Annotated in this window: 65 protein-coding genes and 2 pseudogenes (1 of these 67 only partly in view); 42 read left to right on the top strand and 25 right to left on the bottom strand. The window is 51.3% G+C overall.

The annotated features are described in order from the left end of the window. The 4 genes from flhA to bglB form a co-directional block, all read left to right on the top strand. Positions 1 to 1,444 carry the 3' portion of a flagellar biosynthesis protein FlhA gene (gene flhA / locus OGV94_RS07250; protein WP_213733674.1) on the top strand. 635 nt of this gene lie to the left of the window's left edge, so 1,444 of the gene's 2,079 nt are visible here — the last part of the coding sequence; its start codon lies off the left edge, out of view; the stop codon is at positions 1,442 to 1,444. Continuing rightward, the gene (flhE, locus tag OGV94_RS07245; protein ID WP_047410505.1) at positions 1,444 to 1,836 is read left to right on the top strand and encodes a flagellar protein FlhE; all 393 of its coding nucleotides are present in this window, start codon (positions 1,444 to 1,446) and stop codon (positions 1,834 to 1,836) included. The genes flhA and flhE overlap by 1 nt, the downstream gene beginning before the upstream one ends. A 262-nt stretch (positions 1,837 to 2,098) precedes the next feature. Beyond that, positions 2,099 to 3,685, top strand: a complete 1,587-nt coding sequence (locus tag OGV94_RS07240; RefSeq protein WP_286502954.1) for an MFS transporter — start codon at positions 2,099 to 2,101, stop codon at positions 3,683 to 3,685. After that, on the top strand, positions 3,686 to 4,825 hold the full coding sequence (bglB, locus tag OGV94_RS07235; RefSeq protein WP_043016738.1) for a beta-galactosidase BglB: 1,140 nt from the start codon (positions 3,686 to 3,688) through the stop codon (positions 4,823 to 4,825). On the opposite strand, the gene mrdA2 is transcribed toward bglB, so the two are convergent. Both mrdA2 and argS read right to left on the bottom strand, forming a co-directional pair. Beyond that, entirely contained in the window at positions 4,797 to 6,734 is a 1,938-nt protein-coding gene (gene mrdA2 / locus OGV94_RS07230) for a peptidoglycan DD-transpeptidase MrdA2 (RefSeq protein WP_087052606.1), read from the bottom strand. The two genes, bglB and mrdA2, sit on opposite strands and share 29 nt — an antisense overlap. 215 nt (positions 6,735 to 6,949) lie before the next feature. After that, positions 6,950 to 8,683, bottom strand: a complete 1,734-nt coding sequence (argS, locus tag OGV94_RS07225; protein ID WP_286522982.1) for an arginine--tRNA ligase — start codon at positions 8,681 to 8,683, stop codon at positions 6,950 to 6,952. A gap of 238 nt (positions 8,684 to 8,921) precedes the next feature. On the opposite strand from argS, the gene OGV94_RS07220 reads away from it, so the two are divergent. Together OGV94_RS07220 and cutC are read left to right on the top strand one after the other, a co-directional pair. Continuing rightward, the gene (locus OGV94_RS07220) at positions 8,922 to 9,488 is read left to right on the top strand and encodes a VOC family protein (RefSeq protein ID WP_043016735.1); all 567 of its coding nucleotides are present in this window, start codon (positions 8,922 to 8,924) and stop codon (positions 9,486 to 9,488) included. A 2-nt stretch (positions 9,489 to 9,490) separates the two neighbouring features. After that, on the top strand, positions 9,491 to 10,237 hold the full coding sequence (cutC, locus tag OGV94_RS07215; RefSeq protein WP_043016734.1) for a copper homeostasis protein CutC: 747 nt from the start codon (positions 9,491 to 9,493) through the stop codon (positions 10,235 to 10,237). A 178-nt stretch (positions 10,238 to 10,415) separates the two neighbouring features. Here cutC and cmoB read toward each other — a convergent pair whose 3' ends face one another. The 5 genes from cmoB to OGV94_RS07190 are packed head-to-tail and all read right to left on the bottom strand — an operon-like array spanning position 10,416 to position 13,993. Continuing rightward, on the bottom strand, positions 10,416 to 11,384 hold the full coding sequence (cmoB, locus tag OGV94_RS07210) for a tRNA 5-methoxyuridine(34)/uridine 5-oxyacetic acid(34) synthase CmoB (RefSeq protein WP_043016733.1): 969 nt from the start codon (positions 11,382 to 11,384) through the stop codon (positions 10,416 to 10,418). Continuing rightward, the gene (gene cmoA, locus OGV94_RS07205; RefSeq protein ID WP_100194491.1) at positions 11,381 to 12,124 is read right to left on the bottom strand and encodes a carboxy-S-adenosyl-L-methionine synthase CmoA; all 744 of its coding nucleotides are present in this window, start codon (positions 12,122 to 12,124) and stop codon (positions 11,381 to 11,383) included. The genes cmoB and cmoA overlap by 4 nt, the downstream gene beginning before the upstream one ends. A 40-nt stretch (positions 12,125 to 12,164) precedes the next feature. Beyond that, positions 12,165 to 12,560 carry an MAPEG family protein gene (locus tag OGV94_RS07200; RefSeq protein WP_003833847.1) on the bottom strand — a complete coding sequence of 132 codons (396 nt, stop codon included), beginning with the start codon at positions 12,558 to 12,560 and terminating at the stop codon, positions 12,165 to 12,167. A 51-nt stretch (positions 12,561 to 12,611) separates the two neighbouring features. Next, on the bottom strand, positions 12,612 to 13,430 hold the full coding sequence (locus tag OGV94_RS07195) for a DUF72 domain-containing protein (RefSeq protein WP_087052607.1): 819 nt from the start codon (positions 13,428 to 13,430) through the stop codon (positions 12,612 to 12,614). After that, a complete protein-coding gene (locus OGV94_RS07190) occupies positions 13,427 to 13,993 on the bottom strand; it encodes a hydrolase (protein WP_043016730.1) in 567 nt (188 codons plus the stop codon). Before OGV94_RS07190 ends, OGV94_RS07195 begins: the two co-directional genes overlap by 4 nt. A gap of 288 nt (positions 13,994 to 14,281) precedes the next feature. On the opposite strand from OGV94_RS07190, the gene aspS reads away from it, so the two are divergent. The 6 genes from aspS (at position 14,282) to ruvB (ending at position 19,538) form a co-directional block, all read left to right on the top strand. Further along, positions 14,282 to 16,054, top strand: coding sequence for an aspartate--tRNA ligase (aspS, locus tag OGV94_RS07185; protein ID WP_043016729.1), 1,773 nt, complete (start codon positions 14,282 to 14,284; stop codon positions 16,052 to 16,054). A 1-nt stretch (position 16,055) separates the two neighbouring features. After that, positions 16,056 to 16,499: a dihydroneopterin triphosphate diphosphatase gene (gene nudB / locus OGV94_RS07180; protein WP_043016728.1), complete on the top strand. Its 444-nt coding sequence runs from the start codon at positions 16,056 to 16,058 to the stop codon at positions 16,497 to 16,499. Between the two features lie 28 nt (positions 16,500 to 16,527). After that, the gene (locus OGV94_RS07175) at positions 16,528 to 17,271 is read left to right on the top strand and encodes a YebC/PmpR family DNA-binding transcriptional regulator (RefSeq protein WP_003833836.1); all 744 of its coding nucleotides are present in this window, start codon (positions 16,528 to 16,530) and stop codon (positions 17,269 to 17,271) included. Between the two features lie 34 nt (positions 17,272 to 17,305). Continuing rightward, on the top strand, positions 17,306 to 17,827 hold the full coding sequence (gene ruvC / locus OGV94_RS07170) for a crossover junction endodeoxyribonuclease RuvC (RefSeq protein ID WP_003034867.1): 522 nt from the start codon (positions 17,306 to 17,308) through the stop codon (positions 17,825 to 17,827). Between the two features lie 80 nt (positions 17,828 to 17,907). Next, positions 17,908 to 18,519, top strand: coding sequence for a Holliday junction branch migration protein RuvA (gene ruvA / locus OGV94_RS07165; protein ID WP_286522980.1), 612 nt, complete (start codon positions 17,908 to 17,910; stop codon positions 18,517 to 18,519). 8 nt (positions 18,520 to 18,527) lie between these two features. Further along, positions 18,528 to 19,538 (top strand): Holliday junction branch migration DNA helicase RuvB, encoded by a 1,011-nt coding sequence (gene ruvB, locus OGV94_RS07160; protein WP_286522978.1) that lies wholly within the window; start codon positions 18,528 to 18,530, stop codon positions 19,536 to 19,538. 78 nt (positions 19,539 to 19,616) lie between these two features. On the opposite strand, the gene znuB is transcribed toward ruvB, so the two are convergent. Together znuB and znuC are read right to left on the bottom strand one after the other, a co-directional pair. After that, positions 19,617 to 20,402, bottom strand: a complete 786-nt coding sequence (znuB, locus tag OGV94_RS07155) for a zinc ABC transporter permease subunit ZnuB (RefSeq protein WP_003034874.1) — start codon at positions 20,400 to 20,402, stop codon at positions 19,617 to 19,619. After that, on the bottom strand, positions 20,399 to 21,154 hold the full coding sequence (gene znuC, locus OGV94_RS07150) for a zinc ABC transporter ATP-binding protein ZnuC (RefSeq protein WP_047410527.1): 756 nt from the start codon (positions 21,152 to 21,154) through the stop codon (positions 20,399 to 20,401). Before znuC ends, znuB begins: the two co-directional genes overlap by 4 nt. Before the next feature lie 78 nt (positions 21,155 to 21,232). Between znuC and znuA the strand changes: the two genes are divergently transcribed. The 3 genes from znuA (at position 21,233) to lpxM (ending at position 24,603) form a co-directional block, all read left to right on the top strand. Continuing rightward, positions 21,233 to 22,177, top strand: a complete 945-nt coding sequence (znuA, locus tag OGV94_RS07145; RefSeq protein ID WP_286522976.1) for a zinc ABC transporter substrate-binding protein ZnuA — start codon at positions 21,233 to 21,235, stop codon at positions 22,175 to 22,177. Positions 22,178 to 22,192: 15 nt separating this feature from the next. After that, positions 22,193 to 23,512 (top strand): murein DD-endopeptidase MepM, encoded by a 1,320-nt coding sequence (gene mepM, locus OGV94_RS07140; protein WP_286522974.1) that lies wholly within the window; start codon positions 22,193 to 22,195, stop codon positions 23,510 to 23,512. 119 nt (positions 23,513 to 23,631) lie between these two features. Continuing rightward, entirely contained in the window at positions 23,632 to 24,603 is a 972-nt protein-coding gene (lpxM, locus tag OGV94_RS07135) for a lauroyl-Kdo(2)-lipid IV(A) myristoyltransferase (RefSeq protein WP_075146017.1), read from the top strand. 46 nt (positions 24,604 to 24,649) lie between these two features. Here lpxM and pyk read toward each other — a convergent pair whose 3' ends face one another. Both pyk and OGV94_RS07125 read right to left on the bottom strand, forming a co-directional pair. Beyond that, entirely contained in the window at positions 24,650 to 26,092 is a 1,443-nt protein-coding gene (pyk, locus tag OGV94_RS07130) for a pyruvate kinase (protein WP_043016696.1), read from the bottom strand. Between the two features lie 118 nt (positions 26,093 to 26,210). Continuing rightward, positions 26,211 to 27,080: a MurR/RpiR family transcriptional regulator gene (locus OGV94_RS07125; protein ID WP_043017934.1), complete on the bottom strand. Its 870-nt coding sequence runs from the start codon at positions 27,078 to 27,080 to the stop codon at positions 26,211 to 26,213. 368 nt (positions 27,081 to 27,448) lie between these two features. On the opposite strand from OGV94_RS07125, the gene zwf reads away from it, so the two are divergent. The 3 genes from zwf (at position 27,449) to kdgA (ending at position 31,645) form a co-directional block, all read left to right on the top strand. Next, positions 27,449 to 28,924 (top strand): glucose-6-phosphate dehydrogenase, encoded by a 1,476-nt coding sequence (zwf, locus tag OGV94_RS07120; RefSeq protein ID WP_043016695.1) that lies wholly within the window; start codon positions 27,449 to 27,451, stop codon positions 28,922 to 28,924. A gap of 233 nt (positions 28,925 to 29,157) precedes the next feature. Beyond that, entirely contained in the window at positions 29,158 to 30,969 is a 1,812-nt protein-coding gene (gene edd / locus OGV94_RS07115; protein WP_043016694.1) for a phosphogluconate dehydratase, read from the top strand. A gap of 34 nt (positions 30,970 to 31,003) precedes the next feature. After that, complete coding sequence (gene kdgA / locus OGV94_RS07110) at positions 31,004 to 31,645, top strand: bifunctional 4-hydroxy-2-oxoglutarate aldolase/2-dehydro-3-deoxy-phosphogluconate aldolase (protein ID WP_043016693.1); 642 nt, start codon at positions 31,004 to 31,006, stop codon at positions 31,643 to 31,645. A 67-nt stretch (positions 31,646 to 31,712) separates the two neighbouring features. Here kdgA and purT read toward each other — a convergent pair whose 3' ends face one another. Then, positions 31,713 to 32,891, bottom strand: coding sequence for a formate-dependent phosphoribosylglycinamide formyltransferase (purT, locus tag OGV94_RS07105; protein ID WP_286522972.1), 1,179 nt, complete (start codon positions 32,889 to 32,891; stop codon positions 31,713 to 31,715). Between the two features lie 132 nt (positions 32,892 to 33,023). On the opposite strand from purT, the gene yebG reads away from it, so the two are divergent. From yebG to ptrB, 4 genes are all read left to right on the top strand, one after another. Next, entirely contained in the window at positions 33,024 to 33,314 is a 291-nt protein-coding gene (gene yebG / locus OGV94_RS07100) for a DNA damage-inducible protein YebG (protein ID WP_032943780.1), read from the top strand. A 121-nt stretch (positions 33,315 to 33,435) separates the two neighbouring features. Continuing rightward, entirely contained in the window at positions 33,436 to 33,789 is a 354-nt protein-coding gene (yebF, locus tag OGV94_RS07095; protein WP_043016690.1) for a protein YebF, read from the top strand. Positions 33,790 to 33,883: 94 nt separating this feature from the next. Continuing rightward, positions 33,884 to 34,543: a tellurite resistance TerB family protein gene (locus OGV94_RS07090; RefSeq protein ID WP_075146019.1), complete on the top strand. Its 660-nt coding sequence runs from the start codon at positions 33,884 to 33,886 to the stop codon at positions 34,541 to 34,543. A gap of 86 nt (positions 34,544 to 34,629) precedes the next feature. After that, positions 34,630 to 36,684, top strand: coding sequence for an oligopeptidase B (gene ptrB, locus OGV94_RS07085; protein ID WP_286522969.1), 2,055 nt, complete (start codon positions 34,630 to 34,632; stop codon positions 36,682 to 36,684). Positions 36,685 to 36,686: 2 nt separating this feature from the next. Here the strand turns inward: ptrB and exoX are convergent, their stop codons facing one another. The 3 genes from exoX to OGV94_RS07070 all read right to left on the bottom strand — a co-directional run bounded on the left by exoX (position 36,687) and on the right by OGV94_RS07070 (position 38,366). Beyond that, a complete protein-coding gene (gene exoX, locus OGV94_RS07080; protein ID WP_286522967.1) occupies positions 36,687 to 37,349 on the bottom strand; it encodes an exodeoxyribonuclease X in 663 nt (220 codons plus the stop codon). 23 nt (positions 37,350 to 37,372) lie between these two features. Then, positions 37,373 to 38,029, bottom strand: coding sequence for a nitrilase-related carbon-nitrogen hydrolase (locus OGV94_RS07075; RefSeq protein WP_286522966.1), 657 nt, complete (start codon positions 38,027 to 38,029; stop codon positions 37,373 to 37,375). A gap of 106 nt (positions 38,030 to 38,135) precedes the next feature. Next, a complete protein-coding gene (locus OGV94_RS07070; protein ID WP_003034925.1) occupies positions 38,136 to 38,366 on the bottom strand; it encodes a DNA polymerase III subunit theta in 231 nt (76 codons plus the stop codon). 143 nt (positions 38,367 to 38,509) lie between these two features. Between OGV94_RS07070 and yobA the strand changes: the two genes are divergently transcribed. Genes yobA through OGV94_RS07055 form a run of 3 tightly spaced genes read left to right on the top strand, consistent with a single transcriptional unit; the run spans position 38,510 to position 40,119 of the window. After that, a complete protein-coding gene (gene yobA / locus OGV94_RS07065) occupies positions 38,510 to 38,884 on the top strand; it encodes a CopC domain-containing protein YobA (RefSeq protein WP_286522964.1) in 375 nt (124 codons plus the stop codon). Between the two features lie 3 nt (positions 38,885 to 38,887). Then, positions 38,888 to 39,760 carry a copper homeostasis membrane protein CopD gene (gene copD / locus OGV94_RS07060; RefSeq protein WP_075146021.1) on the top strand — a complete coding sequence of 291 codons (873 nt, stop codon included), beginning with the start codon at positions 38,888 to 38,890 and terminating at the stop codon, positions 39,758 to 39,760. Between the two features lie 20 nt (positions 39,761 to 39,780). Then, positions 39,781 to 40,119, top strand: coding sequence for a YebY family protein (locus OGV94_RS07055; RefSeq protein ID WP_286522960.1), 339 nt, complete (start codon positions 39,781 to 39,783; stop codon positions 40,117 to 40,119). Positions 40,120 to 40,510: 391 nt separating this feature from the next. Here the strand turns inward: OGV94_RS07055 and OGV94_RS07050 are convergent, their stop codons facing one another. The 8 genes from OGV94_RS07050 to OGV94_RS07015 form a co-directional block, all read right to left on the bottom strand. Further along, positions 40,511 to 41,590, bottom strand: a complete 1,080-nt coding sequence (locus OGV94_RS07050) for a tyrosine-type recombinase/integrase (RefSeq protein WP_286522959.1) — start codon at positions 41,588 to 41,590, stop codon at positions 40,511 to 40,513. Further along, entirely contained in the window at positions 41,568 to 41,828 is a 261-nt protein-coding gene (locus OGV94_RS07045) for an excisionase (protein WP_220771725.1), read from the bottom strand. The genes OGV94_RS07050 and OGV94_RS07045 overlap by 23 nt, the downstream gene beginning before the upstream one ends. 56 nt (positions 41,829 to 41,884) lie before the next feature. Next, positions 41,885 to 42,118, bottom strand: coding sequence for a hypothetical protein (locus tag OGV94_RS07040; protein ID WP_220771724.1), 234 nt, complete (start codon positions 42,116 to 42,118; stop codon positions 41,885 to 41,887). Then, positions 42,115 to 43,722 (bottom strand): RecE-related exodeoxyribonuclease, encoded by a 1,608-nt coding sequence (locus tag OGV94_RS07035; protein ID WP_502874122.1) that lies wholly within the window; start codon positions 43,720 to 43,722, stop codon positions 42,115 to 42,117. The genes OGV94_RS07040 and OGV94_RS07035 overlap by 4 nt, the downstream gene beginning before the upstream one ends. A 363-nt stretch (positions 43,723 to 44,085) precedes the next feature. Beyond that, positions 44,086 to 44,271 carry a hypothetical protein gene (locus OGV94_RS07030; RefSeq protein ID WP_047502010.1) on the bottom strand — a complete coding sequence of 62 codons (186 nt, stop codon included), beginning with the start codon at positions 44,269 to 44,271 and terminating at the stop codon, positions 44,086 to 44,088. Beyond that, on the bottom strand, positions 44,264 to 44,458 hold the full coding sequence (locus tag OGV94_RS07025; protein ID WP_071696723.1) for a hypothetical protein: 195 nt from the start codon (positions 44,456 to 44,458) through the stop codon (positions 44,264 to 44,266). Before OGV94_RS07025 ends, OGV94_RS07030 begins: the two co-directional genes overlap by 8 nt. A gap of 248 nt (positions 44,459 to 44,706) precedes the next feature. Then, positions 44,707 to 44,850 carry a hypothetical protein gene (locus OGV94_RS07020; RefSeq protein ID WP_159137401.1) on the bottom strand — a complete coding sequence of 48 codons (144 nt, stop codon included), beginning with the start codon at positions 44,848 to 44,850 and terminating at the stop codon, positions 44,707 to 44,709. A gap of 214 nt (positions 44,851 to 45,064) precedes the next feature. Beyond that, positions 45,065 to 45,466, bottom strand: coding sequence for a helix-turn-helix domain-containing protein (locus OGV94_RS07015; protein ID WP_267447317.1), 402 nt, complete (start codon positions 45,464 to 45,466; stop codon positions 45,065 to 45,067). An 87-nt stretch (positions 45,467 to 45,553) separates the two neighbouring features. Here OGV94_RS07015 and OGV94_RS07010 point away from each other — a divergent pair, with 87 nt between their 5' ends. The 13 genes from OGV94_RS07010 (at position 45,554) to OGV94_RS06950 (ending at position 51,634) form a co-directional block, all read left to right on the top strand. Next, positions 45,554 to 45,793 carry a Cro/CI family transcriptional regulator gene (locus OGV94_RS07010; RefSeq protein WP_286522952.1) on the top strand — a complete coding sequence of 80 codons (240 nt, stop codon included), beginning with the start codon at positions 45,554 to 45,556 and terminating at the stop codon, positions 45,791 to 45,793. Next, positions 45,793 to 46,269, top strand: a complete 477-nt coding sequence (locus OGV94_RS07005; RefSeq protein WP_286522950.1) for a toxin YdaT family protein — start codon at positions 45,793 to 45,795, stop codon at positions 46,267 to 46,269. The genes OGV94_RS07010 and OGV94_RS07005 overlap by 1 nt, the downstream gene beginning before the upstream one ends. 39 nt (positions 46,270 to 46,308) lie before the next feature. Beyond that, positions 46,309 to 46,524 carry a DUF4222 domain-containing protein gene (locus OGV94_RS07000; protein WP_286522948.1) on the top strand — a complete coding sequence of 72 codons (216 nt, stop codon included), beginning with the start codon at positions 46,309 to 46,311 and terminating at the stop codon, positions 46,522 to 46,524. Continuing rightward, on the top strand, positions 46,521 to 47,615 hold the full coding sequence (locus OGV94_RS06995; protein ID WP_095715889.1) for a DnaT-like ssDNA-binding domain-containing protein: 1,095 nt from the start codon (positions 46,521 to 46,523) through the stop codon (positions 47,613 to 47,615). Before OGV94_RS07000 ends, OGV94_RS06995 begins: the two co-directional genes overlap by 4 nt. Beyond that, on the top strand, positions 47,599 to 48,054 hold the full coding sequence (locus OGV94_RS06990) for a replication protein P (RefSeq protein WP_286515839.1): 456 nt from the start codon (positions 47,599 to 47,601) through the stop codon (positions 48,052 to 48,054). Before OGV94_RS06995 ends, OGV94_RS06990 begins: the two co-directional genes overlap by 17 nt. A gap of 13 nt (positions 48,055 to 48,067) precedes the next feature. Next, positions 48,068 to 48,730 (top strand): hypothetical protein, encoded by a 663-nt coding sequence (locus OGV94_RS06985; protein WP_286522946.1) that lies wholly within the window; start codon positions 48,068 to 48,070, stop codon positions 48,728 to 48,730. After that, the gene (locus tag OGV94_RS06980; protein ID WP_286515841.1) at positions 48,727 to 48,948 is read left to right on the top strand and encodes a hypothetical protein; all 222 of its coding nucleotides are present in this window, start codon (positions 48,727 to 48,729) and stop codon (positions 48,946 to 48,948) included. Before OGV94_RS06985 ends, OGV94_RS06980 begins: the two co-directional genes overlap by 4 nt. Beyond that, positions 48,945 to 49,322: a GNAT family protein gene (locus OGV94_RS06975; protein ID WP_286515842.1), complete on the top strand. Its 378-nt coding sequence runs from the start codon at positions 48,945 to 48,947 to the stop codon at positions 49,320 to 49,322. Before OGV94_RS06980 ends, OGV94_RS06975 begins: the two co-directional genes overlap by 4 nt. Before the next feature lie 133 nt (positions 49,323 to 49,455). Further along, positions 49,456 to 49,692: a DinI-like family protein gene (locus tag OGV94_RS06970; RefSeq protein ID WP_286522944.1), complete on the top strand. Its 237-nt coding sequence runs from the start codon at positions 49,456 to 49,458 to the stop codon at positions 49,690 to 49,692. Between the two features lie 132 nt (positions 49,693 to 49,824). After that, complete coding sequence (locus OGV94_RS06965; protein WP_080625029.1) at positions 49,825 to 50,004, top strand: hypothetical protein; 180 nt, start codon at positions 49,825 to 49,827, stop codon at positions 50,002 to 50,004. Positions 50,005 to 50,152: 148 nt separating this feature from the next. Beyond that, positions 50,153 to 50,461, top strand: a complete 309-nt coding sequence (locus OGV94_RS06960; protein ID WP_286502926.1) for a Ref family recombination enhancement nuclease — start codon at positions 50,153 to 50,155, stop codon at positions 50,459 to 50,461. Next, positions 50,454 to 50,777: a RusA family crossover junction endodeoxyribonuclease gene (locus tag OGV94_RS06955; RefSeq protein ID WP_286515843.1), complete on the top strand. Its 324-nt coding sequence runs from the start codon at positions 50,454 to 50,456 to the stop codon at positions 50,775 to 50,777. The genes OGV94_RS06960 and OGV94_RS06955 overlap by 8 nt, the downstream gene beginning before the upstream one ends. 41 nt (positions 50,778 to 50,818) lie before the next feature. Beyond that, complete coding sequence (locus tag OGV94_RS06950; protein ID WP_286522942.1) at positions 50,819 to 51,634, top strand: antitermination protein; 816 nt, start codon at positions 50,819 to 50,821, stop codon at positions 51,632 to 51,634. Between the two features lie 315 nt (positions 51,635 to 51,949). Here OGV94_RS06950 and OGV94_RS06945 read toward each other — a convergent pair whose 3' ends face one another. Beyond that, a complete protein-coding gene (locus tag OGV94_RS06945) occupies positions 51,950 to 52,162 on the bottom strand; it encodes a KTSC domain-containing protein (RefSeq protein WP_286502929.1) in 213 nt (70 codons plus the stop codon). A gap of 535 nt (positions 52,163 to 52,697) precedes the next feature. On the opposite strand from OGV94_RS06945, the gene cspE reads away from it, so the two are divergent. Continuing rightward, the gene (cspE, locus tag OGV94_RS06940; protein ID WP_286522939.1) at positions 52,698 to 52,910 is read left to right on the top strand and encodes a transcription antiterminator/RNA stability regulator CspE; all 213 of its coding nucleotides are present in this window, start codon (positions 52,698 to 52,700) and stop codon (positions 52,908 to 52,910) included. A 412-nt stretch (positions 52,911 to 53,322) separates the two neighbouring features. Here the strand turns inward: cspE and OGV94_RS06935 are convergent, their stop codons facing one another. Next, a complete protein-coding gene (locus tag OGV94_RS06935) occupies positions 53,323 to 53,493 on the bottom strand; it encodes a YnfU family zinc-binding protein (RefSeq protein WP_162835200.1) in 171 nt (56 codons plus the stop codon). Positions 53,494 to 53,836: 343 nt separating this feature from the next. Between OGV94_RS06935 and OGV94_RS06930 the strand changes: the two are divergent. The 3 genes and pseudogenes from OGV94_RS06930 to OGV94_RS06920 form a co-directional block, all read left to right on the top strand. After that, a pseudogene (locus OGV94_RS06930) lies at positions 53,837 to 54,025 on the top strand (hypothetical protein). A gap of 155 nt (positions 54,026 to 54,180) precedes the next feature. Beyond that, positions 54,181 to 54,459, top strand: a complete 279-nt coding sequence (locus OGV94_RS06925) for a phage holin (RefSeq protein WP_016150496.1) — start codon at positions 54,181 to 54,183, stop codon at positions 54,457 to 54,459. Then, a pseudogene (locus OGV94_RS06920) lies at positions 54,431 to 54,546 on the top strand (lysozyme); the annotation flags it as partial. The gene OGV94_RS06925 and the pseudogene OGV94_RS06920, both read left to right, overlap by 29 nt.

The raw sequence follows: 54,546 nt of genomic DNA, 5'->3' as shown, positions 1-54,546 counted from the left end.
TATTCTGATCATGGTTATCAACGTGGTCGGCGGCCTGTTAGTTGGGGTGTTGCAGCATGGTATGAGCATGGGCAGCGCTGCGGAAAGTTATACCCTGCTGACCATCGGTGACGGGCTGGTGGCACAAATTCCTGCTCTGGTTATCTCCACCGCGGCGGGGGTTATCGTGACCCGCGTGAGTACCGACCAGGACGTAGGCGAACAGATGGTGACCCAACTGTTCAGTAATCCCAGCGTTATGCTGCTCAGCGCGGCGGTGCTTGGGCTTTTGGGTCTGGTTCCGGGCATGCCGAACCTGGTGTTTCTGATGTTTACCGCTGCGTTACTGGGTCTGGCCTGGTGGATGCGCGGTCGTGAGCAAAAAGCGCCAGATGAACCGCAGCCGGTGAAAATGCCGGAAAACAACTCCGTGGTGGAAGCAACGTGGAATGACGTACAGCTGGAAGACTCCCTGGGAATGGAGGTCGGTTATCGCCTGATCCCGATGGTAGACTTTCAGCAGGATGGCGAGTTGCTGGGGCGAATTCGCAGTATTCGTAAGAAATTTGCCCAGGATATGGGCTTCCTGCCGCCGGTGGTACATATCCGTGACAATATGGATCTGCAGCCGGCCCGCTATCGAATTTTGATGAAAGGGGTGGAAATTGGCAGTGGTGACGCCTATCCGGGACGCTGGCTGGCCATTAACCCGGGTACCGCCGCCGGGTCGCTGCCGGGTGAGAAAACGGTCGATCCGGCTTTCGGACTGGACGCTATCTGGATTGAAAGTGCATTGAAGGAACAGGCGCAGATTCAGGGCTTTACGGTAGTTGAAGCGAGTACCGTTGTCGCGACGCATCTTAACCACCTGATTGGGCAGTTCGCCGCTGAGCTATTTGGCCGTCAGGAGGCACAGCAGTTACTGGACCGTGTCTCGCAGGAGATGCCAAAGCTGACGGAAGATTTGGTGCCGGGCGTTGTGACGCTCACCACGCTGCATAAAGTGTTGCAGAACTTACTGGATGAGAAAGTACCGATTCGCGATATGCGCACCATTCTTGAAACGCTGGCTGAACATGCGCCTGTGCAAAATGATCCGCATGAGCTTACCGCGGTCGTCCGTGTAGCCTTAGGACGCGCTATCACTCAGCAGTGGTTCCCGGGTAATGAAGAGGTTCAGGTTATCGGCCTTGATACCCCGCTCGAGCGTTTGCTGCTGCAAGCGCTGCAGGGCGGCGGCGGCCTGGAGCCAGGGCTGGCAGACCGATTGCTGGCCCAGACTCAGGAAGCGCTGTCCCGACAGGAAATGTTGGGCGCGCCGCCAGTCTTGCTGGTTAACCACGCGTTGCGTCCGTTACTGGCACGCTTTTTACGTCGCAGCATACCGCAGTTGGTGGTGTTATCGAACATGGAGCTTTCCGATAACCGCCATATCCGCATGACGGCGACTATTGGAGGTAAATAATGCGTAAGTTACTGTTGCTGTTGTTGTTTCCTCTGGCGGCACAGGCTGCCGGGGAAGGGGCGTGGCAGGCAAGCGGGATGGGGATCACCTTAAACCACCGCGGTCAGTCAGCCTCATCCGCACCTCTGGTACCCAGCCAGCCGGTCTCGGGGTTGATGACGCTGGTGGCCTGGCGCTATGAACTAAATGGCCCAACGCCCGCGGGTTTACGGGTGCGTTTATGTTCTCAGTCCCGCTGTGTCGAGCTGGATGGGCAGAGTGGAACCACCAACGGATTCAATAATGTTCCCGCCATCGAACCGATGCATTTTGTCTGGGAAGTCCCCGGTGGTGGTCGTCTGATCCCTGCCTTACAGGTTCAGAGCAATCAGGTGATCGTGAACTATCGTTAACACCTTCCTTCAGTCATGCCAGCAGTAGAAACTGCTGGCTGCTTCGCACTTTTAGCCTGCCTCTTTGATTAAATAGAAACGCTGTTTTATAAAATAGGTGACATACGTTGCCGGACTCTTTGTGCTGTTGCCAGTTTGCGAACCCCCCTGGCAGAAATAGAAAGGTTTCACTTCCTGTTAGCTTTTACTGTGACCCGGTAAGGATGCCCAATGTCAAAGCGAGGATTGCGGGGCCTCCTAATAATGTGCAGGGGTAACGGCAATGAAGACACGTAAAATCGGACTGGTTAACTATTTTGCCTACGGTTCGGGAGATTTTTTAGGCGCAGGCACCACGGCGTTAACTGCGGCGTGGTTACTCTATTTCTACACCACGTTCTGTGGTCTGACGCCTATCGAAGCGACCTTTATTTTTGCCACAGCCAGGGTGCTGGATGCCGTCGTTAGCCCATTAATGGGTTTTTTGACCGATAACTTTGGCTCAACCTGGCTTGGCAAACGCTTTGGGCGGCGTAAGTTTTTTATTCTGTTGGGGATCCCCTGTGTCTTTAGCTACTCGCTGATGTGGGTCGGCGACATGGGATTCTGGTATTACCTGCTCACCTATCTGATTTTTGACGTGGTCTACACCATGATTCTGGTGCCTTACGAAACGCTGGTACCCGAAATGACCGATGACTTTAAACAGAAAACCAAATTCTCCGGCGCGCGTATTTCGATGGCGCAAATGTCAGCCATTCTGGCCTCATTCTTACCCGGCGTTCTGCTGACGCTATTTGGCAAAGATAACCCGGTGTCTTTCTTCTACGCCAGTCTGGTGTTCTCTGTGCTGTGCGCGCTGATGCTGACGTTCGTCTGGTTTTTTACCTGGGAGCGACCGCGAGAAGAGTGGACTGAAGCCGCCCTGCGAGCCGAAGAAGAGAAGAAAAGCCTGACCTTTAGCCAGAGTATGAACCGCTTGTTTGTTGAACTGAGTTCAACTCTACGCATCCGTATATTTCGCCAGCATTTAGGAATGTATCTTGGCGGCTATATTGCTCAGGACGTCTTTAACGCCGTCTTTACTTACTATGTGGTGTTTGTGCTGATGCAGGAAGCATCAATGGCATCCAACCTGCTGGGTACGATGGCTATCTTCCAGTTCATTGCTGTTATCGCCATGATCCCATTGTGCATTCGTTTCGGACCTGCGCCGTCTTATCGCATGGTGGTCGTCCTGTTTGGCCTCAGTTCACTCTCCTATGCGGGGCTGTATTACGCAGGACTCAGCGATGTTTATTCTCTGCTACTGCTGGTATCTGCCGTGGCGGGTCTGGGGCGTGGGGGGATCAATTACGTTCCCTGGAATACCTACACCTATATTGCGGACGTTGACGAAGTGATTACCGGTCAGCGTCGGGAAGGGATCTTCGCCGGGATTATGACGTTAACGCGCAAAGCGTCGCAGGCGGGCGCGGTGATGCTGGTGGGGATTGTCATGCAGTTGTCCGGTTTTGTCTCCGGCCAGAGCGCACAGCCCGCGGCGGTTAGCCATACCATCCTGTTAATTCTGAGCTGCGGAACGTTAATTGTTCTGGCGCTGGGTTTCCTGGTTTCCCTGCGCTTCAAACTGAACCTGCACACGCACAGCACCCTGCGTGAAGAGACCGCAAAAATGCGTGAGTCCGGGCGGCCTGTGCTGGAAGGACTTTCCGCTGAGGGACGCGCCACCGTAGAGATGCTGTCCGGCATGCCATATGAATCACTTTGGGGTAACAACAATATTGGTTACCTGAATCGTAATAAACCAGCGGCACCCAAACTGGAAAAAGGCGCCGCATTGAATTCGACATTGACAGAGGTTAAGTAAATGATTGTTTACCCGGTTAAACATAGCCCATTGTTGCGCCAACCAGAACATTTTATTGCCAGGGATGAATTAAAAGCGTTGATCAAAAAGGTGACGCATAACCTGGTCAATATTCATGATGAAACCGGCGAGTTCTTGCTCCGTCTGGACGACGGTCGCGTGATTGATACCAAAGGCTGGGCTGGATGGGAATGGACGCACGGCGTCGGATTGTATGGTATGTATCAGTATTATCAGCAAACCGGCGATGAAACGATGCGCGATATCATCGACAGCTGGTTTGCCGATCGCTTTGCCGAAGGCGCAACCACCAAAAACGTTAACACCATGGCGCCGTTTTTAACGCTGGCGTATCGCTATGAAGAGACGCGTAATCCAGCGTACCTTCCGTGGCTCGACAGTTGGGCGGAGTGGGCAATGCATGAGATGCCGCGTACAGAATATGGCGGTATGCAGCACATTACGCTGGCGGAAGAGAATCATCAGCAGATGTGGGATGACACATTGATGATGACGGTTTTACCGCTGGCGAAAATTGGCAAGTTGCTTAATCGTCCCGACTATATTGAAGAAGCAACCTATCAGTTCCTGCTGCACGTGCAAAACCTGATGGATAAAGAAACGGGGCTGTGGTTCCACGGCTGGAGCTATGAAGGACAACATAACTTCGCCAACGCTCGCTGGGCGCGCGGCAACAGCTGGTTAACTATCGTCATTCCGGATTTCCTCGAATTGCTTGATTTGCCACAGAATAATGCAGTGCATCGCTATCTGGTACAGGTTCTGAATGCGCAAATCGCCGCGCTGGCGAAGTGCCAGGATGAAAGCGGATTGTGGCATACCTTGCTGGACGACCCACAGTCGTATCTGGAAGCGTCGGCAACCGCGGGCTTCGCCTATGGGATCCTCAAAGCGGTTCGTAAACGCTATGTCGGGCAAAACTATGCGTCGGTAGCCGAAAAAGCCATCAGAGGTATTGTGCAACATATTTCAGCCGAAGGTGAACTGCTGCACACCTCGTTTGGAACCGGAATGGGTCACAATCTCGATTTTTACCGCAACATCCCACGGACCTCCATGCCTTACGGACAAGCGATGGCGATGCTGTGCCTTACCGAATACTTGCGTAAGTATTTTTGATATCGGCGTCCGATGGCGCAGCTGCTATCGGACCTGATTGTTCCGGTATCTCTGTTTGCGCGGCGTTGTCCTGCGGCGCAAACAGATGATCCATGATTTGACGCATAACCGGCGCGGCGGTGACGCCATCGCTGCCGCCGTTTTCGAGAATTAACGCTACGGCGACTTTCGGGTTTTTATACGGCGCAAATGCGGTATAGAACACATGGTCGCGCAGGCGCACGGGGATCATTTTCGCATCGTAGGTTTGATTTTCTTTCAGGCTAAAGACCTGGGATGTGCCACTTTTCGCCGCAATGCCGTAAGGTGCGGTGTGAAAGAACTTATAGCCCGTGCCGTTTGGTTCATTCGCCATGCCGAACATCGCCTGACGCACCAGTCCCCAGTAAGGTGACGAGGCAGACGCGATTTGCGACGGTGCTTCGGAAGCCTGATACGGCGTAATAGTTTTTCCGCTCTCTTCATCAAGTAGCAGGTGCGGAGCGATAACTTTGCCATTGTTAATCAGCGCGACCATGGCTTTTACCATCTGAATAGGCGTGGCAATCCAGTAGCCCTGACCGATGCCAACCGAAATGGTATCTCCCTGATACCAGGATTTTTTATGCACTTTCTGCTTCCATTCGCGACTTGGGAGCAGGCCGTTATACTCCTCATCAAGATCGATACCAGTCGGTTTGCCATAGCCAAACTGGCTGAGCATGCTGTTAATCCGGTCGATCCCCATCATAAACGCCACCTGATAAAAGAACGTGTCCGCAGACTCTTCAATCGCTTTGGTGACATCCAGCATACCGTGGCCCGTTTTTTTCCAGTCGCGGTAATGTCGTTCTGTGCCGGGAAGCGTCCAGGTGGGAGCGCCGAAGAAACTGGTCTGCGGCGTGATCACGCCGTCCAGTAAAGCTGACATCGCCATGTACGGTTTGACCGTGGAGGCGGGAGGATACAGCCCCTGGGTGACGCGGTTGATCAATGGCAGGTCTTTATCCTGCAGCAGTTTGTTATAGTCCTGATAGCTGATGCCTTTGACAAACGGGTTCGGGTCATAGCTGGGATTGGAGACCATTGCCAGCACGGAGCCGTCGTGCGGATCCTCAACCAAAACAGCAGCCCGCTGGCCCGCTAACAGGCTCTCAATGTATTGCTGCAAATGTAGGTCCAGCGTCAGATGGATATCTTTTCCGGCAACGGGTGGCACATCCTTGATCAGGCGCACGATGCGTCCGTGGTTATCCACTTCCACCTCCTGATAACCGGTTTTCCCATGCAGCTCATTTTCGTAATAATGCTCGATCCCCTGCTTACCGATGTTGTGATCGGCGGCATAATTCTCTGCCAGGCCTTTCTTATCCAGCGCTTTAAGGTCGCTATCGTTGATTTTTGAAACATAGCCAAGGACATGCGCCAGCGCGGCGCCATAAGGGTACTGGCGGTCTTCATAGCTGTTGATAGTGACGCCGCTGAAATGAAACTGGTTAACCGAGAAACGGGCGATTTCCACATCGGTCAGCGCATTTTTCAGCACGACAGGGCGATAGCGACTGCTGGCTTTCAGCTCATGGCGAAACTGGTCAATGTCATCAGGAGTGAGGTCAACGATGGGCGTGAGCTGCCTGATCAGCGCGTTCATATCGCTGATTTTGTACGGCGTAACGGAAATATCGTACCAGGTCACGTTGCGCACCAACGGAATGCCGTTGCGATCGTAAATCATGCCACGCGTTGGGGCGACGGGCAGCATTTTGATGTCGTTTGCATTCGACCGGGTGGTGTAATACTGGTGCTGACAAATTTGTAAGTTGTAGAGATTGTAAATCAGGATGCCAAAACAGATGACTACAAGGCCGAAGGCCACCAATACACGCCGTTGGAAGAGTTTTTCTTCCGCCTCAAAATCTCTGAATGTCATTGACCCGTACCCGATTAATTTGCCGCCTAATGATACGGAGGCTTAAACGGGATGACAGGCAAAAAATGTTCCATATCTCTACGGAAATGTGTCATTCCTTGTGGGTTGTAACAAATTACAGTGCACGTAGCCGTTTATCGTAGGCTGGATAGCGGTCATTCGGGAAAATAAAAAAGCCCGCGACATAGCGCGGGCTTTCACAGTACTGGAGGTGATTACATACGTTCTACGGTTTCGATACCCAGCGTATCCAGACCCAGCTTCAGGGTTTTCGCCGTCAGCTGTGCCAGTTTCAGTCGGCTGTTACGAATCTCTTCGTTTTCGGCACTGAGGATAGGGCAGTGCTCGTAGAAGCCGGAGAACAGACCGGCAACGTCGTACAGGTAAGCACACATCACGTGCGGCGTACCTTCACGTGCAACGACGGTCAGCGTTTCTTCAAACTGCAGCAGACGCGCAGCCAGTTGGGCTTCGCGATCTTCGCTGATAATCACCTGCGCATTTGCCAGCGCGCTTTCGTCGATATCTGCTTTACGGAACACGGACAGTACGCGGGTATAGGCGTACTGCATATAGGGTGCGGTGTTACCTTCGAACGCCAGCATGTTGTCCCAGTCGAAGATGTAGTCGGTAGTACGGTTTTTGGACAGGTCCGCATATTTCACCGCGCCGATACCGACCGCATTTGCCAGTTTTTCCAGCTCGTCGGCAGGCATGTCCGGATTCTTCTCAGCGACCAGACGACGTGCGCGCTCCAGCGCTTCATCCAGCAGATCGGCCAGTTTCACCGTGCCGCCCGCGCGGGTTTTGAACGGCTTGCCGTCTTTGCCCAGCATCATACCGAACATGTGGTGTTCCAGCGGTACGGAGTCCGGCACATAACCGGCCTTACGCACGATGGTCCAGGCCTGCATTAAGTGCTGATGCTGACGGGAGTCGATGTAATAAAGTACGCGATCGGCATGCAGCGTTTCATAACGATACTTGGCGCAGGCGATATCGGTTGTGGTGTAGAGATAGCCGCCATCTTTCTTCTGAATGATTACGCCCATCGGTTCGCCTTCCTTGTTCTTATACTCATCAAGGAATACGACGGTAGCGCCTTCGCTTTCAACAGCCAGGCCTTTAGCTTTGAGATCGGCCACGATGCCAGGCAGCATTGGGTTGTACAGGCTTTCGCCCATTACATCGTCACGGGTCAGGGTAACGTTGAGGCGATCGTAGGTTAACTGGTTTTGCGACATGGTAATGTCGACCAGTTTGCGCCACATCTCACGGAAGTATTCATCGCCGCCTTGCAGCTTCACGACATAACTACGAGCGCGTTCTGCGAAGGCTTCATCTTCATCGTAGTGTTTTTTCGCATCACGATAGAAACCTTCCAGGTCAGCCAGCGCCATCTCTCCGGCATTCTCCTGCTGCTGTTTTTCCAGCCACGCGATAAGCATACCGAACTGAGTACCCCAGTCGCCGACGTGGTTGGCGCGGATAACCTTGTGGCCGAGGAATTCCAGCGTACGCACCGCAGCATCACCGATGATGGTGGAACGCAGGTGACCAACGTGCATCTCTTTCGCTACGTTAGGTGCGGAATAATCAACAACAACGGTTTGTTTCGCCGGTTGAGTGACGCCCAGACGATCGGAGGCCAGCGCCTGCTGAACGTGCTGCGCCAGAAATGCCGGATCGAGGAAAATATTGATAAAGCCCGGGCCGGCAATTTCAACTTTGCTGGCGATCCCGTTGAGATCCAGATGAGTCAGCACCTGCTCAGCCAGTTGTCGCGGCGCCATACCCAGTTTTTTAGCGACAGCCATCATGCCATTAGCCTGATAGTCGCCGAACTGTACTTTTGCTGACTGACGAACCTGTGGTTCGCAATCTGCAGGCGCGCCTGAAGCAATCATGGCCTGACTGACTTTTTCTGAGAGAAGAGCCTGAATATTCACCGGAATACCTTACATTTATGAAGCGGGGAAAAATTCACCGCACCAGTTTAAGAATTAAGGGCGGGAGTATACTGCAAATGCCCGTTGCCGTCAGCACTGCGAGTAGCGTGCGCAGTCTAAAATTCAGTCAATGCAATGACGTTTTAGTCTTCATGTTACGTTCGAAGAAAACAGCGGTTGGATGGCGCAGCGCAACAGAGTAAATTAGCAGCTTTGAACATAGATATGAGCTTTTAATATGGCGAACTGGCAGACCGTTGCAGAACTACAGGATATTTCTGCAGATTTACCGCATTTCACGCAGGCATTAACGGAACTTTCCACCCGTCTTGGGCTGGATATTTCAGGGCTGGAAGCCGACCACATTTCCTTGCGTTGCCACCAAAATACCACCGCAGAGCGCTGGCGTCGTGGCTTTGAACAGTGCGGTGAATTGCTGTCAGAAAACATGATTAACGGCAGACCTATTTGTCTTTTTAAACTGTATGAGCCGGTTTGTGTGCAACATTGGCAATTTTCCATCGTTGAACTGCCGTGGCCGGGCGAAAAACGCTATCCGCATGAAGGCTGGGAACATATTGAAATTGTTCTGCCGGGTGAGGCACAAACGCTGAACGCCAGAGCGCTGGCGCTGCTTTCAGATCACGGTCTGAGCCAGCCGGGCATATTTGTAAAAACCAGCTCGCCAAAAGGCGAGCGCGAACGTTTACCGAATCCGACGCTGGCGGTCAGCGATGGCAGCGTAACGATAAAATTTCATCCGTGGTCGATTGAAACCATAGTGGCAAGCGAACGTCAGGAGTGAGCATGGCTTTACTGGAAATCTGCTGTTACAGCATGGAGTGCGCGCGTACGGCGCAGCAAAACGGCGCGGATCGCATTGAGCTTTGCGCAGCACCTAAAGAAGGCGGCTTAACGCCGTCTCTGGGCGTCCTGCGTTCTGTTCGCCAGCATGTTTCGATTCCCGTCAATCCCATTATACGACCGCGTGGAGGCGACTTTTGCTATACCGACGGTGAATTCGCTGCAATGCTGGATGATATCGCGATGGTCCGGGAACTGGGGTTCTCAGGGCTGGTAACTGGCATTTTAAATGCGGATGGCGATGTCGATATGCCGCGCATGGAGAAAATAATGATCGCCGCCGGTTCACTGCAAGTCACTTTTCATCGTGCCTTTGATATGTGTGCTAACCCACTCAATGCGCTAAAAAAATTAGCTGATTTGGGCATCGCCAGAGTGCTGACTTCCGGGCAAAAATCAGATGCGGCGCAAGGTTTAACAAAAATAATGGAACTTATTGCGCAGGCGGATGCTCCAATCATTATGGCCGGAGCGGGGGTTCGCGCCTCGAATTTGTCCCTGTTCCTTAATGCTGGAGTGCAGGAAGTCCACAGTTCTGCCGGAGTATGGCTGGCTTCACCAATGCGTTATCGCAATTCGGGGTTGTCGATGTCTTCGGATACGCAGGCGGATGAATATTCACGCTATGCGGTAGACGGGGCGGCGGTTGCGGAAATGAAAGCAATCATTGCACACCATCAGGCCAGCTGATTTTTACCGTTGCATCATGTCGCCCAATATGATGCTTGCTCGTACCAGGCCCCTGCCAATTCAACAGGGGCCTTTTTTTATCCTTCATATTTCAAGCCGCAGCAGCGTTGGCCGCCTTGCTGCAACTTGAACTATTTTGGAGAAACGGTGCTATACGTAACGGTCATCCGGCAATCCATCACGGCTTACGCGCAATCAATACCGCGCGTAATGGGGCGGGGTAGCCTTCCACCGTTTTGCTGTGGTCGTTCGGGTCGAGGAAGTCGGCCAGCGACTCGGTTATCATCCATTCGGTACGGCGCTGTTCTTCGGTAGTGGTGACGCAGACATCGGCGATACGCACATCAACAAAACCGCATTTTTCCAGCCAGTTTTTTAACGCCAGCGCAGACGGAATAAAGTAGACATTACGCATCTGCGCGTAGCGGTCGCCCGGAACCAGTACGGTATTTTCATCACCTTCGACGACCAGCGTTTCCAGCACCAGTTCACCATCTTTAACCAGTTGATCCTTCAACTGCCACAGGTGTTCCAGCGGTGAACGTCGGTGATAAAGCACTCCCATGGAGAATACGGTATCAAAGGCGTTGAGCGCTGGAAGCTGTTCAATGCCCAGCGGCAGCAGATGAGCGCGCTGGTCATTGCCCAGCAGTTTACGCACCGCCTCAAACTGGCATAGAAACAGTTGCGTAGGGTCGATACCAACCGCCAGATGCGCCCCCGCGCCAATCATGCGCCACATGTGATAACCACTGCCGCAGCCGACATCAAGAATGGTACGGCCAGTGAGGTCAGACAAGTGCGGCAGAACGCGATCCCACTTCCAGTCCGATCGCCACTCGGTGTCAATATTGACGCCGTACAGCGAGTACGGTCCTTTACGCCATGGCATCAGGTTACGCATCAGAGTGTCGATACGTTTGAGTTGACCTTCGCTGAGCGGCTCTTTGCTTTCTGCTGTAACGCTATGAAGTAAGTCCAGGCGATGCGGCGTTAGCTCGGGCAGAAACTCGACGGCGTTTGACCACTGCTTAAACAAGCCGTGCTGATCGCGCTGCCAGGTAGCGATTTGCGCCGGAAGCGTTTCCAGCCAATGGGAGAGATGGTTTTTGGCAATCAGCTGATAAAAGTTACCAAAGTCGATCATGCGCCTACCCCAGCTTTCAGCGCCACCAGAGAACCAAAGTTGAAGCACTGGAACCACAATTCGCTGTGCTCGAAACCAGCCTGATGCAGTCGCGCTTTGTGCGTTTCGACCGAGTCGGTCAGCATCACGTTCTCCAGCATGCTGCGCTTCTGGCTGATTTCCAGTTCGCTATAGCCATTTGCCCGTTTGAAGTCGTGGTGCATGTTGAACAGCAGCTCGCCAACGTTAGCGTCTTCGAAACTGAATTTTTCAGAAAGAACCAGCGCGCCGCCGGGATTCAGCCCCTGATAAATCTTATCCAACAACGCCTGGCGCTCAGGTGGCTCAAGGAATTGCAGGGTAAAATTCAGCACCACCATCGAGGCGTTTTCGATAGTAATGTTGCGAATATCGCCTTCGACAACCTCAACCGGGGTCGGTGCCTTATAGGCGTCAATATGACGACGGCAGCGCTCAACCATCGCCGGAGAGTTATCGACAGCAATAATTTTGCAATTCTCGTGATGAATATTGCGACGCACCGAGAGCGTCGCCGCGCCCAGAGAGCAGCCCAGATCGTAGACCTGCGTGTTGGGTTGTACGAAACGTTCAGCCAGCATACCAATCATAGAAATGATATTGGAATAACCAGGAACGGAACGCTGGATCATATCCGGGAAGACTTCAGCTACCCGTTCATCAAAGGTCCAGTCACCCAGACTGGCGATAGGCGCAGAAAAAAGCGTGTCGCGGTGAGACATAACGTAAAAATCCGGGAAAAATAAAGTGGCGTATTGTGCGCTAATGCAGGGAGAAAACCAACTCCCAGGGCATATACCAAAGATTCGCCAGCACCATTAGCAACAGCGAACACCAGGTTGCGCTCATGCCTGAACGGCGCCAGCGGAAGAGCCGGTGGTGGAATCCGTAATAATGCATCAGTCGTCCGGCAATCAACATCAGCCCGCAAATATGCACCATCCACGTCTCTGCGCCGTTCATTTCCATAAATAACAGCAACACTAACGCGACGGGAATATATTCCACCGCATTACCGTGAATGCGGATAGCGCTTTGCAGTTCGCTAAAACCTCCGTCGCCATAGGCAACGCGGTATTGCATGCGCAGGCGAACGACGTCAAAGGAGAACTTTATTAACAATAACGCACCCAATACGGCATAAAGCGCGCTTACCATACAAACTCCCTTTAAAATGGCAGATGGCATTGTCTATGATAGGTGGCAATTTCAGAAAAGAGAAGATTGCTGTGGAATAGACGGTGCTGATCCGATCTCTGGCAGGACGTTACGTAAATCTGCCCATAGCGTGTCTACAAGCTCCGGGGCCTGTGCGATGTCCGGTGTATGCAAAAACAGATACGGCGTCGTGGTGTGTTCCCATCGCGACAGCTTGGTCAGCCAGACGGCAAAAAGCTCGCTATTTTGTGCCATATCATCGCTGCCGATAAAGCGTACCATCGGATGGTTTGCCGTCACTACTGCATGTACCGGCACCTTTGGCTTCTTGCGCTGGGCGTCACGTATCGCTTCAGTATGCGGGATTGCGGCATGCACCGGGCGGCTGTCCAGAATTACCCGGTTTACGCCACGCTCGTGTAAGCCCCGATTAAATAGCAGCTCGGCTTCGCCCTTGGCAAAGAAGTCTGGATGGCGAACTTCCACACCGTAGGTAAAGGCTTTGGGGAGCGCATCGAGAAACTGCCACAGGGCAGGCAGGTCACGCGGACCAAAAGTCGCGGGTAATTGCAGCCAGTATTGTCCAATGCGCGATTCCAGCGGCGACATGCGCGTGAAAAACTCCTGTACCAGGTCATCGCAATTACGCAGCGCGGCCTGATGCGAAATGGTGGCCGGAAACTTAAAGCAAAATCGAAATGCATCGGTGGTCTGTGCATGCCAGCGGGCAACAATGTCCGCTTTTGGCAGCGCGTACAGCGTGGTGTTGCCCTCCACACAGTTAAAGTGGCGGGCATACTCTTCAAGGTTTGAGATCCCCAGACGCACCCATTTAGGATGCGACCACTGGGGTAAACCGATATAAATCATAGCGCTTGCAGGATCTCGTCCACGCTGCGTACGCGTGCGATACGCGGGAAAATATGCGTCATGCTGCCCCGGTGCTGATCGGCGCTGGCGGCGCTACAGGCGTCTTCTGCAACAATCAGATTAAAACCCAACTCCCACGCATTTCGCGCCGTCGACTCTACGCCAATGTTTGTGGATATGCCGCACAAGACGATAGTATCAATGCCCCGACGACGCAGCTGTAGTTCCAAATCGGTACCGTAAAACGCGCCCCACTGGCGTTTGGTGACTTCGAGATCGCTGGCGCATTTTCCCAGAGCCGTCGGGTAATCCCACCAGTTTTCGGGCAACGCTTTTGCCGGAGTCTGAGCATCTACCGGTTGTTTCAGCGCTTCGGCGTAATCGTCAGACCAGCCGACGCGCACCATTACTACCGGGGAACCGTGGGCACGGAATTTTTCCGCCAACTGCGCGGCGCGGGTAACCACATCGTGTGCCGTATGAGGCCCGCCAGCGAAAGACAGGATCCCTTCCTGTAAGTCAATCACGACAAGGGCGGTTGTTTTTGCGTTCAGTTCCAGCATGGTCACTCCAGTAAAAAATAGATTTCCGTTACACCTTAATCGCGAATCAGTGTGAAAGGGGCGACAATTTTTGTTATTTTTTGTGAGATTACGCAATGCCCGTCCAGGAAACAGGCGTACAGTCAGTACCGGACTAAGAGTCTATCCCAGTAGGCTCTTATCGTGCGGCAGAATTTCCAGTATAATAGCCGCCTTTTTTCATTCAGTTGTGACATTCAGCTAAAGCTGCGACTTCGTCACCTGCGAGACAGGTGACAATCCGCCTGCGGCAAAGTTAAGGGATATCTCATGCGTACAGAATATTGCGGACAGCTACGTCTGTCCCACGAGGGGCAGCAGGTGACTCTGTGTGGTTGGGTCAACCGTCGTCGTGATCTTGGTAGCCTGATCTTTATCGATATGCGCGACCGCGAAGGTATCGTGCAGGTATTTTTCGATCCGGACCGTGCGGACGCGTTAAAGCTGGCCTCCGAACTGCGTAATGAGTTCTGCATCCAGGTTACGGGCACCGTGCGTGCGCGTGATGCGAAAAACGTCAACGCCGATATGGCGACGGGCGAAATTGAAGTACTGGCCTCCGATCTGACCATCATCAACCGTTCAGACTCGCTGCCGCTTGACTCAAACCACGTCAACACCGAAGAAGCGCGCCTGAAGTATCGCTATTTGGATCTGCGTCGTCCTGAAATGGCGCAACGCCTGAAAACGCGTGCCAAAATTACCAGCCTGGTGCGTCGTTTTATGGACGACCACGGCTTCCTCGACATCGAAACGCCGATGCTGACCAAAGCGACGCCGGAAGGCGCACGCGATTACCTGGTACCTTCTCGCGTACATAAAGGTAAGTTTTACGCGCTGCCGCAGTCTCCTCAGCTGTTTAAACAGCTGCTGATGATGTCGGGTTTTGACCGCTATTATCAGATCGTAAAATGCTTCCGTGATGAAGACTTACGTGCTGACCGTCAGCCTGAATTTACCCAGATCGACGTTGAGACTTCCTTCATGACCGCACCGCAGGTGCGTGAAGTGATGGAAGCACTGGTACGCAATCTGTGGCTGGAAGTTAAAGGTGTGGATCTGGGTGATTTCCCGATCATGACTTTTGCCGAAGCCGAGCGTCGTTACGGTTCCGATAAACCAGACCTGCGTAACCCGATGGAGCTGGTTGACGTTGCCGATCTGGTTAAAGGCGTTGAGTTCGCGGTGTTCTCTGGTCCGGCGAACGATCCGAAAGGCCGCGTGGCTGCCCTGCGTGTACCGGGCGGTGCTGCACTGAGCCGTAAGCAAATTGACGATTACGGTAACTTTATCAAGATTTACGGCGCGAAAGGTCTGGCTTACATCAAAGTCACCGAGCGTGCGAAAGGCCTGGAAGGTATCACCAGCCCGGTTGCTAAGTTCCTGAACGCAGAAATCGTGGAAGCGATTCTGGCGCGTACCGGTGCGCAAGACGGCGACATGATTTTCTTCGGTGCCGACAACAAGAAAGTCGTTGCCGACGCGATGGGCGCGCTGCGTCTGAAACTGGGTAAAGACCTGAGCATTACTGACGAAGCTAAATGGGCGCCGCTTTGGGTTATCGACTTCCCGATGTTTGAAGACGATGGTGAAGGCGGTCTGACCGCAATGCACCACCCGTTCACCGCGCCGAAAGATATGACTGCCGCTGAGCTGAAAGCTGCGCCGGAAGAGGCGGTTGCCAACGCGTACGATATGGTCATCAACGGCTATGAAGTGGGCGGTGGTTCCGTGCGTATTCACAACGGTGATATGCAGCAGACCGTATTCGGTATTCTGGGCATTAACGAGCAAGAGCAGCGCGAGAAATTCGGCTTCCTGCTGGATGCGCTAAAATACGGTACACCGCCGCATGCGGGCCTGGCGTTTGGTCTGGATCGTCTGACTATGCTGCTGACCGGTACTGACAACATTCGTGACGTTATTGCTTTCCCGAAAACCACGGCTGCAGCGTGTCTGATGACTGAAGCGCCGAGCTTTGCCAACGAAGCAGCGCTGGCGGAACTGAGCATTCAGGTTGTTAAGAAGGCCGAGAATAACTGATATGACATACAAACAGCCTGTCTCGGTGTTAGTCGTGATTTATGCAAAGGACACCGGGAGAGTGCTGATGTTACAGCGACGCGACGATCCTGATTTCTGGCAGTCGGTCACCGGCAGCCTTGAAGAGGGTGAAACCGCGTCGCAAGCCGCGATGCGCGAAGTAAAGGAAGAGGTCGCCATTGATGTTGCGTCTGAGCAACTGACCTTAATTGACTGTCAGCGCACGGTGGAGTTCGAGATTTTTAGCCATTTACGTCATCGCTATGCGCCGGGAGTTGAGCGTAATACTGAATCCTGGTTTTGCCTGGCACTTCCCTCAGAACGAGAGATCGTGTTCACCGAACATCTGACCTATCGTTGGGTTAATGCGGCTGAAGCCGCTCAGTTAACCAAGTCGTGGAGTAACCGGCAGGCGATTGAAGAGTTTGTAATTAACGTCGCCTGAAAAGGCGCGCTTTTTGGAGATATTATTTATGGCAGGTCATAGTAAATGGGCCAACACCAGACACCGTAAAGCAGCGCAGGATGCTAAACGCGGTAAAATTTTCACCAAAATCATTCGTGAGCTGGTGACGGCGGCTAAACTCGGCGGCGGCGATCCGGATGCTAACCCGCGTCTGCGTGCAGCGGTTGATAAAGCGCTGGCTAACAACATGACCCGTGACACCCTGAACCGTGCAATCGCGCGCGGCGTGGGCGGTGATGAAGATTCCAACATGGAAACCATCATCTATGAAGGTTACGGTCCTGGCGGTACAGCCGTTATGATTGAATGTCTGTCTGACAACCGTAACCGTACCGTTGCGGAAGTGCGTCACGCATTCACGAAAACGGGCGGTAACCTCGGTACTGACGGTTCCGTAGCTTACCTGTTCAGCAAAAAAGGGGTGATCTCCTTTGAACAAGGCGACGAAGACGCCATCATGGAAGCTGCGCTGGAAGCAGGCGCTGAAGACGTTGTGACCTTCGACGACGGCGCGATTGATGTTTACACCGCGTGGGAAGAGATGGGCAAAGTGCGTGATGCGCTGGAAGCGGCAGGTCTGAAAGCGGACGCGGCTGAAGTGTCGATGATTCCATCCACCAAAGCGGATATGGATGCAGAAACAGCGCCGAAGCTGATGCGTCTGATCGATATGCTGGAAGACTGCGACGACGTGCAGGAAGTTTACCATAACGGTGAAATCTCTGACGAGGTGGCAGCGACCTTAGAATGAGGTGGCTGTGCCGTAACCTGACTGGAGGTGCGTGATGTCTATTATTCTCGGCATTGACCCGGGATCGCGCATCACCGGTTATGGCGTAATCCGTCAGGTCGGCAGACAGCTGACCTACCTCGGCAGCGGTTGTATTCGTACCAAAGTCGACGATCTGCCGTCCCGTCTGAAGTTGATTTATGCGGGCGTGACGGAAATCATCACCCAGTTTCAACCGGACTATTTTGCCATAGAGCAGGTCTTTATGGCGAAGAACGCCGATTCGGCGCTAAAGCTGGGGCAGGCGCGTGGCGTGGCAATCGTTGCGGCGACCAATCAGGATCTTCCGGTCTTTGAATACGCGGCCCGCCAGGTAAAACAGACCGTGGTGGGTATCGGTAGCGCGGAAAAAAGCCAGGTTCAGCATATGGTGCGCACGCTGCTAAAACTTCCGGCAAACCCGCAGGCAGATGCCGCGGATGCGCTGGCGATTGCCATTACCCACTGTCACGTCAGCCAGAACGCCATGCAAATGAGCGAGTCGAGGCTGAATCTGGCGCGAGGTCGGTTACGTTAGTGACAAATGAGGCTGGATATCTATCCAGCCTTTTTTTATGATAGCGCATTACCTTTTAGCCCTTAACGCAGGAGCGTCATGTGATAGGCAGACTCAGAGGCATCATTCTTGAAAAACAACCCCCGCTGGTTCTTCTGGAGACGGGCGGGGTAGGCTATGAAGTGCATATGCCGATGACCTGTTTCTACGAGTTGCCGGAAGCCGGGCAGGAAGCGATTATCTTCACCCATTTTGTGGTGCGTGAAGACGCTCAGTTGTTGTATGGCTTTAACAACAAGCAAGAACGTACGCTGTTTAAAGAGTTAATTAAAACCAACGGCGTGGGGCCGAAGCTGGCGCTGGCAATCCTCTCTGGTATGTCTGCACAGCAGTTCGTTAATGCCGTTGAGCGTGAAGAACTTGGCGCGCTGGTGAAATTACCGGGCATTGGTAAGAAAACCGCAGAACGTTTGATTGTTGAAATGAAAGACCGCTTTAAAGGTCTGCATGGCGACCTCTTTACCCCGGCAGCGGATCTGATCCTGACCTCTCCGGCTAGTCCGACAACGGACGACGCCGAGCAGGAAGCGGTTGCTGCGCTGGTGGCGTTGGGCTATAAACCACAGGAAGCCAGCCGCATGGTGAGCAAGATTGCCCGCCCTGATGCCAGCAGTGAAACCCTGATTCGTGAAGCGCTTCGCGCGGCATTGTGAGGTAAAGGATGATTGAAGCAGATCGCCTGATTTCGGCTGTCAGCACTACCTCTGAAGATTTGGTGGATCGTGCGATCCGTCCTAAATTACTGGAAGAGTATATTGGCCAGCCTCAGGTACGTTCGCAGATGGAGATTTTTATCCAGGCGGCGAAGCTGCGCGGTGACGCTCTCGATCACCTGCTGATTTTCGGTCCTCCAGGTCTGGGTAAAACCACGCTTGCCAATATTGTGGCCAATGAAATGGGCGTTAATCTGCGCACCACTTCCGGTCCGGTACTGGAAAAAGCGGGCGATCTGGCGGCAATGCTGACCAACCTTGAACCCCACGATGTGCTGTTTATCGATGAAATCCATCGCCTGTCACCGGTGGTGGAAGAGGTGCTGTATCCGGCGATGGAGGATTATCAGCTGGATATCATGATTGGCGAAGGACCGGCTGCACGTTCGATCAAGATCGATCTGCCACCGTTTACGCTCATTGGGGCGACCACGCGTGCCGGGTCGTTAACCTCTCCGCTGCGTGACCGCTTCGGTATTGTGCAGCGCCTGGAGTTCTATCAGGTGGCTGACCTGCAGCATATTGTTGGGCGCAGCGCACGCTATATGGGGCTGGAAATGAGCGATGAAGGCGCGCTGGAAGTGGCGCGTCGGGCCCGCGGTACGCCGCGTATTGCCAACCGTTTGTTACGCCGGGTACGCGATTTCGCCGAAGTGAAGCATGACGGCACAATTTCAGCAGACATCGCCGCTCAGGCACTGGATATGCTCAATGTGGATGCGGAAGGATTCGATTATATGGACCGTAAGCTGCTGCTGGCGGTTATCGATAAATTCTTCGGCGGACCGGTTGGCCTGGATAACCTGGCGGCGGCGATTGGGGAAGAGCGTGAAACCATTGAGGACGTGCTGGAGCCGTATCTGATTCAGCAAGGTTTTTTGCAGCGTACGCCGCGCGGAAGAATGGCAACGGTGCGCGCATGGAACCATTTTGGCATTACGCCGCCAGAGATGCCTTAGTGCCTGATGTCGCTACGCTCATCAGGCCTGGGCGATTTTGTATGCCCGGTAAGCGCAGCGCCACCGGGCAACCCACGTTTAGCTTGCCTGCTTTTTCATCATGCTGAAGATAAACAACAGCGCAGCACACAGCACTACGGAAGGACCTGCCGGGGTGTCATAGAAGGCCGAGAAGGTCAGTCCGCCTGTAACCGCTATCATTCCCACACCAACGGCAACCCCTGCCATCTGCTCCGGCGTACGGGCAAAGCGGCGGGCGGTCGCCGCGGGGATGATCAGCAGCGAGGTGATGATCAGCGCCCCGACAAACTTCATCGCCACGCCAATAGTTAACGCCGTAACCAGCATCAGCAGTAGCTTGACGCGTTGCAGTTTCACGCCATCGACAAATGCCAGATCCGGGCTGATGGTCATCGACAGCAGGTTGCGCCACTGCCAGAACAAAATCGCCAGAACGATAACCACGCCAATGGCGATAGAGATAAGATCTTCTGGCGTCACGGCGAGCAAATCACCAAACAGGTAGGCCATCAGATCCACACGGATGTTAGACATCAGGCTAACGACAACCAACCCCAATGACAGCGCACTGTGGGCCATAATGCCCAGTAAGGTATCGATCGCGAGGTGAGGGCGCTTCTCCAGCCATACCAGACCGCCAGCCAGCAACAAAGTGACGGCGATGACTGCATAGAAGGGGTTTACATCCAACAGCAGGCCGAAGGCGACGCCCAGCAGCGAAGCGTGAGCCAGCGTATCACCGAAGTAAGACATTCGACGCCAGACCACAAACGAGCCGAGTGGGCCAGCGGCACAGGCCAGCATGATCCCGGCTAACCAACCGGGTAATAACAATTCAATCATGAGTGACCATTTCCCCGGCGTAAGACGATACGACCCTGTAAATCGTGGCGGTGATTATGATTATGACGGTAAATTCCGAGTTGTTCGGCACCGCGTTGCCCGAACATTGAGATGAATTCCGGGTGCATAGAAACCACTTCCGGCGCACCAGAACAACAAATATGATGGTTCAGACACAGTACTTCATCGGTTTTTGCCATCACCAGATGCAGGTCATGGGAAACCATCAGTACGGCGCAATCCAGTTCACGTCGCAACTGGTCGATAAGATCGTACAGTGCAACCTGCCCATTGACATCCACACCCTGGGTTGGCTCATCAAGTACCAGTAGCTGAGGTCTATTCAATAAAGCACGGGCCAACAGCACGCGTTGCGTTTCTCCGCCGGAGAGTTTTTGCATCGGCGCATTCATCAGATGCCCGGCCTGAACGCGTTTCAGTGCCGGGAGGATATCCTCTTTTTTGGTGCCGGGACGTAAACGCATAAACCGGCTTACCGTCAGCGGAAGCGTAGTATCGAGGTACAGTTTTTGCGGCACATAGCCGATCCGCAATTGACCATTACGCTTGATAACTCCCTCATCAGCCGCTACCAGGCCTAATACAACGCGCACCAGCGTAGATTTCCCGGCACCGTTTGGGCCGAGTAGCGTTAATATTTTACCGGGTCGAAGTTCAAGCGAAACGTCAGAGAGGACGCGGCGTTGACCATAAGAGACCGAGACATTTTCCAGTGAAACCAAAGTCGTCATATCAATTTTAGTCTTGCAGAAGTTATAGAATGTTATAATATCACATTTCTTACATTCATTACGATGATTGGTCGCATTATGTTACATAAAAATACGCTTCTTTTCGCAGCATTATCCGCTGCTCTTTGGGGTAGTGCAACACAGGCAGCAAATGCCGCTGTCGTTGCTTCTCTTAAGCCGCTGGGGTTTATTGCTTCAGCCATTGCTGACGGGGTCACTGACACCCAGGTTCTGCTGCCCGACGGGGCTTCCGAACACGATTACTCATTGCGTCCTTCAGACGTAAAACGCTTACAGGGCGCGGACTTAGTCGTTTGGATCGGACCTGAGATGGAAGCGTTTATGGAAAAATCAGTCAAGAATATTCCTAACGCGAAACAGGTAACGATTGCGCAGCTCAATGACGTGAAACCGTTACTCATGAAAGGTGCGGATGACGACGACGACGATCATGGACACAATGATGCTGGCAGTGAAAAAAGTGACGAGCATCACCATCACGGCGATTACAACATGCATCTTTGGCTTTCCCCAGAGATAGCGCGGGCCTCAGCGGTTGCAATCCATGAAAAATTAGTGGAACTTATGCCGCAAAGTCGAGCCAAACTTGACGCCAACCTGAAGGATTTTGAGGCACAATTAGCCGCAACCGATAAGCAGGTAGGTAACGAGCTCGTACCGCTCAAGGGAAAAGGTTATTTCGTTTTTCATGACGCCTATGGCTACTACGAGAAACACTACGGACTAACACCGCTTGGTCACTTTACCGTGAACCCTGAGATTCAACCTGGTGCGCAGCGTTTACATGAAATAAGAACACAGTTGGTTGAGCAAAAAGCAACCTGCGTTTTTGCTGAGCCACAGTTCAGGCCAGCGGTCGTTGAAGCCGTCGCGAGAGGGACATCCGTTCGAATGGGAACGTTGGATCCGCTCGGTACGAATATCAAACTGGGTAAAACAAGCTATTCAGCGTTTTTAAACCAATTAGCCAACCAGTATGCGAGCTGCCTGAAAGGAGATTAATGAGGAAGTGAATACGTGCAACAGATAGCCCGCTCTGTCGCTCTGGCATTTAATAATCTGCCGCGACCCCATCGCGTTATGCTGGGGTCGCTTACCGTACTGACATTGGCCGTCGCCGTCTGGCGGCCTTATGTTTACCATCCCGATTCCGCACCTATCGTTAAAACTATCGAGCTGGAAAAAAGCGAGATTCGTTCACTGTTGCCAGAGGCCAGCGAACCTATCGATCAGGCCGCTCAGGAAGACGAAGCTATCCCACAGGATGAACTGGATGACAAAACGTCTGGTGAGGCTGGCGTGCATGAATATGTCGTCTCCACGGGCGATACGCTGAGCAGTATTCTTAATCAGTACGGCATCGATATGGGCGATATCAGCCAGCTCGCTGCTTCCGATAAGGAACTGCGTAACCTGAAAATTGGTCAGCAACTTTCCTGGACGTTAAGCGCGGAAGGTGACCTGCAGCGCCTGACCTGGGAAGTGTCTCGCCGAGAAACCCGTACTTACGATCGCACCGCGACGGGTTTCAAGATGAGCAGCGAAATGCAGCAGGGAGATTGGGTTAACAGCCGAATCAAAGGCACCGTGGGCGGAAGCTTCGTCCCCAGCGCCAAAGAAGCCGGACTCACCAGCTCTGAAATCAGCGCGGTGATTAAGGCCATGCAGTGGCAGATGGATTTCCGCAAACTGAAAAAGGGCGATGAGTTCTCGGTGCTGATGTCTCGCGAAATGCTGGACGGCAAGCGTGAGCAAAGCCAACTGCTGGGCGTACGTTTGCGCTCTGAGGGCAAAGACTATTACGCCATCCGTGCTGAAGACGGTAAGTTCTATGACCGTAACGGTACCGGGCTGGCGAAAGGCTTTATGCGTTTCCCGACGGCGAAGCAGTTCCGCATCTCCTCAAACTTTAATCCGCGTCGCCTGAACCCGGTGACCGGACGCGTTGCACCGCACAAAGGTGTCGACTTTGCGATGCCGCAAGGCACGCCGGTGTTGTCGGTGGGGGATGGCGAAGTAGTGGTAGCGAAGCGCAGCGGCGCAGCCGGATACTATGTTGCGGTACGTCATGGTCGCACCTACACCACGCGTTATATGCACCTGCGTAAGCTGCTGGTCAAACCAGGACAAAAAGTGAAACGTGGCGATCGTATCGCGCTGTCAGGCAATACCGGTCGTTCAACGGGTCCGCATTTGCATTATGAAGTTTGGATCAACCAGCAGGCTGTTAACCCTCTGACGGCGAAACTGCCGCGCACAGAAGGTCTGACCGGCTCGGATCGCACCGATTACCTGGCGCAGGTGAAAGAAGTTATGCCTCAGCTACGTTTTGATTAATTAGCACACTGATAAAGCCGGTACGCTATGCGTGCCGGCTTTTTTATTTTGTACGGCGCATCGTGCGCCGCTACACTATCAGCAGATCTACTTTTCGCCGCACCAGACACTGGAAGAGCATGGAAACGAAAAAAAAGAATATTGAGTATATCCCTGAGTTTAATAAATCATTTCGCTATCCGCGCTACTGGGGCGCCTGGCTGGGCGTGGCGGCGATAGCAGGGATTGCGTTAACGCCGGCATCATTTCGCGATCCTGTTCTGGCAAAGCTCGGACGCCTGGCCGGACGATTGGGCAAAAGCTCACGTCGCAGAGCGCTGATCAATTTATCCCTGTGTTTTCCTGAACGTAGCGAAGCTGAGCGCGAAGCCATTGTCGATGACATGTTTGCGACTGCGCCTCAGGCAATGGTGATGATGGCGGAACTCGCCATACGTGGTCCGGAAAAAATTCAGAACCGGGTTGACTGGCAGGGTCTGGAAATCATCGAAGAGATGCGTCGCAACGATGAAAAAGTGATTTTTCTCGTTCCTCATGGCTGGGGCGTAGATATCCCGGCGATGTTGATGGCTTCCCAGGGACAGAAAATGGCAGCGATGTTCCACAATCAGGGGAACCCGGTATTCGATTATGTGTGGAACACGGTGCGCCGTCGTTTCGGTGGTCGATTACATGCGCGTAATGACGGCATCAAACCGTTTATTCAGTCTGTCCGTCAGGGATATTGGGGATACTACCTGCCGGATCAGGACCATGGTCCTGAGCACAGTGAGTTTGTCGATTTTTTTGCTACCTATAAAGCAACGTTACCGGCAATTGGTCGCTTGATGAAGGTCTGTCACGCCCGCGTGGTACCGCTGTTCCCGGTCTATGATGGGAAAACGCACCGTCTGACGATTCAGGTCCGTCCTCCTATGGATGACATCCTGACGGCGGATGACCACACCATTGCCAGACGAATGAACGAAGAGGTGGAAATCTTTGTGACGCCGCACCTTGAGCAATACACCTGGATTCTGAAACTGCTTAAGACGCGTAAGCCTGGTGAAATTGAGCCCTATAAGCGTAAAGATCTCTATCCGAAGAAATAAAAAAAAGCCTCTCAAACGAGAGGCTTTTTTACATCAAACGTTGGCGTTACTCGACGGTCAGAATACGCGTGGTGTTGGTTGAGCCAACGGTGCTCATCACATCGCCCTGGGTCACAATCACCAGGTCGCCGGAAACCAGATAGCCTTTATCTCGCAGCAGGTTCACTGCTTCATTGGCGGCAACGACGCCATCTGTTTCGCTGTCAAAGTGAACCGGGGTGACGCCGCGATACAGAGAAGTCAGATTCAGCGTACGTTCATGACGAGACATCGCGAAAATTGGCAGGCCGGAACTGATACGAGACGTCATCAGCGCAGTACGACCGGACTCCGTCATTGCGATGATAGCGGTGACCCCTTTCAGGTGGTTAGCGGCATACATCGCTGACATGGCAATCGCTTCTTCAACGTTATCAAACTGCACGTCAAGGCGGTGTTTAGAAACGTTGATGCTCGGGATTTTCTCGGCGCCCAGACAGACGCGCGCCATGGCCGCGACGGTTTCTGCCGGGTACTGACCTGCTGCTGTTTCAGCAGAGAGCATGACGGCATCGGTGCCGTCGAGAACGGCGTTGGCCACGTCCATTACTTCCGCACGGGTTGGCATTGGGTTGGTGATCATCGATTCCATCATCTGCGTAGCGGTAATAACTGCACGGTTCAGCTGACGTGCGCGACGAATCAACGCTTTCTGAATACCTACCAGCTCAGGATCGCCAATTTCAACGCCCAGGTCGCCACGTGCGACCATCACCACGTCGGAAGCCAGAATGATGTCATCCATCGCATTCTGGTCGCAGACGGCTTCAGCACGCTCTACCTTGGCGACAATTTTCGCATCGCAACCTGCGTCGCGCGCCAGACGGCGGGCATAGTTCAGGTCTTCGCCGCAGCGCGGGAAGGAGACGGCCAGATAGTCAACGCTGATTTGCGCAGCGGTGATGATGTCAGCTTTGTCTTTTTCAGTCAGAGCTTCAGCAGAGAGACCGCCGCCCAGTTTGTTTATGCCTTTATTGTTAGACAACGGGCCACCGACGGTGACTTCGGTGAAGACCTTCATACCCTGAACTTCCAGCACTTTAAGCTGTACGCGACCATCATCGAGCAGCAGGATATCGCCTGGCACGACGTCAGCAGGGAGACCTTTATAATCAATACCGACTTTTTCTTTGTCGCCTTCGCCTTTACCGAGATTGGCGTCTAACAGGAACTTGTCGCCAACATTAAGAAATACTTTACCTTCTTTAAAGGTAGATACGCGGATTTTAGGTCCCTGCAGGTCACCCAAAATAGCCACATGACGTCCCAGTTTTGCGGCAATTTCACGGACCTTATCCGCCCGCAGTTTGTGATCTTCTGGAGAGCCGTGAGAAAAGTTCATACGTACGACGTTTGCACCCGCGGCGATAATCTTTTCAAGGTTGTTATCGCGGTCAGTTGCCGGGCCTAACGTGGTTACGATTTTGGTTCTGCGAAGCCTTCTGGACATGTAATACTCCGTTGACTGAAACAACTTGGTGTTGCGTGAACATTAATCCGGCCGTTCTCAAACATTAACGGTAAATGAACGACCCGGATGATAAAAGGGTAGAACATTGTTATTGCTTTTAGCGGTCATCACTCTTGATGAGTAATTCTTTATCAAAACGCGATTCCTTGAGCGCTTCCTTGACACGCTTCAAGTTATCTCTAAATTTTGCCCCACGGCGCAAAGTAAATCCTGTAGCCAGCACATCTATCACGGTCAGTTGAGCAAGTCGAGAGACCATGGGCATATAAATGTCAGTATCTTCCGGTACATCAAGGGTAATTGCCAGCGTTGCTTCACGCGCCAGTGGCGTGCCGGGAGAGGTGAGGGCGATAACCATGGCGTCGTTTTCCCGCGCCAACTGCGCCAGTTCAACCAGGCTTTTGGTCCTTCCAGTATGGGAAATAAGCACAATGACGTCGTCGTCGCTACAATTCATACAACTCATGCGTTGCAGAACAATATCGTCGGAATAGATGACCGGTACGTTAAAGCGGAAAAATTTATTCATCGCGTCATGCGCTACCGCGGCCGAAGAACCCAGGCCAAAGAAAGCAATTTTCTTCGCCTGGGTTAATAAATCTACCGCCCGGTTTACCGCCGCGTTATCCAGCGACTGGCGAACGTGATCGAGGCTTGCCATCGCTGATTCGAAGATTTTCCCTGTGTAAGATTCAACGCTGTCATCCTCATCCACATTACGATTAACATAAGGGGTGCCATTTGCCAGACTTTGCGCCAAATGCAGTTTAAAATCAGGAAAGCCACGGGTATCCATGCTGCGACAGAAACGGTTCACCGTCGGCTCGCTGACGTTGGCTTCTACAGCTAGTGCGGCGATGCTTGAATGGATTGCTCGCTCGGGAGAGACAAGAATAATGTCAGCGACTTTACGCTCTGACTTGCTCAACTGTTCCAGTTTTAACTGGATTTTTTCCAGCATATTCATGATGTAGGTAGACTCATGGGTCATGGGCAAAAACGATTTCAGCGATATGGGGAAACCGGGGCTTGATTCAGTGTATAGATAGTACCCCCGCTGATGCAGCAACGGGGCAAAATGGACAGAATAGTTGTTGTTTTTTTTCATTACATGATCAGAGTCTGGTTTTCTTACTTCTTCATGGGTACGAAAAAAGACGACTTTTTTGTCCATTTTGCGACGGGAAATGGTAATAAAGCGGCTGTTCACGGTAACAGCACGGCTGGATAAGCGTTTACGGTTTCCGGATTCACGTAAAAGCAGTACAGTGCAGTGTAATAAAATTACAACCAGTGTCTGGCAAAAGCACCAGGCACTTAATTGAGGAGAATGACATGGCGGTAACGCAAACAGCCCAGGCATGTGATCTGGTCATTTTCGGCGCAAAGGGCGACCTGGCGCGGCGAAAATTGCTGCCTTCCCTGTATCAACTGGAAAAGGCCGGACAGATTAACCCTGAAACCCGCATCATTGGGGTTGGGCGTGCCGACTGGGACAAAGCAGCCTATACCAAGGTTGTGCGCGAAGCGCTCGAAACCTTCATGAAAGAAAAAATCGATGAAGGTTTATGGGAGACCCTAAGCGGTCGTCTGGAGTTTTGTAATCTGGACGTCAATGACACAGCCGCGTTTAAACGTCTGGGCAAAATGCTGGATCAAAAATCGCGGACCACCATCAACTATTTTGCGATGCCGCCGAGTACCTTCGGCGCGATCTGCAAAGGTCTGGGTGAAGCAAAGCTGAATGCTAAACCAGCCCGCGTCGTGATGGAAAAACCACTGGGTACGTCACTGGCAACATCCCGTGAAATCAACGATCAGGTTGGCGAGTATTTCGAAGAGTGTCAGGTTTACCGCATCGACCACTATCTCGGCAAAGAGACGGTCCTGAACCTGCTGGCACTGCGTTTTGCCAACTCCCTGTTTGTGAACAACTGGGATAACCGCACTATTGATCACGTAGAAATTACCGTGGCGGAAGAGGTAGGTATTGAAGGGCGCTGGGGCTATTTTGACCAGGCCGGTCAAATGCGCGATATGATCCAGAACCACCTGCTGCAAATTCTGTGCATGATCGCGATGTCTCCACCGTCCGATCTGAGCGCTGACAGCATCCGTGATGAAAAAGTGAAAGTACTGAAATCACTACGTCGCATCGATCGTTCGAACGTACGTGAAAAAACGGTTCGCGGCCAGTACACCGCCGGTTTTGCCCAGGGCAAAAAAGTTCCGGGATATCTGGAAGAAGAAGGCGCGAACAAGAGCAGCAACACGGAAACGTTTGTGGCGATCCGTGTGGATATCGATAACTGGCGCTGGGCGGGTGTTCCTTTCTACCTGCGTACCGGTAAACGTTTGCCGACGAAGTGCTCTGAAGTCGTGGTTTACTTCAAAACGCCTGAGCTGAACCTGTTCAGAGAGTCCTGGCAGGATCTACCGCAGAACAAGCTGACCATCCGTTTGCAGCCTGATGAAGGTGTCGATATCCAGGTACTGAACAAAGTACCGGGTCTGGATCACAAGCATAATCTGCAAATTACCAAGCTTGATCTGAGCTATTCCGAAACCTTCAACCAGACGCACCTTGCCGACGCCTACGAGCGCCTGCTGCTTGAAACGATGCGCGGCATTCAGGCGCTGTTTGTGCGCCGTGATGAAGTTGAAGAAGCCTGGAAGTGGGTCGACTCCATTACCGAAGCATGGGCGATGGACAATGACGCGCCGAAGCCGTATCAGGCAGGCACCTGGGGACCGGTTGCTTCTGTGGCCATGATCACCCGTGATGGTCGTTCCTGGAACGAATTCGAGTAAAATATCATCTAGCCCATAGGTGTTATTTTACCGGTAACATGATCTAACACAGATTGTAGAATAATTTTTGCACTTTTAAGCTCCGCGTGGATTCACCCGCGGGGCTTTTTTTATTACACTGCCTGAAACGATTTTGCCCCTGAGCTGCGGCTAACAAGCGATTCAGCCATTTTTAACCCAACTGAAACACATTGTTGATCCAACGCTCTGACAGATAAATTTTAGGAGCCTCTATGAATCCGAATTTGTTACGCGTAACACAACGTATCGTCGAACGTTCTCGTGACACACGTTCCGCCTACCTCGCCCGTATTGAACAAGCGAAATCAACTACCGTTCATCGCTCACAGCTGGCATGCGGTAACCTGGCGCATGGTTTTGCTGCGTGTCAGCCGGACGACAAGGCTTCGCTGAAAAGCATGCTGCGTAACAATATCGCGATCATTACCTCCTATAACGACATGCTCTCCGCGCATCAGCCGTATGAACACTATCCGACCATCATTCGTAAAGCGCTACATGAAGCCAATGCTGTAGGCCAGGTTGCGGGCGGTGTGCCTGCCATGTGCGACGGTGTGACCCAGGGCCAGGATGGGATGGAGCTTTCTCTGCTGAGTCGTGAAGTGATTGCGATGTCGGCTGCAGTAGGCCTTTCCCACAATATGTTCGACGGCGCGTTGTTCCTCGGCGTGTGCGACAAAATTGTCCCGGGCCTGGTGATGGCGGCGCTGTCATTTGGTCATCTGCCTTCAATCTTTATTCCTTCCGGTCCGATGGCGAGCGGTCTGGCGAATAAAGAAAAAGTGCGTATCCGTCAGCTGTATGCTGAAGGTAAAGTCGATCGCATGGCGCTTCTTGAATCCGAAGCGGCGTCTTATCACGCACCGGGTACCTGTACGTTCTATGGCACCGCGAACACCAACCAGATGGTGGTGGAGTTTATGGGGATGCAACTGCCAGGCTCCTCATTCGTGCACCCGGATGCGCCATTACGCGAAGCACTGACCGCGGCGGCAGCCCGTCAGGTCACGCGCCTGACTGGAAACGGCAATGAATGGATGCCGATCGGTAAAATGATTGATGAAAAAGTTGTGGTGAACGGTATTGTCGCGCTGCTGGCGACCGGGGGCTCAACTAACCATACGATGCACCTGGTAGCGATGGCGCGTGCGGCCGGGATACTGATTAACTGGGACGACTTCTCCGATCTGTCCGATATCGTGCCGCTGATGGCGCGTTTGTACCCGAATGGTCCGGCAGATATTAACCACTTCCAGGCCGCGGGTGGTGTGCCGGTGTTAATGCGAGAACTGCTTAACGCGGGTCTGCTGCATGAAGATGTGAACACCGTTGCCGGGTTCGGTTTATCACGTTACACCATGGAACCCTGGCTCAACGAGGGTGAACTGGACTGGCGTGAAGGGGCGGCGAAGTCGTTGGACAGCAATGTGATTGCCACCTTTGACCAACCGTTCTCCCACCATGGCGGCACCAAAGTGCTGAGCGGAAACCTTGGTCGAGCAGTGATGAAGACGTCGGCGGTCCCGGTAGAAAATCAGGTAATTGAAGCACCGGCAGTCGTTTTTGAAAGTCAGCATGATGTGTTACCGGCCTTCGATGCGGGTCTGCTTGATCGGGATTGCGTGGTGGTTGTGCGCCATCAGGGACCAAAAGCGAACGGAATGCCAGAATTACATAAACTCATGCCGCCACTTGGTGTATTATTGGACCGTTGTTTCAAAATTGCGTTAGTTACAGATGGACGACTTTCAGGTGCTTCAGGTAAAGTGCCTTCAGCAATCCATGTAACCCCGGAAGCCTATGATGGCGGGTTGCTGGCAAAAGTACGCGATGGCGACATCATTCGTGTGAATGGACAGACAGGTGAATTGACGCTGCTGGTTGATGAAGAGGAACTTGCCTCTCGTCAGCCTCACATTCCTGACCTCAGCGCATCGCGCGTGGGTACAGGCCGTGAAATGTTCAGCGCGTTGCGTGAAAAGCTGTCCGGTGCGGAGCAGGGCGCAACCTGTATCACTTTTTAAGACTTATTTTGTAATCAGGCGAGAGAAAACTCTGATGAAAAACTGGAAGACAAGTGCAGAAGCAATCCTGACCACTGGCCCGGTTGTACCGGTTATTGTGGTTAATAAACTGGAACACGCGGTGCCGATGGCAAAAGCGCTGGTTGCAGGGGGCGTGCGCGTTCTGGAAGTGACCTTACGTACCGCATGTGCGATGGATGCCATTCGCGCGATCGCCAAAGAAGTTCCAGACGCTATCGTTGGCGCGGGTACCGTACTGAACCCACAACAGCTGGCTGAAGTGACCGAAGCCGGTGCGCAGTTTGCTATCAGCCCGGGCCTGACCGAGCCGCTGCTGAAGGCTGCAACCGAAGGCACTATTCCGCTGATCCCTGGTATCAGCACCGTTTCTGAACTGATGCTGGGTATGGACTACGGTTTGAAAGAATTCAAATTCTTCCCGGCGGAAGCGAACGGTGGTACTAAAGCACTGCAGGCGATTGCGGGTCCGTTCTCTCAGGTCCGTTTCTGCCCAACTGGTGGTATTTCCCCGTCTAACTACCGCGATTACCTGGCACTGAAAAGCGTGCTGTGCATCGGCGGTTCCTGGCTGGTTCCTGCAGATGCGCTGGAAGCGGGGGATTACGATCGCATTACTAAGCTGGCTCGTGAAGCAGTAGAAGGCGCGAAGCAGTAATCCGTTAATGCGTAAACCGTAGGTCAGATACGGCAGCAATGCTTTATCCGACCTACGGGTCTGGTTTTTATCCTGCGACTTTCACCTGTGCGGCTGCGTCTTTCGCGCGTATCACCGCATCTTCAATGCTCTGTGCTGTGGCCAGCACAACGCCCAGACGACGGCTCCCGTCGATTTCCGGCTTGCCAAAGAAACGCACTTGCATACCCGCACCTACAGCGGCCTGCACGTTATCAAACGTGATATTCTGGCTGGTAAGTTGCGGCAGGATAACGGCGGAAGCAGAAGGTCCATACTGGCGGATTGCGCCAACGGGCAGACCGAGAAATGCGCGTACGTGTAGGGCAAACTCGGACAGATCCTGCGAAATCAAGGTCACCATACCCGTGTCGTGAGGGCGAGGGGAAACTTCGCTGAAAATCACCTCATCACCGCAGACAAACAGCTCCACGCCAAACAGTCCATGGCCGCCCAGTGCCAGCACCACCTTACGGGCAATCTCCTGCGCGCGCATCAGTGCCAGGTCACTCATCTGCTGCGGCTGCCAGGATTCACGATAATCGCCATCTTCCTGACGATGTCCTACCGGCGCGCAGAAATGGACGCCATCAACAGCGCTGACGGTAAGCAGGGTGATTTCAAAATCAAAATTCACTACGCCTTCGACGATAACGCGTCCGGCGCCTGCCCGGCCTCCCTGCTGAGCATAGTCCCAGGCCTCGGTGAGCCGATCGGCGGAACGAATAAAGCTTTGTCCCTTACCGGAGGAACTCATTACCGGCTTCACAATGCAGGGGTAGCCGATTTCGGCGACGGCCTCACGAAAGCGGGCTTCGCTGTCAGCAAAGCGGTAAGAAGAGGTCGGCAAAGACAATCCTTCGGCGGCCAGTCGACGGATCCCCTCGCGGTTCATGGTCAGTTGCGTCGCCCTGGCACACGGCACGACGCGTTGGCCTTCCTGTTCCAGTGTTACCAGCATATCTGTGGCAATCGCCTCTATTTCGGGCACGATATAATCTGGTTTTTCACGCTCCACGAGCTGGCGTAATGCATCGCCATCCAGCATGTTGATTACGTATGAACGATGGGCAACATGCATAGCTGGCGCGTCGGGGTAACGATCCACGGCAATGACTTCCACGCCCAGGCGTTGGCATTCAATCGCCACCTCTTTACCCAGTTCACCTGAACCTAATAACATCACTCGCGTTGCTGCGGGACGCAGCGCTGTGCCTAATAACGTCATAAATTATTCCCCTGTTTTATCTGGGCGCAGTATATACGAAAACGTTTGCGTCTGTCTTTATTACCAGGTTGATTTCGAGGCGCAAAAAGAATATACTGTACATAAATACAGGTAATTTGAGAGGCTGCAAAAATGGCGGTTGAAGTTAAATACGTAGTCATTCGGGAAGGTGAGGAAAAAATGTCGTTTACCAGCAAAAAGGAAGCCGATGCGTATGACAAAATGCTGGACACAGCGGATTTGCTCGACACATGGCTGGAACAATCGCCGGTAGCGCTCGAAGACGAGCAGCGTGAAGCACTTTCCCTGTGGCTGGCTGAGCAAAAGGATGTGCTGAGCGCCATTCTGAAAAATGGCAAACTGCCATCGCCGCAGGCGGTCGAAAACGACGCGCACACTGAGGATGATACTCAGGCTGCCTGAAACGACTTGCGCTCCTGACGTTTTGTACCATGCTTTTCCCTGAATCATTGTGCAATCCCTGACGTCATTTCACGTTGCTACAGGCAACATGAATGGCGAAGGGGAGATTAAGGAGAAAAGAATGTATAAAAAAAGAGCGTTACTGAGCCTGCTGTTGTTGTCCGCCAGCGTATCTGTGTTTGCGGCAAATACGGAAAGCAAGAATGTTCAGTTCCCCAAGTGTGAAGGACTGGATGCAAACGGCATTGCGGCGAGCGTGAAACGTGATTATCAGCAAAATCGCATCTCCCGCTGGGCTGACGATCAAAAACGCGTTGGTCAGGCCGACCCTGTCGCCTGGGTCAACACGCCCGATATTACGGGCAAAGACGGGAAATGGTCAGTTCCCCTGACGGTCCGCGGTAAAAGCGCGGATATTCACTATCAGGTAAAAGTCGACTGTAAGGCCGGAACGGCGGAGTATAAGCCGCAATAACGAAGGTATTTGCACATCTTTTGATGACCTGAACACTTCCTGACATCCCCTCGGGTACGCTTTGAAGATTATTCGTCTGTACTTGAGGGGCAAAATGGCTAACTGGCTAAATCAACTACAATCTCTTCTTGGGCAAAAAGGATCCTCCGCGTCATCTTCTGGCGAGCAAGGGCTGAGTAAACTTCTGGTTCCGGGCGCGTTAGGCGGTCTGGCAGGATTACTGGTTGCTAATAAATCTTCACGTAAATTACTGAGTAAATACGGCACCAGCGCGCTTTTAGTTGGTGGTGGGGCAGTTGCCGGTACCTTGTTATGGAACAAATACAAGGATAAGGTTCGCGCTGCGCATCAGGATGAACCGCAGTTCGGCGCACAAAGCTCACCGCTGGATGAGCGAACTGAACGTCTGATCCTGGCGCTGGTTTTTGCGGCGAAAAGCGATGGTCATATTGATGCTAAAGAACGTACCGCCATTGAGCAGCAACTCCGCGAAGCGGGCGTTGAAGAGCAGGGTCGCGTTCTGATTGAGCGCGCCATCGAACAACCGCTAGATCCTCAACGCCTGGCACAAGGTATCCGCAACGAAGAAGAAGCGCTGGAAATTTACTTCCTGAGCTGTGCGGCGATTGATATCGACCACTTTATGGAGCGTAGCTATCTGAATGCGCTGGGCGATGCGCTGAAGATCCCGCAGGATGTTCGTGAAGGCATTGAACAGGATCTCAAAGAACAAAAACAGGCTTTACCGGGTTAATTACTTACCGCTAAGGCGCATGTTTCGCTTGCATCATTGCTGTCTTTTGCCACCCTTATAGGATGATTAAGCAAAAGAACAATGACATGCTACCAAAAGCTTCTCGTATTCCCCACGCCATGACGCAGCATGGCGATACTCGTGTTGATAATTATTACTGGTTGCGAGATGACACCCGCTCGCAGCCGGAAGTACTGGATTATCTGCAACAAGAAAATGCGTATGGCCGCCAGATTATGGCCTCGCAACAGGCCTTGCAGGATCGCATCCTGAAAGAGATTATCGACCGAATCCCGCCCCAGGATGCATCCGCCCCTTATGTGAAGAATGGTTATCGCTACCGGCATATTTATGAACCGGGGTGCGAATATGCCATTTACCAGCGTCAGTCTGCCTTCAGTGAAGAGTGGGATGGATGGGACACCCTGCTGGATGGTAACCAGCGAGCAGCCCACAGTGAGTTTTATACGCTGGGAGGGCTGGCGATATCACCGAATAACACTATCATGGCACTGGCCGAAGATTATCTCTCTCGTCGGCAATATGGCGTGCGTTTTCGCAATCTGCAAAGCGGCAACTGGTATCCTGAAGTGCTGGACAACGTTGAAGCAGACCTGGTCTGGGCAAATGACTCACAGACCTTCTATTACGTGCGCAAACATGCAACCACGCTGCTTCCGTATCAGGTTTGGCGGCATACCGTCGGCGCGCCATCGTCACTGGATGAGCTGGTGTATGAAGAAGCCGATGATATGTTTTATGTCAGCCTGCATAAAACCACCTCGCTTCACTATGTGGTTATTCATATCGCCAGTGCGACCACCAGTGAGGTTTTGCTGCTTGATGCAGAACTGGCGGATGCCGAGCCGTTAGTCTTTTTAGCCCGGCGCAAAGACCACGAATACAGCCTCGATCACTATCAGCATACGTTTTATCTGCGCTCTAACCGTCAGGGTAAAAATTTTGGTTTGTACCGTACCCGTGTGCGAGATGAACAAGCCTGGGAGACGCTGATCCCGCCGCGCGATAGCGTCATGCTGGAGGGTTTTACGCTGTTCACAGACTGGCTGGTGGTGGAGGAGCGCCAGCGAGGCTTAACCAGCCTGCGACAGATTAATCGTAAAACGCGCGAAGTAGTCGGCATCGCTTTTGACGATCCAGCGTATGTGACCTGGCTTGCCTATAATCCAGAGCCGGAGACATCGCGGCTGCGCTATGGCTATTCCTCCATGACCACCCCGGACACGTTGTTTGAACTGGATATGGACACCGGGGAACGTCGCGTACTTAAGCAGACGGAGGTCCCCGGATTTGATGCAGTGAATTACCGCAGCGAACACGTATGGATCACCGCGCGTGATGGCACCGAGGTTCCGGTTTCACTGGTTTATCATCAAAAGTATTTCCTGAAAGGAAAAAATCCGTTACTGGTTTACGGCTATGGTTCGTATGGCGCCAGCATGGACGCCGATTTCAGCAGTAGTCGCTTGAGCCTACTGGATCGCGGCTTTGTTTATGCCATTGCCCATGTGCGTGGCGGTGGTGAGTTAGGACAGCAGTGGTATGAAGACGGTAAGTTTCTGCTCAAGAAAAATACCTTCAATGATTACCTTGACGTCTGCGATGCGCTGTTAAAAATGGGCTACGGTGCGCCTTCACTCTGTTATGGCATGGGGGGGAGTGCCGGAGGAATGTTGATGGGTGTCGCCATTAATGAGCGCCCGGAACTCTTCCATGGCGTCATTGCGCAGGTGCCATTTGTCGATGTGGTAACTACGATGCTGGATGAATCAATCCCCCTGACGACAGGTGAGTTTGAAGAGTGGGGTAATCCGCAGGACGAAGAGTATTACACCTACATGAAAAGCTACAGCCCGTATGACAATGTTACAGCACAGGATTATCCGCATCTGCTGGTTACGACGGGATTACACGACTCCCAGGTGCAATACTGGGAACCGGCAAAATGGGTGGCAAAACTGCGTGAGCTGAAAACGGACGATCGTCTGCTGTTGCTCTGCACGGATATGGATTCCGGGCACGGCGGTAAATCCGGGCGTTTTAAATCTTACGAAGGCGTGGCCCTGGAATACGCATTTTTGGTAGGACTGGCGCAGGGAACACTGCCTGAACAGGCGTAAACTCAGGCGTTATCCAGATAGTGTTTCAGCGTTAAGCGCAGCTCCGGGCTCATACTGTCGAGGTTATTAAATAACCAGCGCAAGTAGCCCGGATCGCGTTCAGCCACTTCTGATACCGGTTTTCCGCGGTACTTACCAAAAGTGAACGTAGTGAGTAACGCAGGACGACCGGTAATATCGACCATCTGGTCTGCTGACCAGCCTGACGTCTGCATAATGTCGATCAGCAGTGCCGCAGTGATGTAGCAGTCATACAGGGCGCGGTGATGATGCAGACCTGACGGCGTCTGGACGCTCAACTTACGTGATTTATACAGCGCCATATTGCTGTATTTGATCCCCGGCCACAAACGACGGGAGAGCTTCATGGTGCAAATCCACTCCCCGGGCATGTCGGGTAACACGCGGCGGTCAAAGCTGGCATTGTGCGCCACGTACCACTCGCTGCCGTAGTATTGCGGGATGACATCTTCAATCCACGGCTTATCGGCTACCATCGCTTCAGTAATACGATGGATAGCCATCGCCTGAGGGCTGATAGGGCGGTCAGGACGCACCAGGTGGCTCATTGGATTGACTATTTTTCCGTCAACCACATCGACAGAAGCAATCTCAACAATGCCTCCCTGCAGACCACAGGTTTCTGTATCTATTATGCGCAACATGCCATGCTCCTGACTCAAAACGATTAGCGTAATGGAATGATATCACCTTGCCAACCCCGTGGCGTGCGTTGACCCGTTAAGAGTAAGGAACCGCTGTCTGCACGAACAATCAATCGACCGCGCTCATCCCATAATGCGCTGCTGCCACGCGCATTAGCCATTAATACCGCAATGGCAAACTTATGCGAGAAACTCTGTAGACGAGATGTGGAGGAGAGCAATTCGGGTTCGCTAACGGACTGACTGCTGGTGAACAGGGAATAAGCCGGGTCGATATCGATACCTTCCGGTTGGCTATCCACAACGCTAATGGCATTTCGCTGTCTGGCGATACAGGCCCCGTGACTCTGATGAAACGTTAAGGGCGAGGTCATCCAGGGAGAGAAAAGTGCGATCCCTTTTACGAAACGATTGTTATGCTCTACCGGCAATCCCGCAATAATCGTCATGCGATAAGTCGCGGCGGCATGCGCGAGAGGTTCTAACAACGATAAATCGGGTGGGGCTGGGAGCGCGTCATGCTCATCAACACAACCCAATCGCGAAAGGGAGGGGAAAACCAGCAATTCACATTGGCATTGAGCTGCTGCCTGAATGAATTGCAGGTGATGCGCGACATGTTCGGTAACTGAGGTGTGAAGAGGTTCGTACTGCGCTGCTGCGATTTTCCAGTGTGACATAATGATTTCCTTTTCATAGTGTCTACAACCATCCTTAAATTATAGATTAAGGATATACTTATACTGTAGCAGGCATCATGTAAGGAATCGTAACGTTATATAAGTTTTATTTAACTTTAGGCTCGTAGGGTAAACGCGAAAGGGAAACGGATGCCAAACGGTGCGCGATGAGTCTTTCCCGAAACCAGTCGCGCAAATGTTCGGGTTGTTCACGTTCAACCACTTCGGCAACAACCGGCATATTGTATCGCTCCTTAAATGCGACACCCGCCGCGGCCAGGTCAACATTGACCTTATCCATTTCAGCTTGTTCAAGTTTGGCCAGATTGATGTTCATGGGCTTCTCCTTTTCTCTGTCTTTCGGCGCGCAAAGTTACTAAGAGTGTGCATTAATGGCAAGACCGAAATGATGATTCTCGACTCGATCATTGTAGAAGGTTATTCTCTATAGATTAGACATAACAAAAAGGAATAGTTGAAATGGCTTCATCTGCATCTATGCTTCGCAACGCTCTCATCGTACTGGCCAGCGTTCTGGTCACTCCTGCCGCCCTGGCTCATGCTCACCTGACGAAACAAAGCCCGGCGGCTAATGTCGAGGTTGCGGCATCTCCTCAGGCGTTGACGCTGAATTTCTCTGAAGGCGTAGAGCCAGGATTCAGCGGTGCAACGTTGACCGGTCCAAACAAAGAACAGATCAAAACGGGCAAAGCGTCGCGCAGTGAGCAGGACAAAACGCAACTGATTGTTCCGCTTGCTCAGACGCTGGAAGCCGGAAAATATACGGTCGACTGGCATGTCGTCTCCGTAGATGGTCATAAAACGAAGGGGCAATATACCTTTAGCGTGAAATAACCGATGCTGGCATTTACCTGGGTTGCACTACGGTTCATCCATTTTACCACTTTGATGCTGGTGTTTGGCTGTGCGCTTTACGGCGCATGGCTGGCTCCCGTTTCGGTTCGTCGTTTAATGATGCGTCGTTTTTTACGTCTGCAACGGCATGCCGCAACGTGGAGTTTTATCAGCGCGACGCTGATGCTGGCGATCCAGGGTGGGCTAATGGGCTCAGGCTGGCGGGATGTTATCTCTACAGATGTATGGGGCGCGGTGTTGCAAACGCAGTTTGGCGGCGTCTGGTTATGGCAGATTATCCTCGCGCTGGTCACGCTGATGGTGGTTATTATCGTACCGCGTAGCATGCCGCGACGGCTGTTAATGTTGACGATTGCGCAGTTTATTTTGCTGGCTGGCGTCGGGCATGCGACGCTGCACAGTGGCATTACTGGTGCATTCCAGCAGGTTAACCATGCCTTGCATCTGATATGCGCTGCCGCCTGGTTCGGTGGCCTGCTCCCCGTACTTTACTGTATGCGAATGGCGCATGGCCGCTGGCGAGAACAGGCCATCAGCACCATGATGCGTTTCTCCCGCTACGGGCATCTTTTCGTTATCGGTGTTTTACTTACCGGTATTATGAATGCGCTGTTTATTGTCGGTTTTTCTGTTCCCTGGCACATGGCTTACGGGCAACTACTTTTGTTAAAAGGTGCTCTGGTAATGCTAATGGTGGCGATTGCGCTGGTGAATCGGTATGTTCTGGTACCACGCATGCGGCAGGATAACCGCAGTATGACACTCTATTTTATTTGGATGACTAAGCTGGAATGGGGAATTGGGGCCGTTGTGCTGGCGATTGTCAGCCTGTTTGCAACTCTCGAACCTTTCTGATTGATGGACTGGCAAAACGCATGAAAAAAATCATTATCTCGTTAGTACTACTGGCAAGCTCCGGGGCCGCACTGGCTGCGCCACAGGTCATCACCGTCAGCCGTTTTGAGGTTGGTAAAGATAAGTGGGCGTTTAATCGGGAAGAGGTGATGCTGACCTGCCGTCCGGGTAACGCGCTGTATGTCATCAATCCCAGTACGCTGGTGCAATACCCGTTAAATGATGTCGCCAGACAGCAGGTGGAGAGCGGGAAAACCACGGCAAAGCCGATCGAGATTATCCAGATTGATGATCCGGCGAAACCGGGCGAAAAAATGAGCCTGGCGCCGTTTGTGAAGCGTGCAGAAAAGCTCTGCTAATTGTCAGATGTAGCACTCTGATTTCCAATAAAAAACCGCAAGGATCTCTCAGGAGAACTTGCGGTTTTTACGTTTGGGTGCGTGACAATCGTCCTTTTTTTCAGGCCACTTTAGTCGCGGACTGGAAAACCTGGCGCTGTCATCTATTCTTAAATGGCAGGGTAACTTAGCCTGCATTAATGCCAACTTTTAGCGCACGGCTCTCTCCCAAGAGCCATTTCCCTGGACCGAATACAGGAATCGTATTCGGTCTCTTTTTATCTGGCTTTAATTTCAGTCACTTAGGACCACACGTCCGAAAATGTCCGAAATTTGTCCGAATTCTAATATTCGGTCTTTATTCGTTATACCACACCATTTTTAACATTCACAATTCATTTACGAAGAAAAATTAGATCAGCACATACTCTTTTTTTCTCGTATCAAGATACTTCTCAGTCATTTTTTCTGACTTATGCCCCAGCAGTTTTTGCGCAAAATCCTTCCCTAATTCCTTCTCATACATCCTTCCCGCCAGACTCCGAATTTCATGAAATGAAGGTGGGTTTTCTGAAAACTTTAAACCAGAAAAATTTCGTGCTTTCACAAAACCTTTTGTCAGACTGTCCAGGTTTATGCTTCCGTCTTCACTATTTTTTCTGATCCCGGGGCTTATCAAGAAATTGCATCGACTGACAAGCCGGCAGCGATCGATGACGGTCGACAGTCTCAGGCCGGATGCTTTCAATGTCAGTGAAAGTGGGATCGCCAGGCAGGACCCGGTTTTTTGTTGTTCGATGTATAGTCGGTCATCTTTAATGTCACTGAAGCGCATCCGGGCGACGTCCTCACGACGCTGACCGGTGACCAGGGCGAGATCCATCGACAGGCCGAACCATGCTGGCATTCGCTCTGCACCAGCACGAACGGCCATAAACATTTCATATTCCAGGCGCTCGCGCAGCACTTTAATTTTCGGTGCTCGAGTTGGGTCAACTGGATTGGAATCAACACGCCCTTCCACAACGGCCTCACGGAAAACATCAGACAGTACTGATCGCATGGTTCCTGCCATTGTTGTTTTGCCGCACTCCGTCCAGCGCTCAATAAACTCGGCCACATCGCGGGTGGTTATGCTGGCCAGTATCATTACGCCAAAGTATTCTCTAATGGTCGCCAGCTGCCCGGCACGAACTTTGTAAGTATTGGCCGCCAGCTTGCGTCGCTGCAGGATAATTTCGTACCGATCGAGCCAGTTGCCCATGGTGTATTCATTAGTACCTTTCAGCTGTTCGAGTAGGGCGATTGGAGTGTAATTTTTATCGATGTAGTGATTTGCTTCGATGGCCTGGGCGATCGCATCCCTGCGCGAAATTTTACCCAGAGATATCTCTTTTCCGTCGACGGGATTGCGCCAGGAATATGACTTCCTGGCTTTACGATAGGTCAGATTCTTAGGCAAATTAGCGTCATATTTGTCCGGCCTCGCCATCGATAATCCTCTCTATCAATCGCCCTTTTAACGGGTATCTGCTCTGATTTGTGTTAACAGTCTTACAGTATTTGTTTGGCCTGATAAAAATGGCATCGGGCCTGACTTTGTACTCTGTACCCTCTTTTTCCGGAGGCGGGTAAATATTACCGTTACGCGCCCATTTTCTGAGGGTTCCTATCTGCGGAGGCTCTTCATAGCGTTCTTCCGCCCAGCGCTCGAGTGATAAAAGTTTCATATGCACCTCGATAGCCAGCTGCGATCATACGTGACGCAGCTGGCGCAGGTTGATTGTCAAAAATCAGTCAGGTTTACCGCTGGTTTAACCCGGCGCCGCTTTTTCCTGGCTTTCGGCCTTATCGTTGGCTTTACGATTTGTGGTAGTACTGGCGGTAAAGAATGGGCATGTTCGCTAATACGCTTACGATCCCCCATCATCCACACGAGTCTTGCTGTCCAGTCTCGCCCGTCATCACAGACGTGCAGAGAACGGATCAGGGCTTCATCGCCGGTTAAATTCTCTGTCACTGCTCCGCCTCCGCACTTATAACTCCAGCGGCCAACGCTGCGGCCATGTGCGGCAATTCGTCAAAATCGCCGCGGTATGCCGGGTTTGCACACATCCCCTGCAGAGCTGCGAGCGTCAGTTGCTGGCGGTAGGTGAGGGCCATCGGTTCAGGTTTTGGCGCAGATACTGTTTCTGGTTCCTTTTTCGGCTTAACGGTAACCACGGGAGGATCCATCACCACTGCTTTCGGTGGTTCCGGGCGACGATATTCCACGATTGCATCGAGGGCGATTTTCTGACGTGCAGCGGCATCATCTGACCAGCCATCAAGAATTGTCGTTGCGACATCGTGAACTTCTTCATCGCTGAAATTGGGCGACAGACAAAATTCAGTAGTGGCGATATCGATGATCAACAAAGGAAGAACGTCAGCGATAATATGACCAGTGCATGCCACAACGCCTTCCGCTTCTTCTTTACCCATAATGTCAGTACGTCCGGAAAGCAGGTCGTTCAGTGCGTGGGCAATCTCAATTTCATGATCATCCAGAAGTTGCCGGTAGTCTTCCTGTTCGGTTTTACCATCAGATTTTGCTCCATCATTTTTTTGTGGCAGCGGGGCAGACGTACGGCCGCAGGCAATATCAATGACCAGTTGTGGTGGGTTAACGCAGTCAAAACCCGCAATGCAGATATCGATGTATTGGCGAAGTTCGCCAGGGTAAATATGAAGTTTTTCATCAGCGGTTTTGATGATGGCCACGATGGACGCCGGGTGATAATCATGAATACCCGGGGTACGTGAAAATGGTGCACACCAGTCATCAATCTCGACGTCTTTACTGCACAGCATGGTATTGATGCGCATTTCAATGCCAACTGGAGGACTGCACACGTCGAAATCCATGGATCGGGATAATTTTCCCATGGCTGTGTGATAGCGAAGCCTGGTAGCAAGTTCGCTCATGCCTGGTTTTTTCTCATCGCGTTTTGCTGACGGAGTATCAAGCCATTTATTAATAGGCCTTTTGATATCGGTCCATTGCGCTGTTTCTTTGAGGGTTGTACGCAGATGCGCCAGCAGTTCTTCCTGGCGTTCCGGTAGCAGTGCCAGTACACGAGGTTCGCGGGAGATAGCTTCCATCAGTTCGCGGGCCTGACTGCTCTCTTCATCATTAACCAGATCCATAATCTGACCGTATTGTGTCGCCGTGATTTCCTCAACTGGCCCAAACAGCACCAGGCTGGCGGCGCGATAGTTGGCTGGCAGCGGCTTAACTGCCGTCATTTTTTCTTCTGTCTGTCCTTCGTTCATCTGATTGCCATCATCGGCAAGTTCAGGCTCAACCAGCACACGTTCAGGTTTGCCTGTTTCAGCATTCCAGACTATTTCATCAGAGAAAAAATCAGGGATTAATACCCCCATAAGTTTCGGGCGCGGGATGCCTTCGCCATCCTCCCACACCTTTGGTTTAAAATAATCATCAGCAAGTTCAGGCGCGGATTGCAGGAAAATTCCGTGTAACATCACCTGTGCCGCGGATTTGTTTTTTGCTCTCACAGCGCCAGCGTAAACGGGAAGATCCTTATTTTTATCAAGCGAACCCTTTTTAGGTTCGAGCATTCCAGAAAAAATATTTAATTCAATAGTCATAACAACCTCAATAATGTTTATGTGAATGGCGCGCATTGCTTCTGCTTAAATTGCAGCGCCGCGGTTCATGAATTTGTTTGTAGGAGATAGCATGCTCAAGGCTACAGAAATAAGCAGTCACTACTCTCTTATGCATTCTTTTTGTTGATTTATACATGGAGTCATCAGAACTCCATTTTTTGCAATACGGACAGCACTCAAGTGTCACTTACCCTCCCTGCATGGCTGGTTATGACAGGGCCATCATCGATGGGTATAGTTAGCCCTGCCAGTTAAGACATAAATAAAAACTCTCTTAATTGTTTGTGGTTATCGAAGGGGGTAAATAAAAGTTCAGCGTAAAAACTCGCTAATATTAACCCTCTGGTCATTAACTATTTTGGTCATTACTTTGATGAAACACATATCCAGCACCGCCTCATCTTTATATTTTTGAACACCGGTTATATCAGCCACAGCTTTTTTATATTCAGCTTCAGCTGTGCGCTGGGCAATATCTTCTCTGGTAAATTTAACCATTGGCACGCACCATCCTGAGCAGAGATTCAGTGTGATCGAGAGTAGCTTTCTGTTGTTCGTACAGTGCTTCAAGTTCAGTTGTAAGGCGGTCGCGAAAAACAGGAACGCTTAACTGATAAATAAAATTATTTACTGAGCTTTCCACATCAGGATCCCCGTCCGGTATAACTGGCTGTGAATTTTTCATAAACCCTCCGGTAAAAAAGGTGCCCATCGTGGGAGATGGGCAAAGACCACGCGGCACACACAGCAACTAATCACATCTGCAAGCGCACTCCGCCTGTTTCACGCCTGTCACCCATAACTGGTAAGTGAAGGAGTGCGCTTGCATGTTGTTCCCTGAAAAAGCTGGCGGTGACCGGATACATACGGGAAAACACCGGGCCGCCAGAACAGGGAGTTACTTGTTATTGCTTTGGCCTGCTTTTAACCACATCAGGCGCGGTGGTAGGTATCTTCGGGCGGGGCGCTGGCGACCAACCAGCTACAACCCCTACGGTATTTACACTCCACGCCGTGGGTTAACGGCTCCGTATCGTGGCTGAGTTTCTGTTGCTGGTGGTCAAGCCAGCTTCGCAACCCCTCCCGAAGACACCTGTTTTGCATTAAATCTTCAAATCTGTTTTCCCCTGTATCGCCAGGGTAAGCGGAACATTTTGATTCTGAGTAATCACTGCGTGTGGTTACTTGATGGGATTTAGATTAGCTATTGCTAATTATTATACCAAGACAAAAATTAGTTAAAGCTTGGTTTCGGGGTGAAAAAGAAAATAACCACTTGATATTTAAATGATTATTTTTTCTTGGTTCTTTTGCGGGCTTCGAGTAACTCGTTAAACAAATTATTGAAGTTTTCTACTCTTGCTCTCAGTTGTTCTAACTGGGCTTCTTGCTCTGACTCTGGCAGGGCGTCAAACAAGTCGAATAGTTCCTGCTTTCTTTCATCTAAAACGATTGGGATTTCAGTTGGTTCTTCTGGGGATTGATCTTCATCGCCGAAGAGAATCCACGTCGGTGAACACTTTAGCACTTTTGTTAAGGCGAACAGATTCTTACCCGTAGGCTCGCTATCGTCCCGCTCCCACTGCGAAATGGAAACGTCAGAAAGCTTGAGGGCTTTTGCTAAAGATTTCTGTGTGAGCTTTAGCTCTTTCCGGCGCGCTCTTATGCGCTCTCCGATGGTTTGCGGTGTCATTGTCATAGTTAGCTAATACTAATATCACTTGATCAAGTTATGGCTTGTGTATATGTTATTAGCCATGGCTAATTGCACGGGTGAAATATGTTAACAAAAGATGCACTCCAATTTTTCGGCAGTAAGACAAAACTAGCTTTGGCGGCGGGAATTGAACTTCCTTCGTTTTACAAATGGGGAACTCTTGTCCCAGAAGGTCGGGCCCGTCGCCTGGAAGAAGCCTCTGGAGGCGTACTCATTTATGACAAAGACGTTTATGACCGTTACCGCCAGGCCAAACGCCTTGGTAAACAGAATACCTGCACAACCAAGAAGGAATCTGATTGATGAAAATCAACGAGATCAAATTGCTGGCTATCGAGCTGGAAGAGTGGGCGATGAAGGATGGCAGGAAAGGGGGCTGGAAAAAGATTGTCCCGCTGATTACCTCGCATCACTACGGTGATTTGCTGGACAGCCTGGCGGATGTCGTTGACCCGTCAGAGTATACGCGCCGCCTGCACAACAACACGCAGATAATCCAGCGGGCATTTCGAAATGACACGCCGAACTATCGTGGTCAGGCAGCTGCGCTGGCACCAGCAATCAGGGCTGCGATGGATGCAGAGCTGGCTGGCCAACATGACTTACATAACCTGGTGGCCATTGCGAACCGCGAGTGCATCGAGGCGACCAGCGCGGTGCTGACTGGTAAGCCCATGCAGGTTATCCGCAAAGAAACGGCAGAGGCGATTCAGGCGCTGGCCGATCTCATCCCCGGCGTCAGCATCCAGTTCAACCATATTGGTCCGCGCGCGGCGTAACAGGAGGCTCCCATGCTTGCCCAGGAATAAGTAGACCGCATGAAAAATGCGATGAAGCACAAAGTACCGGCGAAGACAGTCGATCGCAGCGCTGAACTGATTCCGGGGATGAAATACCGCAACGAACGCGGACGCATGGTGACGGTAATGAGAGTTTCTCATCTTCGGGTTATGTACCGATACGAAGGTTATCAGGACATCTGCGAGACAGGCCGGAGAGAGTTTGATTTGAAATTTAGAAAGGTGCAGTCGTGAGCAGCAAATTACACGGTCTTGTTTGGGAAGGATGCGCTCCTGCTGGATTGGGAATTTCCCGCGTTGCGCTTATGGCCCGCCTGGCTGATTACAGCAATGCTGACGGCATATCGTGGCCAGCGATTGAGACGCTCAGGATTGAGATCGGCGCTAAAAGCGATACGACAATAAAAACTGCTTTAGCTGAGCTTGTTAAGGGCGGCTGGATTAAAAAAACAGAACGCAAGCTGGGCGGCAGAAATCTGACAAATGTTTATCAGATTGATATCGCAAAACTTGAAGAAGCGGCAGCAGAGGGGCGTAAAAAAATACGGGAAGAGAGAGCCCAAAAGAAAGGTTCCCGTTGCCTGCCAGCAGGGAAGGAAGATAAGGCGTCAATTTTTGACCCGTCAAATAATGGCCCCTTAAAAGAGGATAGTAAGGGGGCAGATTTTGACCCGTCAAAAATTGAGGGGTCAAAAATTGGTGAAAACAGCGATTTAACCCCCCCAAAAATTGACCCCGATCCGTCATTAAAACCTGATCCGTCATTAAACCCCACACATAACACGCGAGGGGAAGAGGTCGAACCAGTTAATAACAACCCGGTTCCTGAATACCCTGGACAACCTGGTATGAATTTTCCCGCCGGAGAGTCATTTGGGAAGGTCCCAATGACCATTGACTGGAAACCGTCGGCTGACTTCCGCCAGCGCGTTGGATTCTGGGGCATAACGATCCCGGATGGACTGAACCTCAGAGCCGAGCTGAACAGCTTCATTGCCTACTGGCAACCAGAGAACAAAGTTTTTTACCAGTCGCAGTGGGAGCAGAAATTTGCCCGCCACCTGCAACAGGCCAAACCCACTAAACCGCGAGGTAACTCACATGCAGGACTGGATCCAAACTCCACAGCAAACGCAGCTGTACAGCGAGCACGCGCAGCACGCGCTGCACAACTCCGCGCTCGAGGAGAAGGCCTGGAAGTTCTGGGTTCTCATGCTGGAAATTTACTCCAGTCGATGGGAAACCAAAAACGGATCGGCTCCGTCGGACCTATGGATTGCTCAGATTGGGAATTTGACCAGCGACCGGATGACGAGCGTCTGTAACGCGGTGGTTGCTCGCTGTGCAGCGGGTAATTCATGGCCACCTGACCTGGCTGAGTTCGTGACGCTGGTGGCTGACTGTGACGGTGGGAAGCTTGGACTGAAGGTTTCGGACGTTATGGCGGAATACAGGAACTGGCGCAACGAATCTTACCGTTACGCCAGCACTGAGGAATATTTCATTGCCCGCGAATGTAATCCGGTCCTGTACCAGATTTGCACTGAACTTCGCCGAACTGGGGTTGAGCGACAAATGACGCAACCCGAGCTGGAGAGACTGGCAGCGGACCAACTGGCGAAGTGGGAAAAACACCTGGAGGACGGCAAACAGATCCCTCCGGTAAGAAAACAGATTGCGGCGCCACTTCATCCGGCAGGACCGACACCCGCGCAGCAGCTGCTTGAAGAATACAAACGCCGTAAAGCGGCTGGCTTAATTTAACCAGGAGAATTTTATGGAAACCATTTTAGACGTACTGAAAGCGATGGAAAAAGCGACTACCCGTGAAATTGCGGCGCGCATGAAAATTGAGCCTGCGGCGGTGATCGGGATGCTGCGTGAACACGAAGAACGTAACGAGGTTGTTCAGGCTAACGGGTACTGGAGAGTTGCTACCGGGGAAGTTAAATCACAGCCTGAAGTGATCAGTTCTGTCAGCAAAGCGCCGGCAAGTGTATCAGTCAGCGACGTCATCGCATTACTGGCGAAACATGGACCACAGACATCCCTTGAGCTGGCAACACTGGCAGGTATTGAGTCAAAACGTGTGGCGCCAATGCTGACCCACCACATGACAAAAGGGCGGATCATCCGCGAAAAAGTGGGCAGTAAGTTTGTTTATTCGGTGCCGGCCGCTGGGCCAGTGAAAAACAAAAGCTCTGCACAGCGGGAACCGGAGATATCAACTCCACCGGTACCAGAAAAATCTGTCACTGAAATTGTTGGGGAAATCCCCGCTTTCGTCAGCCGTCCTGACGATCTGCTGATCCCAACGGTACGCGGTATCTCAAGTGAGATTCGCCGCACGAAAGCGAAGCTGGCCAACCTGGAAAAACTTCGTGAAGCCGTTCGTAGCATTCGCAAGCACGGGGCGCTGATGCAGGAGTTGGCGCAATGAAACGGTCTGAATTACCACGCTGCCCGACCTGTGGAAACTCGCCGGAATACGCATTTAAAAAAGATCAGTTCGGCTGGCACCGCGGCGGACTGAAATGCCCCTACAACTGCCACCGCGTACAGCTGGATTGTCCGGCTGGTAGCCGGGAGCGGGCCGAAGAACGGCTGGAGCCGCAATGGATTGAACTTGTCGAAAAAGTTAGCCAGGAGGCCCAATGACAGCACTCAACAAACAGGTACTGCGTATGCGCAACTATCTCGATACGGCTCTTAAATCCGGGGTAAAGCTTTTGCACCTTTCGACTGATGAGCTTAAAGGCTTGCTGGATGAGCTGGAGAAAGAAAAAGGCTACGCCAGCGCATACGAAGGGGAAAAGTGGCATTACCACCAGTTAGCAGAATCTGAGGGCGAGCGTGCGAACCGGGCAGAGACCAAGTTGGAAGCCGCAGAGAAGCGCATAGCAGAACTGGAGGCAAAGTTAGCTAATCCCGTTTTGCTGCCAAAAACAAACGGCTATCCTCAACGCACTCATACTAACAACCCGCTTCGGCGGGTTTTTTCTTGCTCATTCCGCTTCAACCTTCTTAATTAATAAGTTCTGAATATTCGGAAAAACTTAGTGTATACAACGGCATGGCTTTGGCGAAAAGTGCTATTAACCACTTGAATATGAGGTTCAATAGGTATACTGTATGAATGTACAGTGGCTCAAGGCGGAGGGAATCATGAAAGTTGAAATTACAATTGATCGCACTAAGGAGCTTCCGAAAGGAGCTGTGCCAGCGCTTGAAAAGGAACTTTTGCGTCGAATCAGCCAAGACTATTCAGCCTGTAAATCAACGATACGTCGAACCGGTTCTGATGGATTAAGTGTCATCGGAGGCGATAAGAGCGATAAAAAACGTATTGAAGAAATCCTGCAGGAAACGTGGGAAAGTGCGGATGAATGGTTTTTTAACTGATCACCCCTCGAAGGCAGCCTTGGCCGCCATTTGTTACGCCTGATTGCTAAATTTCTCGTTGCACGCCGCGCTGCTGCTAAGAAGCAATTTCCGTTGGCTTAACGGTGTGGATATCACCGCAAGGGGCATCTCATGCAAATTCCGGATGATTTAATTCCCGGACTGCCGGAGCATACTGGCCCGGTTCTGATTTATATCGTAAAGGGCAGGGTAGAAAGGGGATTCGCGCTGCGCAAAGATGAATTTGTTACGTCGTTGCGGGCACTGGATGAAGCAAGAAAGAAAGCTGGTCTTCCTGTTTCAGATGCCTGATATGTTGGGTTATACTCAAAAACGGGTCTGAACAGCCCACTGAGTCACACTGCGCCAACCGGAAAATAGCGATGGCGTATAAAGCTGAAATATCCCAATCACACCGTTTCTCCGTGAGCGGTGTCTTTGTTCGTGCTGGTGGTTCAGCATGAGTAGATCAAAAAATAAATCTGAAAAACTCCACCTTTCCCGCGTAGCCGGGCTGGGCTGTATTGTCTGCAAAAACCTGAAACTGGGTGAAACCCCAGCAGAGATACATCACATCCGAACTGGTCAGGGAATTGGCCAGCGCGCTGACTATTTCAAAGTTATTCCTCTTTGCCCAATCCATCACCGCCAGGGCGGACACGGCGTAGCCATTCATGCTGGCCGCCAGTTATGGGAAGACAGTTACGGTACTGAAACAGAGTTGTTGGTGCAGGTTCTCTATGAACTGGGGGAATCGACTCATGCCTGAATATAAAATCACGCCTGTCGACAAGCCCAGAATGACGCGCGCTGACACATGGAAAAATCGCCCCGAGGTTCTGCGTTACCGTGCTTTCTGTGATGAGGTTCGTCTGAAGCGGGTTGAACTGCCGGAAAGCGGTTCGCATGTCACCTTCATTCTTCCGATGCCAGCGAGCTGGAGCAAAAAGAAACAGGCTGAGTTCAACGGTAAACCACACCAGGTAAAACCTGATTTTGACAACATGATAAAAGCCCTGATGGACGCCATTTACGAAAATGATGCTCATATATGGGATGTTCGGGCATCAAAAGCATGGGGCTAAACCAGACAGATTTTAATTTAATCAATTGAGAGGGGCGAATAATGAAACTGGAATCTTCGCTTAAACACTTCAGCCCACAGAGTATGCACATCTCAGATAGTGTGAGAGATACTTCTCCCGATCGGATTACCGGGACCGATGTTATGGTAGCCATCGGTACGACCAGCAGCCGCGCGCGGTTCGGTCTGGCGGCGTTCTTTGGTAAGGCGGGTATCAGTAAATCGGATGAACAACTGGCTGTACAGGCGCTGGCGCGCCATGCGATGAAGACAGCACCAAAGAACGTGCGCAAAGCAGCCGGTGGTGAGTTCGAATGGTGCATGCTGATGCTGGCGCAATTTGCCTTTGCTGAATACTCCCGTTCGGCTGCAGCCAGCGTGATGTGTCACAGTTGCAGCGGTAGCGGGAGAACATATCGCACAGAGACCACGCGCAAAGTATCTTACCCGTGGGGTAAAGCGCCGTATTGGGCCAGCCGTTCGCGAGCCGTTCGTCCGTCAGACTGGGAGCAGTGGACAGAGGTTACAGAGATTGTGCCCGCTGTTTGTGACGTTTGCGAAGGGAAGGGAGCTATAAGCGCCCGATGCCGCTGTGGTGGAAAGGGGGAGGTACTCGACCTTAAAGCGACTAAAGAGCGGGGCGCACCGGTTTTCAAAACGTGTGAACGTTGCTCTGGTAATGGATTCTCTGCTATCTCCTCTGCGACGGTACACCGAACCATTCTGAAACGCCTCCCGGATCTCCATCAGTCCTCATGGTCGCGTAACTGGAAACCATTCTATGAAATGCTTGTTGATGTATTGCACAAGGGAGAGCGTCACGCATCATCAGAATTTGAGAAAGTAACCAGTAATTAATACGATCGGAACAGATGCCGACAAGTTTTCGCATGATAGTGTTGACTTTGCATACTTCTGTCCTGTACGATTTGAATCGTGGGGTATAGCGCCTGCACGAAATTAATCATTGAAACCCTGCCTGGGCGGGGTTTTATTTTCTAAGAACTCGAAAACTGTAAGCATTCCCGTATTGCAAAGATTCATTTTAATGACGGGTATGAAGTTGATGAGAATAGTGTTCTGTGGGATATCAACCTCCTGTGCAAATGGACACCAACAACCGGAAGCAATAAAAACGACTTTCAGGAATTAAGTAAGAGTAGTTTTCTTGAATCATCCGGTTTTACGACACAAGAATTTACCTTTAATAACGCCATCAAAGAAACGACCTTTAGATTGTACTGCTAGAAAAGAATTATAGATGCTTTGTGGGACACCAACGTACTGGAAGGTTGAAGAGTTAACGAATCCTATCTCGAGGATTTTTTCTAATGGGTAGTAACCAACAAATTTTATTTTTGATGATATCATTTTCTGTCGTTGCATTTTTTCTCCTTTGAAAGTTCTGATTTCCTTTACCTAATAATACACATGTATGAAATAAAAGTTGCATAGTTTTGTAAATATTTTTTTGGTTGGATTAAATAATTTCCTTTGTTACCACCAATTCCCTGGACTACGAAAACATAGAACAAAACCTCGTTACTGGATTTTTTCAGAGTGATTGAAAGTTCTTTATAGGTGCTTGATAAAAATGATGTATTCTGTTTCTGTTCATAAAGGGGACAATCACTCATATGTTATCGAGGTCAAAAAAATCACTGATTATGCTGTCACAGCATCCATTTCTAAGATGTTCTGAACAATTTAATAAAAAATAACTTGCTATTGTTTGTGGGTTGTGTGATTAATGAGTGGTTGTTTTGGTACACAGACCCATTAAAGCGGTTTAGTAAAGCAGTTCTCATCTCAAGCGTTATCCACTGATAATCCTTCCTTTTGAGCCTTCTTATCGTTACTAATTAGATTGTGTGCGAAAACCTTTTCGCCGTAAGGCTACATAGAATTTAAGGAATGATCTGTGTCTAATAAAATGACTGGTTTAGTAAAATGGTTTAATGAGTCTAAAGGTTTTGGCTTTATTACTCCTAATAATGGTAGCAAAGATGTGTTTGTTCACTTCTCTGCCATTCAAAGTGGTGGTTTTAAAACACTGAATGAAGGCCAAAAAGTTGAGTTCAGTATTACTGCTGGTGCAAAAGGGCCTTCAGCCGAAAACGTTGTTGCAGCCTGATTTTTTCTGAACTTAAACTAATATGCGATAACGAAGACGGTTTAGACCTGAGTAGACATACTGACAGAAGTAATGGAAGTATTGTTGGATCAGTAGAGTTAAAATGTTACTGATCCGGCATTAAAGGTAACGGTAAGCATATTTCATCTCAATCTCGAATGAGAAAGTATGCTGACCATTGTCGTTGAGTGTAGGTTCACTGCACGAAAAGTATAACGGTAGAGACTGACTGCTTGCTTTACACGATAAAGTACGCAAGGGGATGGTTTTCCCAGATATCACCATAATTGCTATTCATTAAATATGAAAATACTAAACCCGCAGCCAGCGGGTTTTTTATTATCTGTAGCTTGATCAATCTTAAAATACAGATGGTAGTGACTCTGTGCGAGAAACGGTATCTCAAACAGATTCAGGCTGCTTCTTTTTGATTTGTCTGGAATACTTTATTGCAATGAGGGCAGATTAAAAGGGAACCTTTTTGTACTCTTGAAAAACTGTGTTCAGATTGCTGGGTACAGTTTGGGCAGGTGCATTTGACAAGATAGTTACGGCGTGATTTAGAGTCTTTACGTTCTGACATAGGCTTTTCCTTGATGGATGGACTTCAACTTTACCTTAATTTGCCCAGGAAATCTTAATTTTGTGAAAATATGTGGGCTGATAAAAATATCGGTGACTGAATTGATATAGCCATTAGTAAGATAACGCGTATAGATTGATTGTGATGAGTCACTGAGAAGATAGTGTTGAGCGGTGAATAGCACTAGAAAAAGTCTCGTAAAAAACGTGAGTATGAGAATGCCTCTCTCTGAGAAAACTGACAGTGAACTAATGGGACGTCTCACTCTTGGCCGCTGTGTTTTCTTGCACAAACAGCATATGAGCTTTCCTTTACAGTATAATTTTTAGTTATTGGGGGCGATATGAAGGAAGGGTATTACTGGATTCACCATTTAGGTGTTGTACAGGTGGCCTATTAGACGAACGACACTGTAGATGACCTGGAGACGGGGAAAGTCGTTACAGGGGTATGGCATCTGACCAGAGGTGATGATACTTGCCATAACGGTGAGGCAGAGGTCCTAGAAGGGCCACTCACTCCACCAAACTAGACAATCGGACTTACTTTGAGGCTCCCGCATGGTGGCCTCTTTTATTTCAGGCTCACGGGAAGCATCCACTACGTGCTTTGTTAATAAATCCAGCCCGTGAAGCCTGACCCTTTTCAAACACACACAGCGCCATCCGAAAAATCGGAGGTGAGGCTATGACCAGAATGAGCACCATTTACAGCAGACTTTCATATGGAACAGGTACCACGCTGACCGGCTGCGGTGTATCAGCGAAGGCATATGCCGAAACAGCTAAAACAGCAAAAGAGGTGTCCTGGATGTTGGCCGACAGAATTGCAGGGTTAAGCCTGAGCGACTGGGCGATTATTGTCGGTATCGCATGCACGGTAATCACCTGTGCAGTGAACTGGTATTACAGGCAAAAGGAAAGGGAGGACCGACTTAATGGCAATGTCACCAAAGCTGAAGAATAAACTGAGCGCAGCGGTCGTTGGTTTGATTCTTGCCGGGGCTTCCGCGCCCGTGATTCTCGATCAGTTTCTGGATGAGAAAGAGGGTAA

The organism is Citrobacter sp. Ce006, from assembly GCF_030336535.1.
GTDB classification, from domain to species: domain Bacteria; phylum Pseudomonadota; class Gammaproteobacteria; order Enterobacterales; family Enterobacteriaceae; genus Citrobacter; species Citrobacter europaeus.
Note: the sequence above shows the minus strand (reverse complement) of the source record. Positions and strands in the feature narration are given on the sequence as shown.

Coding starts and splice junctions, on each gene's coding strand:
- flhE (WP_047410505.1), top strand. CDS start 1,444: ATGCGTAAGTTACTGTTGCTGTTGTTGTTTCCTCTGGCGGCACAGGCT.
- OGV94_RS07240 (WP_286502954.1), top strand. CDS start 2,099: ATGAAGACACGTAAAATCGGACTGGTTAACTATTTTGCCTACGGTTCG.
- bglB (WP_043016738.1), top strand. CDS start 3,686: ATGATTGTTTACCCGGTTAAACATAGCCCATTGTTGCGCCAACCAGAA.
- mrdA2 (WP_087052606.1), bottom strand. CDS start 6,734: ATGACATTCAGAGATTTTGAGGCGGAAGAAAAACTCTTCCAACGGCGT.
- OGV94_RS07220 (WP_043016735.1), top strand. CDS start 8,922: ATGGCGAACTGGCAGACCGTTGCAGAACTACAGGATATTTCTGCAGAT.
- cutC (WP_043016734.1), top strand. CDS start 9,491: ATGGCTTTACTGGAAATCTGCTGTTACAGCATGGAGTGCGCGCGTACG.
- cmoB (WP_043016733.1), bottom strand. CDS start 11,384: ATGATCGACTTTGGTAACTTTTATCAGCTGATTGCCAAAAACCATCTC.
- cmoA (WP_100194491.1), bottom strand. CDS start 12,124: ATGTCTCACCGCGACACGCTTTTTTCTGCGCCTATCGCCAGTCTGGGT.
- OGV94_RS07200 (WP_003833847.1), bottom strand. CDS start 12,560: ATGGTAAGCGCGCTTTATGCCGTATTGGGTGCGTTATTGTTAATAAAG.
- OGV94_RS07195 (WP_087052607.1), bottom strand. CDS start 13,430: ATGATTTATATCGGTTTACCCCAGTGGTCGCATCCTAAATGGGTGCGT.
- OGV94_RS07190 (WP_043016730.1), bottom strand. CDS start 13,993: ATGCTGGAACTGAACGCAAAAACAACCGCCCTTGTCGTGATTGACTTA.
- aspS (WP_043016729.1), top strand. CDS start 14,282: ATGCGTACAGAATATTGCGGACAGCTACGTCTGTCCCACGAGGGGCAG.
- nudB (WP_043016728.1), top strand. CDS start 16,056: ATGACATACAAACAGCCTGTCTCGGTGTTAGTCGTGATTTATGCAAAG.
- OGV94_RS07175 (WP_003833836.1), top strand. CDS start 16,528: ATGGCAGGTCATAGTAAATGGGCCAACACCAGACACCGTAAAGCAGCG.
- ruvC (WP_003034867.1), top strand. CDS start 17,306: ATGTCTATTATTCTCGGCATTGACCCGGGATCGCGCATCACCGGTTAT.
- ruvB (WP_286522978.1), top strand. CDS start 18,528: ATGATTGAAGCAGATCGCCTGATTTCGGCTGTCAGCACTACCTCTGAA.
- znuB (WP_003034874.1), bottom strand. CDS start 20,402: ATGATTGAATTGTTATTACCCGGTTGGTTAGCCGGGATCATGCTGGCC.
- znuC (WP_047410527.1), bottom strand. CDS start 21,154: ATGACGACTTTGGTTTCACTGGAAAATGTCTCGGTCTCTTATGGTCAA.
- znuA (WP_286522976.1), top strand. CDS start 21,233: ATGTTACATAAAAATACGCTTCTTTTCGCAGCATTATCCGCTGCTCTT.
- lpxM (WP_075146017.1), top strand. CDS start 23,632: ATGGAAACGAAAAAAAAGAATATTGAGTATATCCCTGAGTTTAATAAA.
- pyk (WP_043016696.1), bottom strand. CDS start 26,092: ATGTCCAGAAGGCTTCGCAGAACCAAAATCGTAACCACGTTAGGCCCG.
- OGV94_RS07125 (WP_043017934.1), bottom strand. CDS start 27,080: ATGAATATGCTGGAAAAAATCCAGTTAAAACTGGAACAGTTGAGCAAG.
- zwf (WP_043016695.1), top strand. CDS start 27,449: ATGGCGGTAACGCAAACAGCCCAGGCATGTGATCTGGTCATTTTCGGC.
- edd (WP_043016694.1), top strand. CDS start 29,158: ATGAATCCGAATTTGTTACGCGTAACACAACGTATCGTCGAACGTTCT.
- kdgA (WP_043016693.1), top strand. CDS start 31,004: ATGAAAAACTGGAAGACAAGTGCAGAAGCAATCCTGACCACTGGCCCG.
- purT (WP_286522972.1), bottom strand. CDS start 32,891: ATGACGTTATTAGGCACAGCGCTGCGTCCCGCAGCAACGCGAGTGATG.
- yebG (WP_032943780.1), top strand. CDS start 33,024: ATGGCGGTTGAAGTTAAATACGTAGTCATTCGGGAAGGTGAGGAAAAA.
- yebF (WP_043016690.1), top strand. CDS start 33,436: ATGTATAAAAAAAGAGCGTTACTGAGCCTGCTGTTGTTGTCCGCCAGC.
- OGV94_RS07090 (WP_075146019.1), top strand. CDS start 33,884: ATGGCTAACTGGCTAAATCAACTACAATCTCTTCTTGGGCAAAAAGGA.
- ptrB (WP_286522969.1), top strand. CDS start 34,630: ATGCTACCAAAAGCTTCTCGTATTCCCCACGCCATGACGCAGCATGGC.
- exoX (WP_286522967.1), bottom strand. CDS start 37,349: ATGTTGCGCATAATAGATACAGAAACCTGTGGTCTGCAGGGAGGCATT.
- OGV94_RS07075 (WP_286522966.1), bottom strand. CDS start 38,029: ATGTCACACTGGAAAATCGCAGCAGCGCAGTACGAACCTCTTCACACC.
- OGV94_RS07070 (WP_003034925.1), bottom strand. CDS start 38,366: ATGAACATCAATCTGGCCAAACTTGAACAAGCTGAAATGGATAAGGTC.
- yobA (WP_286522964.1), top strand. CDS start 38,510: ATGGCTTCATCTGCATCTATGCTTCGCAACGCTCTCATCGTACTGGCC.
- copD (WP_075146021.1), top strand. CDS start 38,888: ATGCTGGCATTTACCTGGGTTGCACTACGGTTCATCCATTTTACCACT.
- OGV94_RS07055 (WP_286522960.1), top strand. CDS start 39,781: ATGAAAAAAATCATTATCTCGTTAGTACTACTGGCAAGCTCCGGGGCC.
- OGV94_RS07050 (WP_286522959.1), bottom strand. CDS start 41,590: ATGGCGAGGCCGGACAAATATGACGCTAATTTGCCTAAGAATCTGACC.
- OGV94_RS07045 (WP_220771725.1), bottom strand. CDS start 41,828: ATGAAACTTTTATCACTCGAGCGCTGGGCGGAAGAACGCTATGAAGAG.
- OGV94_RS07035 (WP_502874122.1), bottom strand. CDS start 43,722: ATGCTCGAACCTAAAAAGGGTTCGCTTGATAAAAATAAGGATCTTCCC.
- OGV94_RS07030 (WP_047502010.1), bottom strand. CDS start 44,271: ATGGTTAAATTTACCAGAGAAGATATTGCCCAGCGCACAGCTGAAGCT.
- OGV94_RS07025 (WP_071696723.1), bottom strand. CDS start 44,458: ATGAAAAATTCACAGCCAGTTATACCGGACGGGGATCCTGATGTGGAA.
- OGV94_RS07015 (WP_267447317.1), bottom strand. CDS start 45,466: ATGACACCGCAAACCATCGGAGAGCGCATAAGAGCGCGCCGGAAAGAG.
- OGV94_RS07010 (WP_286522952.1), top strand. CDS start 45,554: ATGTTAACAAAAGATGCACTCCAATTTTTCGGCAGTAAGACAAAACTA.
- OGV94_RS07005 (WP_286522950.1), top strand. CDS start 45,793: ATGAAAATCAACGAGATCAAATTGCTGGCTATCGAGCTGGAAGAGTGG.
- OGV94_RS07000 (WP_286522948.1), top strand. CDS start 46,309: ATGAAAAATGCGATGAAGCACAAAGTACCGGCGAAGACAGTCGATCGC.
- OGV94_RS06990 (WP_286515839.1), top strand. CDS start 47,599: ATGACGAGCGTCTGTAACGCGGTGGTTGCTCGCTGTGCAGCGGGTAAT.
- OGV94_RS06985 (WP_286522946.1), top strand. CDS start 48,068: ATGGAAACCATTTTAGACGTACTGAAAGCGATGGAAAAAGCGACTACC.
- OGV94_RS06980 (WP_286515841.1), top strand. CDS start 48,727: ATGAAACGGTCTGAATTACCACGCTGCCCGACCTGTGGAAACTCGCCG.
- OGV94_RS06975 (WP_286515842.1), top strand. CDS start 48,945: ATGACAGCACTCAACAAACAGGTACTGCGTATGCGCAACTATCTCGAT.
- OGV94_RS06970 (WP_286522944.1), top strand. CDS start 49,456: ATGAAAGTTGAAATTACAATTGATCGCACTAAGGAGCTTCCGAAAGGA.
- OGV94_RS06965 (WP_080625029.1), top strand. CDS start 49,825: ATGCAAATTCCGGATGATTTAATTCCCGGACTGCCGGAGCATACTGGC.
- OGV94_RS06960 (WP_286502926.1), top strand. CDS start 50,153: ATGAGTAGATCAAAAAATAAATCTGAAAAACTCCACCTTTCCCGCGTA.
- OGV94_RS06955 (WP_286515843.1), top strand. CDS start 50,454: ATGCCTGAATATAAAATCACGCCTGTCGACAAGCCCAGAATGACGCGC.
- OGV94_RS06950 (WP_286522942.1), top strand. CDS start 50,819: ATGAAACTGGAATCTTCGCTTAAACACTTCAGCCCACAGAGTATGCAC.
- OGV94_RS06945 (WP_286502929.1), bottom strand. CDS start 52,162: ATGCAACGACAGAAAATGATATCATCAAAAATAAAATTTGTTGGTTAC.
- OGV94_RS06935 (WP_162835200.1), bottom strand. CDS start 53,493: ATGTCAGAACGTAAAGACTCTAAATCACGCCGTAACTATCTTGTCAAA.
- OGV94_RS06925 (WP_016150496.1), top strand. CDS start 54,181: ATGACCAGAATGAGCACCATTTACAGCAGACTTTCATATGGAACAGGT.